Origin of the sequence: Lachnoanaerobaculum sp. ICM7 (genome assembly GCF_000287675.1) — a bacterium.
GTDB lineage: Bacteria > Bacillota > Clostridia > Lachnospirales > Lachnospiraceae > Lachnoanaerobaculum.
The window spans coordinates 1-57,671 of record NZ_ALJL01000017.1 but is presented as its reverse complement, the minus strand read 5'-3'; the positions used below and the strand labels follow the sequence as shown (position 1 = coordinate 57,671).

47 protein-coding genes, 5 tRNA genes and 1 rRNA gene (1 of these 53 running past the window's edge) are annotated in these 57,671 nt (G+C 36.8%); 7 read left to right on the top strand and 46 right to left on the bottom strand.

Annotated elements, in window-relative coordinates; translation table 11 throughout:
• From purB to HMPREF1140_RS04625, 22 genes are all read right to left on the bottom strand, one after another.
• Window positions 1-484: the beginning of an adenylosuccinate lyase gene (gene purB / locus HMPREF1140_RS04730; protein WP_009662729.1), read on the bottom strand. Its footprint begins 947 nt before the window's first position; the window shows 484 of its 1,431 coding nt (coding positions 1-484); the start codon lies at window positions 482-484; the stop codon falls past the left edge of the window.
• Between the two features lie 9 nt (window positions 485-493).
• The gene (gene purC / locus HMPREF1140_RS04725) at window positions 494-1,201 is read right to left on the bottom strand and encodes a phosphoribosylaminoimidazolesuccinocarboxamide synthase (protein WP_009662743.1); all 708 of its coding nucleotides are present in this window, start codon (window positions 1,199-1,201) and stop codon (window positions 494-496) included.
• A gap of 178 nt (window positions 1,202-1,379) precedes the next feature.
• Complete coding sequence (locus HMPREF1140_RS04720) at window positions 1,380-1,976, bottom strand: ECF transporter S component (RefSeq protein WP_009662738.1); 597 nt, start codon at window positions 1,974-1,976, stop codon at window positions 1,380-1,382.
• 133 nt (window positions 1,977-2,109) lie between these two features.
• Window positions 2,110-2,949 carry a hypothetical protein gene (locus HMPREF1140_RS04715; protein ID WP_009662742.1) on the bottom strand — a complete coding sequence of 280 codons (840 nt, stop codon included), beginning with the start codon at window positions 2,947-2,949 and terminating at the stop codon, window positions 2,110-2,112.
• Complete coding sequence (locus HMPREF1140_RS04710) at window positions 2,939-3,640, bottom strand: ATP-binding cassette domain-containing protein (RefSeq protein WP_009662744.1); 702 nt, start codon at window positions 3,638-3,640, stop codon at window positions 2,939-2,941. The genes HMPREF1140_RS04715 and HMPREF1140_RS04710 overlap by 11 nt, the downstream gene beginning before the upstream one ends.
• Complete coding sequence (locus HMPREF1140_RS04705; protein WP_009662747.1) at window positions 3,633-4,004, bottom strand: GntR family transcriptional regulator; 372 nt, start codon at window positions 4,002-4,004, stop codon at window positions 3,633-3,635. The genes HMPREF1140_RS04710 and HMPREF1140_RS04705 overlap by 8 nt, the downstream gene beginning before the upstream one ends.
• A gap of 167 nt (window positions 4,005-4,171) precedes the next feature.
• On the bottom strand, window positions 4,172-4,822 hold the full coding sequence (locus HMPREF1140_RS04700) for a thiamine diphosphokinase (RefSeq protein ID WP_009662723.1): 651 nt from the start codon (window positions 4,820-4,822) through the stop codon (window positions 4,172-4,174).
• A gap of 9 nt (window positions 4,823-4,831) precedes the next feature.
• Window positions 4,832-5,491, bottom strand: a complete 660-nt coding sequence (gene rpe, locus HMPREF1140_RS04695; protein ID WP_009662737.1) for a ribulose-phosphate 3-epimerase — start codon at window positions 5,489-5,491, stop codon at window positions 4,832-4,834.
• Window positions 5,488-6,390 (bottom strand): ribosome small subunit-dependent GTPase A, encoded by a 903-nt coding sequence (gene rsgA / locus HMPREF1140_RS04690; protein WP_051000438.1) that lies wholly within the window; start codon window positions 6,388-6,390, stop codon window positions 5,488-5,490. The genes rpe and rsgA overlap by 4 nt, the downstream gene beginning before the upstream one ends.
• A 7-nt stretch (window positions 6,391-6,397) precedes the next feature.
• Complete coding sequence (gene pknB, locus HMPREF1140_RS04685) at window positions 6,398-8,503, bottom strand: Stk1 family PASTA domain-containing Ser/Thr kinase (protein ID WP_009662735.1); 2,106 nt, start codon at window positions 8,501-8,503, stop codon at window positions 6,398-6,400.
• A 4-nt stretch (window positions 8,504-8,507) separates the two neighbouring features.
• Window positions 8,508-9,236 carry a Stp1/IreP family PP2C-type Ser/Thr phosphatase gene (locus HMPREF1140_RS04680; protein ID WP_009662731.1) on the bottom strand — a complete coding sequence of 243 codons (729 nt, stop codon included), beginning with the start codon at window positions 9,234-9,236 and terminating at the stop codon, window positions 8,508-8,510.
• A 16-nt stretch (window positions 9,237-9,252) separates the two neighbouring features.
• Window positions 9,253-10,293 (bottom strand): 23S rRNA (adenine(2503)-C(2))-methyltransferase RlmN, encoded by a 1,041-nt coding sequence (rlmN, locus tag HMPREF1140_RS04675; protein ID WP_009662753.1) that lies wholly within the window; start codon window positions 10,291-10,293, stop codon window positions 9,253-9,255.
• The gene (gene rsmB / locus HMPREF1140_RS04670; protein ID WP_035619908.1) at window positions 10,286-11,620 is read right to left on the bottom strand and encodes a 16S rRNA (cytosine(967)-C(5))-methyltransferase RsmB; all 1,335 of its coding nucleotides are present in this window, start codon (window positions 11,618-11,620) and stop codon (window positions 10,286-10,288) included. The genes rlmN and rsmB overlap by 8 nt, the downstream gene beginning before the upstream one ends.
• A gap of 2 nt (window positions 11,621-11,622) precedes the next feature.
• Entirely contained in the window at window positions 11,623-12,330 is a 708-nt protein-coding gene (locus tag HMPREF1140_RS04665) for a zinc metallopeptidase (protein ID WP_009662754.1), read from the bottom strand.
• A 36-nt stretch (window positions 12,331-12,366) separates the two neighbouring features.
• Window positions 12,367-13,308: a methionyl-tRNA formyltransferase gene (fmt, locus tag HMPREF1140_RS04660; protein ID WP_009662745.1), complete on the bottom strand. Its 942-nt coding sequence runs from the start codon at window positions 13,306-13,308 to the stop codon at window positions 12,367-12,369.
• Window positions 13,305-13,805, bottom strand: a complete 501-nt coding sequence (gene def / locus HMPREF1140_RS04655; RefSeq protein WP_009662739.1) for a peptide deformylase — start codon at window positions 13,803-13,805, stop codon at window positions 13,305-13,307. The genes fmt and def overlap by 4 nt, the downstream gene beginning before the upstream one ends.
• An 11-nt stretch (window positions 13,806-13,816) precedes the next feature.
• Window positions 13,817-16,048 (bottom strand): replication restart helicase PriA, encoded by a 2,232-nt coding sequence (gene priA / locus HMPREF1140_RS04650; protein ID WP_009662721.1) that lies wholly within the window; start codon window positions 16,046-16,048, stop codon window positions 13,817-13,819.
• A complete protein-coding gene (locus HMPREF1140_RS04645) occupies window positions 16,029-17,408 on the bottom strand; it encodes a UDP-N-acetylmuramoyl-tripeptide--D-alanyl-D-alanine ligase (RefSeq protein ID WP_009662730.1) in 1,380 nt (459 codons plus the stop codon). The genes priA and HMPREF1140_RS04645 overlap by 20 nt, the downstream gene beginning before the upstream one ends.
• The gene (locus HMPREF1140_RS04640) at window positions 17,405-18,892 is read right to left on the bottom strand and encodes a UDP-N-acetylmuramoyl-L-alanyl-D-glutamate--2,6-diaminopimelate ligase (RefSeq protein ID WP_009662769.1); all 1,488 of its coding nucleotides are present in this window, start codon (window positions 18,890-18,892) and stop codon (window positions 17,405-17,407) included. The genes HMPREF1140_RS04645 and HMPREF1140_RS04640 overlap by 4 nt, the downstream gene beginning before the upstream one ends.
• A 37-nt stretch (window positions 18,893-18,929) precedes the next feature.
• Window positions 18,930-20,600 (bottom strand): formate--tetrahydrofolate ligase, encoded by a 1,671-nt coding sequence (locus tag HMPREF1140_RS04635; protein ID WP_009662755.1) that lies wholly within the window; start codon window positions 20,598-20,600, stop codon window positions 18,930-18,932.
• 30 nt (window positions 20,601-20,630) lie between these two features.
• Window positions 20,631-23,672 carry a DNA translocase FtsK gene (locus HMPREF1140_RS04630; RefSeq protein ID WP_009662757.1) on the bottom strand — a complete coding sequence of 1,014 codons (3,042 nt, stop codon included), beginning with the start codon at window positions 23,670-23,672 and terminating at the stop codon, window positions 20,631-20,633.
• A 71-nt stretch (window positions 23,673-23,743) separates the two neighbouring features.
• A complete protein-coding gene (locus HMPREF1140_RS04625; protein WP_009662764.1) occupies window positions 23,744-24,895 on the bottom strand; it encodes an NAD(P)H-hydrate epimerase in 1,152 nt (383 codons plus the stop codon).
• Window positions 24,896-25,138: 243 nt separating this feature from the next.
• Here HMPREF1140_RS04625 and HMPREF1140_RS04620 point away from each other — a divergent pair, with 243 nt between their 5' ends.
• Entirely contained in the window at window positions 25,139-25,525 is a 387-nt protein-coding gene (locus tag HMPREF1140_RS04620; protein ID WP_009662724.1) for a hypothetical protein, read from the top strand.
• A gap of 53 nt (window positions 25,526-25,578) precedes the next feature.
• On the opposite strand, the gene proC is transcribed toward HMPREF1140_RS04620, so the two are convergent.
• The 7 genes from proC to HMPREF1140_RS04585 all read right to left on the bottom strand — a co-directional run bounded on the left by proC (window position 25,579) and on the right by HMPREF1140_RS04585 (window position 37,192).
• Window positions 25,579-26,364 (bottom strand): pyrroline-5-carboxylate reductase, encoded by a 786-nt coding sequence (gene proC, locus HMPREF1140_RS04615; protein ID WP_009662748.1) that lies wholly within the window; start codon window positions 26,362-26,364, stop codon window positions 25,579-25,581.
• Between the two features lie 8 nt (window positions 26,365-26,372).
• Window positions 26,373-27,284, bottom strand: coding sequence for a LysR family transcriptional regulator (locus HMPREF1140_RS04610; protein WP_009662756.1), 912 nt, complete (start codon window positions 27,282-27,284; stop codon window positions 26,373-26,375).
• A gap of 1 nt (window position 27,285) precedes the next feature.
• Window positions 27,286-27,936, bottom strand: coding sequence for an SGNH/GDSL hydrolase family protein (locus HMPREF1140_RS04605; RefSeq protein ID WP_009662760.1), 651 nt, complete (start codon window positions 27,934-27,936; stop codon window positions 27,286-27,288).
• 124 nt (window positions 27,937-28,060) lie between these two features.
• Complete coding sequence (locus HMPREF1140_RS04600) at window positions 28,061-31,048, bottom strand: hypothetical protein (RefSeq protein ID WP_009662736.1); 2,988 nt, start codon at window positions 31,046-31,048, stop codon at window positions 28,061-28,063.
• The gene (locus HMPREF1140_RS04595) at window positions 31,014-33,350 is read right to left on the bottom strand and encodes an efflux RND transporter permease subunit (RefSeq protein WP_009662726.1); all 2,337 of its coding nucleotides are present in this window, start codon (window positions 33,348-33,350) and stop codon (window positions 31,014-31,016) included. Before HMPREF1140_RS04595 ends, HMPREF1140_RS04600 begins: the two co-directional genes overlap by 35 nt.
• 159 nt (window positions 33,351-33,509) lie before the next feature.
• Window positions 33,510-36,089, bottom strand: a complete 2,580-nt coding sequence (gene xdh, locus HMPREF1140_RS04590) for a selenium-dependent xanthine dehydrogenase (protein WP_009662732.1) — start codon at window positions 36,087-36,089, stop codon at window positions 33,510-33,512.
• A gap of 305 nt (window positions 36,090-36,394) precedes the next feature.
• Entirely contained in the window at window positions 36,395-37,192 is a 798-nt protein-coding gene (locus tag HMPREF1140_RS04585) for an AraC family transcriptional regulator (protein WP_009662761.1), read from the bottom strand.
• Window positions 37,193-37,334: 142 nt separating this feature from the next.
• On the opposite strand from HMPREF1140_RS04585, the gene HMPREF1140_RS04580 reads away from it, so the two are divergent.
• Genes HMPREF1140_RS04580 through HMPREF1140_RS04565 form a run of 4 tightly spaced genes read left to right on the top strand, consistent with a single transcriptional unit; the run spans window position 37,335 to window position 40,851 of the window.
• Complete coding sequence (locus HMPREF1140_RS04580) at window positions 37,335-38,369, top strand: FecCD family ABC transporter permease (RefSeq protein WP_035619911.1); 1,035 nt, start codon at window positions 37,335-37,337, stop codon at window positions 38,367-38,369.
• On the top strand, window positions 38,369-39,124 hold the full coding sequence (locus tag HMPREF1140_RS04575; protein ID WP_009662734.1) for an ABC transporter ATP-binding protein: 756 nt from the start codon (window positions 38,369-38,371) through the stop codon (window positions 39,122-39,124). The genes HMPREF1140_RS04580 and HMPREF1140_RS04575 overlap by 1 nt, the downstream gene beginning before the upstream one ends.
• A 16-nt stretch (window positions 39,125-39,140) precedes the next feature.
• Window positions 39,141-40,196 carry a heme/hemin ABC transporter substrate-binding protein gene (locus HMPREF1140_RS04570; protein WP_009662722.1) on the top strand — a complete coding sequence of 352 codons (1,056 nt, stop codon included), beginning with the start codon at window positions 39,141-39,143 and terminating at the stop codon, window positions 40,194-40,196.
• Window position 40,197: 1 nt separating this feature from the next.
• Window positions 40,198-40,851 carry an alpha/beta hydrolase gene (locus HMPREF1140_RS04565; RefSeq protein WP_009662767.1) on the top strand — a complete coding sequence of 218 codons (654 nt, stop codon included), beginning with the start codon at window positions 40,198-40,200 and terminating at the stop codon, window positions 40,849-40,851.
• A 45-nt stretch (window positions 40,852-40,896) separates the two neighbouring features.
• On the opposite strand, the gene HMPREF1140_RS04560 is transcribed toward HMPREF1140_RS04565, so the two are convergent.
• Genes HMPREF1140_RS04560 through HMPREF1140_RS04545 form a run of 4 tightly spaced genes read right to left on the bottom strand, consistent with a single transcriptional unit; the run spans window position 40,897 to window position 46,175 of the window.
• Entirely contained in the window at window positions 40,897-43,077 is a 2,181-nt protein-coding gene (locus tag HMPREF1140_RS04560) for an alpha-galactosidase (RefSeq protein ID WP_009662727.1), read from the bottom strand.
• 16 nt (window positions 43,078-43,093) lie between these two features.
• Entirely contained in the window at window positions 43,094-43,906 is an 813-nt protein-coding gene (locus HMPREF1140_RS04555) for a carbohydrate ABC transporter permease (protein WP_007590968.1), read from the bottom strand.
• 8 nt (window positions 43,907-43,914) lie between these two features.
• Complete coding sequence (locus tag HMPREF1140_RS04550) at window positions 43,915-44,805, bottom strand: carbohydrate ABC transporter permease (protein ID WP_007590965.1); 891 nt, start codon at window positions 44,803-44,805, stop codon at window positions 43,915-43,917.
• A gap of 59 nt (window positions 44,806-44,864) precedes the next feature.
• On the bottom strand, window positions 44,865-46,175 hold the full coding sequence (locus HMPREF1140_RS04545; protein ID WP_009662759.1) for an ABC transporter substrate-binding protein: 1,311 nt from the start codon (window positions 46,173-46,175) through the stop codon (window positions 44,865-44,867).
• Between the two features lie 305 nt (window positions 46,176-46,480).
• On the opposite strand from HMPREF1140_RS04545, the gene HMPREF1140_RS04540 reads away from it, so the two are divergent.
• Window positions 46,481-47,377 (top strand): AraC family transcriptional regulator, encoded by an 897-nt coding sequence (locus HMPREF1140_RS04540; protein ID WP_009662750.1) that lies wholly within the window; start codon window positions 46,481-46,483, stop codon window positions 47,375-47,377.
• A gap of 47 nt (window positions 47,378-47,424) precedes the next feature.
• Here the strand turns inward: HMPREF1140_RS04540 and hcp are convergent, their stop codons facing one another.
• The 5 genes from hcp to HMPREF1140_RS04515 form a co-directional block, all read right to left on the bottom strand.
• Entirely contained in the window at window positions 47,425-49,275 is a 1,851-nt protein-coding gene (hcp, locus tag HMPREF1140_RS04535; protein ID WP_009662725.1) for a hydroxylamine reductase, read from the bottom strand.
• Window positions 49,276-49,428: 153 nt separating this feature from the next.
• Window positions 49,429-50,100 (bottom strand): Crp/Fnr family transcriptional regulator, encoded by a 672-nt coding sequence (locus HMPREF1140_RS04530; RefSeq protein ID WP_009662728.1) that lies wholly within the window; start codon window positions 50,098-50,100, stop codon window positions 49,429-49,431.
• Window positions 50,058-51,092 carry an ATP-binding cassette domain-containing protein gene (locus HMPREF1140_RS04525; RefSeq protein ID WP_009662751.1) on the bottom strand — a complete coding sequence of 345 codons (1,035 nt, stop codon included), beginning with the start codon at window positions 51,090-51,092 and terminating at the stop codon, window positions 50,058-50,060. The genes HMPREF1140_RS04530 and HMPREF1140_RS04525 overlap by 43 nt, the downstream gene beginning before the upstream one ends.
• Window positions 51,089-51,787 carry a GTP-binding protein gene (locus HMPREF1140_RS04520; protein WP_007590952.1) on the bottom strand — a complete coding sequence of 233 codons (699 nt, stop codon included), beginning with the start codon at window positions 51,785-51,787 and terminating at the stop codon, window positions 51,089-51,091. Before HMPREF1140_RS04520 ends, HMPREF1140_RS04525 begins: the two co-directional genes overlap by 4 nt.
• A gap of 14 nt (window positions 51,788-51,801) precedes the next feature.
• On the bottom strand, window positions 51,802-53,022 hold the full coding sequence (locus HMPREF1140_RS04515) for an ABC transporter substrate-binding protein (RefSeq protein WP_009662746.1): 1,221 nt from the start codon (window positions 53,020-53,022) through the stop codon (window positions 51,802-51,804).
• 254 nt (window positions 53,023-53,276) lie between these two features.
• Here HMPREF1140_RS04515 and HMPREF1140_RS04510 point away from each other — a divergent pair, with 254 nt between their 5' ends.
• Window positions 53,277-54,143 (top strand): DMT family transporter, encoded by an 867-nt coding sequence (locus HMPREF1140_RS04510; protein WP_009662762.1) that lies wholly within the window; start codon window positions 53,277-53,279, stop codon window positions 54,141-54,143.
• A gap of 46 nt (window positions 54,144-54,189) precedes the next feature.
• Here HMPREF1140_RS04510 and HMPREF1140_RS04505 read toward each other — a convergent pair whose 3' ends face one another.
• The 8 genes from HMPREF1140_RS04505 to HMPREF1140_RS04470 all read right to left on the bottom strand — a co-directional run.
• Window positions 54,190-55,128: a GTP-binding protein gene (locus tag HMPREF1140_RS04505; protein WP_009662765.1), complete on the bottom strand. Its 939-nt coding sequence runs from the start codon at window positions 55,126-55,128 to the stop codon at window positions 54,190-54,192.
• Window positions 55,129-55,132: 4 nt separating this feature from the next.
• Entirely contained in the window at window positions 55,133-56,194 is a 1,062-nt protein-coding gene (locus HMPREF1140_RS04500; protein WP_009662770.1) for an NAD(P)-dependent alcohol dehydrogenase, read from the bottom strand.
• Between the two features lie 341 nt (window positions 56,195-56,535).
• A tRNA-Leu gene (locus tag HMPREF1140_RS04495) sits at window positions 56,536-56,621 on the bottom strand.
• A 7-nt stretch (window positions 56,622-56,628) separates the two neighbouring features.
• Window positions 56,629-56,702 (bottom strand) — tRNA-Asp (locus HMPREF1140_RS04490).
• Window positions 56,703-56,728: 26 nt separating this feature from the next.
• Window positions 56,729-56,801, bottom strand: a tRNA-Asn gene (locus HMPREF1140_RS04485).
• 27 nt (window positions 56,802-56,828) lie between these two features.
• Window positions 56,829-56,902 (bottom strand) — tRNA-Ile (locus HMPREF1140_RS04480).
• 19 nt (window positions 56,903-56,921) lie between these two features.
• Window positions 56,922-56,993 (bottom strand) — tRNA-Glu (locus HMPREF1140_RS04475).
• 118 nt (window positions 56,994-57,111) lie between these two features.
• Window positions 57,112-57,671, bottom strand: a 23S ribosomal RNA gene (locus HMPREF1140_RS04470); the annotation flags it as partial.

Below are 57,671 nucleotides of genomic sequence, written 5' to 3'. Positions count from 1 at the left end.
TTCCTACTGTGGTAGGCTGTGCCGGTTGGAAATGAGTAAATGCCAAAGTAGGCAGATCCTTATATTCACGCGCAAACTTTGAAAGCTCATTTATCACATTTACAAGCTTTTCTTTTACCAGCTCAAGTGCTTCCTTCATTATGATAATATCCGTGTTATCACCTACATAACAGCTGGTTGCTCCAAGATGAATAATACCTTTTGCTTTTGGACATTGTACTCCGTAAGCATAGACATGGCTCATTACATCATGCCTTACCTCTTTTTCTCTTTCCTTTGCCACATCAAAATTTATATCATCTTGAAATTTCTTTAATTCTTCTATTTGCTCATCAGTAATATTCAGGCCGAGCTCTTTTTCCGTCTCTGCAAGAGCAATCCACAGTTTTCTCCAGGTCTTAAACTTCTTGTCCTGTGAAAAAATATACTGCATCTTTGCACTTGCATATCTTTCTGAAAGCGGACTAATATATCTATCTTTCAAGCCTTCCTCCTATTGTATACCAAGTCTTTTAAATACTTCGGCGTAGGCATCTTCCACTCCGCCCAAATCTCTTCTGAATCTGTCCTTATCCAGTTTTTCATGGGTTTGTTTATCCCATAATCTGCAGGTATCCGGTGATATCTCATCAGCAAGAATTATATCTCCCTTATATCTGCCGAATTCTATTTTAAAATCTATCAGGTCTATTCCAAGTCCGTCAAAATAATCAATCAGTGTTTCATTTACTTTGAAAGCGTATGAGGCAATCTTGTCAATCTCATCCTGAGTTGCAAGATCAAGTGCCAATGCATAATAACCGTTTATAAAAGGATCTCCAAGATTATCATCTTTATAGGAAAATTCCAAAGTAGGAGTTTTTAACTTGATTCCCTCTTCCATACCGAGCTTTTTGGCAAAGCTTCCTGCAGAGTAGTTTCTCACTATTACCTCAAGCGGTACTATCTTTACAGCTTTTACAGCCGTCTCTCTGTCGTTAAGCTCTTCGATATAATGAGTAGGAACTCCCTTTTTTTCTAAAAGTTTAAACAAATGATTTGTCATACGATTATTAATCGCACCTTTTCCTACTATTGTTCCTTTTTTCTCTCCGTTAAATGCTGTGGCATCATCCTTATAAGAAACTATGAGCACATCAGGGTCAGCGGTCTTAAATACTTTCTTGGCTTTTCCTTCATACAGTTGCTCCAACTTCTCCATTGTACACCTCCATTTGCTTTCAAAATCTACAATATCCCTCTGTCCACCGATAAAACAAAGCGGGCAGATACCACGGTTGTATTATATACCACTATAAAGGATGTGGCAATATATTAGAAAAAAAAGGATATCTCTATTCACTTGAGAGCGAATAGAAATATCCTCTAAACGGAGTATGCTATTTTATTTTAAGGAACAATCCCGACTTAATAAGCACAGGTCTGAGTGCAGCATAAAGTATTACTATCAATACGGTACTTACTATTGCATTTATAAGAGTTGTACCTGCCGCCCATGTAGCCATAATCTTTGCAGCATCCGCCTGAACTCCCAAAATATATACCTTATACAAATATCCCACTATAGGATCGAATATAACATTAAATCCCAATCCACAGATTGAAGATATTGCAGTCCACTTCATAATATATTTTGTATCATGATTTTCTGTAATATGAGCAATTTTATGTGCCACAAAGCCTGCAATAAGTCCGATACAAAGCTTTAATATAAATGTCTTAGGTGCAGAAGTTATATATACCGGATCTAAAATATCGGCTATGGTCATTCCAAGGCTTCCCGCTATACCGCCATATACTCCTCCAAGCAATATCGCCGCAATAACAACAAAGGCGTTTCCGATATGCAAGGCCGTCATATCACCTGATATTGTAGGAATCGGTATCTTTAAATATGTGAAACTCACATAACTTAATGCAGCCATAAGTGCTGTTGCTACAAGTTTAAAAACCGTACTGTTTTTTGTTCTTTCCATGATCTTTCCTCCATCATTTTTGGCTGATATCAGTATATAAAAATAGTGGTATGATTAAAATATCCACTTTGAATAGTTTTAATCATACCACTTATATTATTTGAATATATTTTACTCTTTTTTATTTTAATTATTATTCCAAATTCAGTTTATCTCTGAGTATGCGATAGCTTATTGCATAGGCAATTACAGCTATTATTATATTCTTTGTACCAATTAAAATCATTGTAATGATACTATATACACCCGGACTATGCATAAAAATACCGTGTACTAACGCTCCTGTCACCATATTTATTATTCCGTCAACAGCATTTAATCCTACGTTCATTACTATAAATATTATTACACTCATTAAGATTTTATATGAATTAAACAGCTGTCCGATTGAAACTGCTAAAAATAAAAGCAATGTATTGGAAACTATTTGTATAATTGCAAACAAACAGCCAAAGACTATTCCAAGTACAATTCCCATACCGTTTAACATTGTAAAATTACCCAGTATTCCGCCTTTAAACCTTGCTATATAAAGCATCAAATCTCCAAATCTGTCTGTTGCAAACATAAAACCGCAGAATATAATAACTCCCGATACGATAATCATCAGATTTACAATTGTTTGTGCTATTGCTGCAGGTATTATCTTGCTCAAAATAATCTCATGTTTCTTTAAAGGCAATGTATTTGTAAAATATCCTATACCTGAATACATGGTTTTATAAAACCTGACTCCTATATATATATTCATACCTATTGCTGTAACAATCAGTATAACTTCGTATAAAAGAACAGATATACTTGCCAGAAAAATCGATAATATACCTCCCTCCGACTCATTAATTCCGAAAACCAACATCGGAAGTATTCCTGTACAGAAAACTATTCCAGTAATAATCGCAAACACTATTGCTGTGAGTAAAAGTGCAGATTTCATTTGCTTAAATTCATATTTTATCAATTTACGAGACATTAAATACCTCCCTGAAATATTCGTCTATAGAACAGCCTTTTTCATTTCTTATCTTTTCCGCCGTATCATATAATATGATTTCTCCGTCTTTTATAAATACGACTTCATCAATTATCCTTTCCACCTCCGGAGTAAGAATTGTAGATATCAAAACAGTAGCATTCCTATTATAGTTGCTTAAAATTATTTTCAATATATAATCCCTTGCATCAGCGTCTACATTAATGAAAGGTTCGTCCAAAACGTAGAGCTTTGCATTCCTACTCATAACAAGTATAGCTTGCAACTTTCTTCTGTTTTCTTTTGACAAATCTTTTATCTTGTATTTATCCGGAATCTTTAAATCATTAAACATTTCATAGGCTCTGTCTTTGGAGAAATCCTCATAAAAATCGGCATGCATAGATATTGTATCTTTTATAGTCATACTTTCATCAAGAAAAATTTTATCCGGAAGATATGCAACATATGATTTTGTTATTTCATTCGGTTCAACTCCGTCAATACTCACTACACCCTCAGTCTGATTTAATACGCCTGTAATTATCTTCATTAAGGTAGTTCTGCCTCCACCCTTCGGACTGAACAGCCCTACAATTTTTCCGGTCGGTATATTAAGGTTTATATTATTCAGTGCCTGTTTAATTCCATATTTTTTACTGACAGCCTTTAAACTAAGTAAATCAAGCATTTTTATCTTCCTCCATCTTCTGTATATTCTTAAGTATTTCCTCTTTTGAAAAGCCCATATTGACCATATTTAAAAAATATTCCGCTGTATATTCTCTTGCCAGTTCCTCTTTACTTTGCTTAATTATTTCTAAATTAGTTGTAACTTCACGACCTGTATTTCTTATAGTATCTACAAGTCCCGATCTCTCAAGCTCCGCATACGCCCTTTGGACAGTATTGGGGTTTACATTCAATACATTTGAGAGTTCTCTTACGCTTAAAAGCTTATCTCCGGACCCTATCTCACCTGAAAATATTTGCATTCTGATATAATCAATAATCTGCAAATACACGGCTCTGTCAGATTTCACCTTCCATTCCATATACTCCCCTTCCGTTTATTGTACTGTCTCTTTAATACACTATAAGAATAAACAAATTTTTAATATTTGTAAATGAATTTTTTATTAATAATGATTTACATTAATTATTTAAATAAATCAGCAATACAAAAAACAGATTCTCAAAATGAAAATCTGTTTTTTATTATCTAATCTCTGCTCTCAACCACCAACAAATCTCCGCTAAAAGCGGCTTCCAGCTTATCATCTTTTATTTCATTGCTTATATAAAGACTTGGTGTGGCTATATTATCAATTATTTTATTTTCAATAGGATACTTAACTCCCTCCAGTTTCTCCATAAAGTTTTTTCCTTCAAGTGAAAAAAAGCTTATGTATTTTCCCAAAAGTTTCTCTCTTTCCAGAATGAAATGATTTGATTTGACATATATTTTATTATATTTATCATATATGGTTATATCCACTCCAATTTTTTTATACTTTTGGAGTATCAAAATATTGGCAAAAGCGTGATCAAATCTCTTTCCTAGAGCCCCAAAAACTGCAATGTTTTTTATATCGTCTTTTACAGCCCTGTCAACAGCAAGTTCACTGTCTGAAAAATCCTTTATAGGATCATGTTTTACTATCTCAACATTCAGATTTTCATATTTTTTCAGCTTCTCCCCATCAGAGAGTGTATCAAAATCTCCGACCATTATATGGGGGATTACATTTATTTTTTCAAGCTTTGTAATTGCCGCATCCACACTGATAATAATATCTTCTTTATTTTCGGCTATATAGTTTTCCAATAATGATATATCTATCTCTCCACCGGTAACAATTATTGCATTCATTTACAATATCTATACCTCTCCCAGTGCATCATTTAAAGCTTTTATATTCTTTAAAATATCACCTTTAAATACTGAAGAACCTGCCACAAACTCATCAACTCCGGCATCTGAAAGAGCTTTTATATTATCTACACCTACTCCGCCGTCCACCTGTATCAACAGTTTCTGATTTTTCTTTTCCCTCATCTTGGATAACTCTTTTATCTTATCCAAACTGTATGGAATAAACTTTTGACCTCCAAAGCCCGGATTAACACTCATTATAAGAACCATATCAACTTCGGAAACGATATTTTCCAAGAGTGAAACGGGAGTTGCAGGATTTATGGATATACCGCTTCTAAGTCCCAATGACTTTATTTGTGAAATACATCTGTCTATATGCTTGCAAGCCTCAAAATGTATAGTTATACCGTCGGCTCCGCTATTGTAAAAATCTTCAATATATCTCTCCGGATTTTCTACCATCATATGTACATCAAAGAAAAAATCCACAGATTTTCTTAACGAACTTATAACAGGCATTCCAAATGAAATACTCGGTACAAACATTCCGTCCATTACATCCAGATGTAATACTTCTATATTTCCTTCTTTTAAAAGCTTCATCTGTGATGATAAATCAAAGAAATCGGCTGCAAGTAGTGATGGTGCAATATTCTTTTTCAATACTTTCTCCTTTCAGAAAGCTCTTCATACATTTTTTTATAACTTTGATACCTTGATTCACCGATAAGTTTTTCTGCCAAGGCCTGCTTTACGGCACAATCCGGCTCATTTATATGCATACAACCTGCGAATCTGCATTTCCCTTCATACTCTTCAAACTCATGGAAATGAAACCTCAGCTCCTCCTTATCAAATGTAGGTGATTCCACACTTGTAAACCCCGGAGTATCAAATACAAAGGTATCACTGTCAATCATAAACAGCTCGGAATGTCTGGTAGTATGCCTTCCTCTTTCTATTTTTCTGCTGACAGTATTTGTATCCATATTTGCTTTCGGTGCAAGTATATTTGTTATAGAGGACTTTCCGACTCCTGAAGCACCGGCAAGTACACTTACCTCACCTTTAAGAGCCTCTTTTAAATCTTCAAGTCCGCTTTCTTCAAAGGTTGAAGCTATAATATTTTTAAACCCCGCATCAGTATATATTTTTGCATATTCTAAGGCCTTATCCATATTAAGATCCGTCTTGTTCCAGCATATCTCCACCTTTATTCCGGCATTTGACATATTTATCAAATACTTATCCAAATAATAAAATGCCGGCGACGGTGATTCCACCGCCAAAACAAGTACTACTTTATCTATGTTGGCTACTGCAGGTCTTATCAGGGCATTTTTTCTTTTATGTATATTTACAATATTCCCTTCAAAATCTTTTGTATCCGTGATTTCAAAGTCTACATTGTCACCCACAAGCGGCTTTACACCTAATTTTCTGAAAATGCCCTTTGCCTTGCACTCAAAAATCTGACCTTTTCTTTCTCCCTCATCAAGGATTATACAATAATAAAAACCTGCTATACCCTTTATTATCTTTGCAAAATAAATTTTGCTCATATCTTCTTTACTCAACTCTAAAGAACTCCACTGTATATGATTTCATTACTTCGCCACTGTCTACATTTACAATCTCCACCTGTCCCTGGTCTACACCGTTGGCTCCGACAATGGTTCGAAATCTTACCGGAAGTATGGTGTCACCTGTAACGGTTCTTGCTTCCATCAATGTAGAATATACATCACTTCCGTTTACAGTCTGCTTAAGCCTTATCATAACCTTTACACTTGTAAATCCCGAACTTGGTCCTATAACATCCTGTAAGGAGTAGTTCGTATCTATTGATGCCACATATCTGTAGCTTGCAGCCGTGGTTGCAGGCGCAACCGTGGCCTTGGTAGTCTGTGCCTGTTCGGAGCTCTCACTCTGTGATTCGCTTGACTCCGCCACACCTGTACTTACAGCATAGTCGATACTTGTACCGCTGTCCACACTTGAACCTGCCGCTATCGACTGTCCGGCTATAATTCCTGCCGCTATACTCTGACTGTTTTGTTCAGCTTTTTTTCCAAGTACAAGTCCGTTGCTCTCAAGTAGAGCTTTTGCATCCGCTTCACTCATATTTATAATATTAGGCACAATAACCTTTGTCACCTTCTTACCGCTACTGACTATAAGAGTAATTCTGTCACCGTTTTTAGGCTTTGTCGGACTGTAGGATATTACCTTTCCCTTTTCAATAGTATCGGAATTTTCCTCTTTTGATTCTACTGAAAAACCGTTTTCCTTTAGCAGAGCCTCTGCCGCCTCCTTAGTCTTTCCTGCAATACCAAGTTTTGTTATATCAACCGTATCGGAACCGAGACTTATTACAACACTTACCTTTGAATACTTTGAAACCACCTCATCGGCCTTAGGATCCTGTGAAATAACATTTCCCTTTTCTACAGTATCCGAATATTCACTTGACTTTACCTGCATCTGAAGATTGTTGTCTGAAAGCTTCTTATCCGCCATCTTCTCTGAAAGTCCGACTACATCCGGCATTACAGTCTGCGTGGAGTCAAGCGTACTTTGAGAAGTATCACTCTTTTTGCCTCCGAATACTCCGGTAAATCTTCCGACAAAGAATACTAAAAGTATAACTATGATTACAGCTACAATGACTCCGACAATGGACATGATTCTGTCCATCTTTTCATCTTCCTCATCATAATCATCGTCATCATTATCAACTTCGTCATTGTCATATTCTTCATCTTCCATATCATCTATAGGCTCTACCTGATTTAAAACCGCAGTATCCTCAGACTTTATTACCTTTGTAGCTCCTGTAAGTGCATACGGCTCATCCGGATTTAACAGTACATTTTCCAAATCATCCAAAACTTCAGTGATATTTTGATATCTGTTTGCCGGATCCTTCTTTGTACACTTTAATATAACTCTTTCCAGATTTGCGGATATTTGATTATTATATATATGCGGAGGTGTTATAGCCTGCTCAAGATGTGCAAGTGCTATTGAAACAGTGGAATCTCCTGTAAAAGGGACTCTTCCTGTAAACATCTCATACATTGTGATACCAAGAGAGTAAATATCACTCCTTGCATCACATCTTCCGCCTCTGGCCTGTTCCGGCGAAATATAGTGCACTGAACCTATAGCATTCGCATTTAATGTCTGCTCCGATACCGCTCTTGCTATACCGAAATCCGCAACCTTTATTTTGCTTTCATCCGTTATAAGTATATTTTGAGGCTTTATATCTCTATGCACTATATGCTGTGCATGGGCCGGCTTAAGGGCTTTTGCCACCTGTATTGCAATGCTTACACCCTCTGTAATATCAAGCTTGCCCTTTATTTTTATATATTCTTTTAGAGTGATACCGTCTACAAGCTCCATAACTATAAAATGATACTTGCCCTCATCTACCACATCGTAGATATTAACAATATTCTCTCCCAAAAGTCCTGCCGCCGCCTGAGCTTCTCTTTTAAATCTTTCTACGAACTCCGCATCAGAGCAAAATTCTTCTTTTAAGACCTTTATTGCTACAGCTCTGCCAAGCTTTAAATCCTTGGCTCTGAATACATTTGACATGCCTCCCGAGCCTATTTTTTCTATAATTTCATATCTTCCTTGCAAAACAACTGATTCAAGATTCATAATACTACCCCTCATTTATATCTATAAGCAAAATTGATATATTGTCACTTCCGCCTGATAGATTTGCCTCCTCTACTAGTCTTTTTGCACTTGACTTTACACCGGCACTTGAAGATATTATATTGAAAATCTTCCTGTCATCCACCATATTTGTAAGTCCGTCCGAACACAATAATACATATTCATTACCGACAAGATCCACCTCAAAGCTGTCTATCAGTACCCTTTCTTCAGCACCGACAGCTCTTGTTATCTTACTCTTATTCTCTTTATATTCAGCACTTTCTCTTGTTATTTCACCTTTTGAAACAAGCATTTCCACAAGGGAATGATCCTTTGTTATCTGTGAAATACTGTTCTCATCAAGTACATAACATCTGGAATCGCCTACATTGAACACATGCAAAGTATTATCTATAATGCTTGCCGCCACAACGGTTGTTCCCATTCCGGAAAGATTCGGATTTTTGCTTCCCTCCGCAAACAGATTCGCATTTGCGTATTCTATGGCTCCTTGTATTGCCGTTACAGGCATTTTTATTGTATGTTCAATATATGTAAGCATATAGCCTATCAAAGACTTTGACGCATAGTCTCCTGCCTTTTCTCCTCCCATTCCGTCAGCCACAATATATAAATTCGGCAATACTCCCACCGGCGTATCACTTATATATACCGTATCCTGATTTACAAGTCTTTTTCTGCCTACATCGGTCAAAGCAACCGAATACATATTACACCTCCAATTTTTAAGAATTCGTTTCTGATTGAATAAATCTCCTTCTTAATTGTCCACAGGCACCGTCTATATCTCTACCCATCTCTCTTCTAACTGTTGCATTTACCTTATGTTTCTCCAGGAAATCCTTAAAAGCCTTTATCTTAAGCTTGTCCGACTGTTTAAAGTCTCTCTCCTTTATAGGATTTACCGGAATCAAGTTTATATGAATATTTCTTCCGTTCACAAGTTTTACAAGATTCATAGCCTCTTTTATATTATCATTTACACCTGCCACAAGTGAATACTCATATGATACTCTTCTTCCGGTCTTTTTAAAATAATAATCACAGGCTGAAATAACATCCTTTAGAGCATATTTGTTTGCCACAGGCATTATTGTCTTCCTTATTTCATCATTAGGTGCATGTAAGGAAAGCGCCAAAGTGATACTCAGTCCCTCATCTGCCAAAGCCCTTATTTTAGGTACTATACCACAAGTTGATACGGTAATGTTTCTTTGGCTGATATTCAGGCCCATATCACTGCTTATAATTTTTACAAATTTTACTATATTGTCATAATTATCCATAGGCTCTCCGGAACCCATCACAACAATATTTGATATTCTCTCTCCGAGAAGTTTTTGTATGCTGTATATCTGATCAAGCATTTCCGAAGCTGAAAGATTTCTTACAAGTCCGTCCAGAGTGGAGGCACAGAACTTACAGCCCATTCTGCATCCCACTTGCGATGATATACAAACCGAGTTTCCATGCTCGTATTTCATTCTTACACTCTCTATGATATTTCCATCCTCAAGTGCAAAAAGATATTTCTGTGTACCGTCAAGCTTTGACTTAAATATCTCTACAGCCTTAAGACTTGTCAGGCTTGTACTTTCCTTAAGCTTTTCTCTGAATGCTTTTGAAAGATTTGTACATTCATCAAAGGATGATATAAGTGATTTATGCATCCACTCGAATAATTGCTTTGCCCTAAACTCAGGCTCATTCATCTCCTTTACAAATGTCTTTAATTCATCTAAATCCATTGACTTAATATCAGTCATTATCTCTCCTAAATACTGCGATAAAAAATCCGTCACAGTTGTCTCTTCCCGGTATCAGTTTCATATACCCGTTTTTCAGTTCGTCCTCTTCAAGCATTTTTATTGTTTCTTTGTCCATTCTCTCAGTCAAATCAACGGCTTTAAAATCTTTGTGGTTTTTTAGAAACAAAAGCATATTGTCTTCATTTTCCGCTTTGTTTAATGTACATGTGGAAAATATTAACTCGCCGTTTTTCTTTACATACTTGGACACATTATCAAGTATCTCTTTTTGTAAGTTTGCAAGTGACTTTAATCCTTCTTCTTCAAGTCTATACTTTATATCCGGCTTTTTCCCTATAATGCCAATTCCGCTACATGGTAAATCAGCCAAAATCAAATCGGCATCACTAAATCTCTCATCAAAGATTCTTGCATCCGCAACTGTAGGAATTATATTTGAAAATCCCTGTACTTTTGCATTTTCTCTTATCAATTCAACCTTATTTTCACTTACATCACAGGAATATATCTTTAAGCTTTTATCAAGCTTATCTGCCAGAAGAAATGACTTTCCTCCCGGTGCGGCACATACATCCACACATTTTTTAATATCTCTTACTCCAAGTACCTTTGATATCATAGATGATGATGTATCTGTGATATAACATTTCCCGGATTTTATAACCTCAATATCATCCACTCTGTCAAATCCTGTAATATACAGTATATCCGAATTAAGCCCCGATCTTTTGACTTTGATGTTCTTAGCTTCCAACTCTTTTATTACATCTTCAACACTTGATTTTGAAGTATTTACTCTTACCGACAAAGGCCCGTTCTTAAGAAAGTATTCCAAAGTTTCGTTGAAATACTTACCGGTATTATCTCTTATTATATTTAAAATGAGTTCAGGCATTGAGTACCTGATACTTAAATCATCAAATTTCAGTTCTTCTTTTTCACTGCTTATTTTTCTGAGAATTCCGTTTACAAAGCCTGTAAGTCCCTGCAGTCTTTTAATCTTGACAAGATTCACAGCCTCATTTATTACGGCTCTGTCAGGAACTCTGTCCATATAAAGCATTTGATATACAGACATTCTGAGTATCTCTCTGATTACAGGTTTTACACGCTTTCCGCTATTATATTTTTTTATAATATCATCCAGCTGCAGTCTGTACTCAACCACTCCATGGACCACTTTTGAAAAAAAGCCTCTGTCAGCCTTTGATAAATATGAATATTTTTCAAGAGCCATATCAATTACCTTATGGCTGTACTCTTTTTCAACATCTATCAATAACAGAGCTTCCAAAACCAAAGCCCTTATATTTGTTTTTTCCATTATCAATTCCTTCTTCTGCTTCTACCGCTGAATAAAAGCATAAGTCTAAGCATTTGCAAGACTCCTGCAGCCGCTGCAGCCACATATGTCATAGCCGCCGCAAAAAGTACCTTTCTTGCACTCTTATCTTCCTTATCAAGCAAAATTTCGTTGTTTTCAAGCTCTATCAAAGCTCTCCTTGAAGCATCAAACTCTACAGGAAGCGTAATAATTTGGAAGATTACCGCAAGTAAGAACATCGCTATACCTATTTGAATAAGTATATTTGATATATTTCCATAGCCAAGTAAAAATCCTACAAATATAAGAGGCCATGAAAGTCTGCTTCCAAAGTTTGCCACCGGAACAAATGCACTTCTTAAGTTTAAAGGTACATATCCGACATTATCCTGTATTGCATGTCCGCACTCATGTGCCGCAACTGCAATTGCCGCTACGGATGTCGATCCGTAAATCGCTTCGCTTAAACTTACAGTCTTATCTCTCGGATCATAGTGATCTGTGAGCCTGCCTGAAACAGGTCTTACGGAAACATCATATATTCCGTTTGCTCTTAAGATCCTCTCGGCAACCTCTCTTCCGGTAAGTCTTGACTGTGATGCCACTCTTTCATATTTTGCAAATGTCGCCTTCATTCTCCATGAGGCAATCAATGTTATAAGCATTCCTATAATAACAAAAATATAGGTTATATCAAATCCATAATACATAAGCTCCTCCTCTTATATCAGGTCTTTTATCCCGGCTTATATTCCCACTTTATATCCCTGTTCTATTTCTCTTCCCATCAGGAAGTCCTTTGCGGACATTCTTTTCTTACCTTCAAGCTGCAAAGATAAAACTTCCAGGATACTTTGATTACATATTATAAAAATCCTGCTGTTAAAGCTATATATTTTGCCGTAATTTTCACTTAAGTTTATATTTGGTAATTCCGATATATTCTCTGCCACATCAGCTTCCCATATCTTAAGAACCTTGCCCTGATACCTTGTATATGCACTTGGCCATGGATTCATTCCTCTTATCAATCGCTCTATTTCAACGGCAGGTTTATTAAAGTCTATCTCACCCATGCTCTTTGAAATCATTTTTGCATATTCGGTAGTCGCCTCTCCCTGAGGTGTAGGCACAATGCTCTCAAAATTTGCTATAGTATCCACTATCGCCTCACCGCCCAGTACCGCCAGTTTGTCAAACAGCGAACCTCCGGTCTCTTTTTTGTCTATCTCTATCTCATACTGTTTTAAAATATCACCTGTATCAAGTCCTTCATCCATCAACATGGTTGTAATACCTGTTTTTTCTTTTCCGTCTACAATTGACCACTGTATAGGAGCGGCACCTCTATATTCAGGCAAGAGTGAGGCGTGAATATTTATACATCCGAATTTCGGTATATCAAGAATAACCTTCGGTAAAATCTTTCCATACGCCACCACCACAAAAAAGTCGGCATTTTCAGACTTAAGTCTCTCAATCAGTGCTTCGTCCTTCATCTTTGAAGGTGTAAGCACCGGTATATTAAGGCTTAATGCCAATTCCTTTACAGGTGTAGGGCTTAGCTCTCCTCTGTTTCTTTTCTTATCTTCTCTTGTGAGCACAAGACTGACATCATGGCCTGCTTTTACAAGTTCTTTAAGCGGCTCAACAGAAAAGTCCGGTGTTCCCATAAAAACTATTTTCATTCTTCGTCTTCCTCATCCTCATACATGCTCTCAAGCTCTTCATTGTCTATAAGTTCTCCTTCTACAAGATCCACATATAGCTCACCCTCAAGATGTCCGCATTCATGGCATATAGCTCTTGCAAGTAGTCCCTCTCCTTCAAGAGTATATTCATTCATATCTATATCGAATGCTTTTACCACAACATGGTTCGGCCTCTTAACCACTCCGCTCTTTCCCGGTACGCTAAGACAACCCTCATATCCTATCTGCTCACCGTCCTGTTCAATTATAACAGGATTTATAAGTACATGTACATTTTCCGGCTCAGTCTCTATTACAACTATACGCTTTAACACTCCTATCTGAGGTGCTGCAAGTCCTACACCGTTGGCCTCTCTCATAGTATCTATCATATCTTCTATCAAAACTTTTGTTCTGTCACTTACTTCCTTTACTTCTTTACATTTTTTGTTTAAAACGCTGTCGCCCATTACTCGTATTGCTCTTATAGCCATTATTTATCTCCTCAATTAAAGTCATATATCGCACCTACATTTCTGTATGTGCCAATATTTTCTTCTATCTTTTTTTGTATATTTAAAAGTATATCATAATTAGCATTTTTTATGTACACCAGTTTTCTGTAATAGTCCTTGACCTTGCTTACACTTGGTTTGGTAGGTCCTATTATCATTGATTTTTTAAATGCGGCTTCCGACTTTATAACTTTTACAGTCTCACTTGCACATCTATTTAACTCGTCTTCCTTGATACTGCTAAACATTACCGTAAGCATATGACAGGCAGGCGGGTATCCTCCAAGACTTCTGTAAGCTATCTCATTGTCAAAATATCTTTTATAATCCTGTGCCGCTGCCGCCACAATTGCATAGTTTTCAGGCTTGTACGTCTGTATAACGGCCTCTCCGTCCTTTGCTCTTCCCGCTCTGCCTGCAGCCTGTGTCAAAAGTTCAAATGTCCTTTGTGCACTTGTATAATTGCTTACATAAAGCGAGGTATCCGCGGCCATTATTCCGACCAAGGTTACATTTGAAAAGTCATGACCTTTTACTATCATCTGAGTGCCTATCAAAATATCCGCATCACCGTTTGCAAAATCTCTTATCATATCATTGGCGCTGTTCTTTTTTGAAACGCTGTCGGTATCCATTCTGAGTACCTTTGCATTCGGGAATTCCGCCCTTGTCATCGCTTCAAGCTTCTGTGTTCCGGTACCGAAATTTGCAATATACTTTGAACCGCAGCTTGGACAGGTTTTTGGCAGGTCTATTGAATATCCGCAGTAATGACATACAAGTTTGTTGTTATTATGTAATGTCATGGTAACATCACAGTGCTTACATTTTATAGCTTCACCGCAAGATCTGCATGATACAAAGCTTGAATAACCTCTTCTGTTCATAAACAGCATAATCTGCTCATGCTTTTTTAATCTGTCCTCTATAAGCGTTCTTAACTTATCGCTGAAAATACTCCTGTTTCCTCGCTTTAGCTCATCCCTCATATCAACTATACTTACCTTCGGCAAAGAGGTATTTTTAGCTCTCGTTTTTAATTCCAAAAGTTTAATCTCTTTTTCCATTGCCCTGTTATATGTCTCGGGTGTCGGAGTTGCAGACGCCAAAACCAAGGATGCGTCGGTAATTTCCGAAAGTTTTTCTGCCACATCTCTTACATTAAATGTAGGTACATTTTCATTTTTATAGGCTGAATCATGCTCCTCATCTATTACTATAAGCCCAAGATTTTTTACCGGCGCAAATATTGCCGACCTGGGTCCTATTATTACATCCGCATCATCATTTTTTATTCTTTCAAATTGATAAAATTTTTCATTCTTGGAGAGCTTTGAATTTATGATTGCAACTCTGTCACCAAAATGCTCCGCCATCCTAAGCACTGTCTGATATGTCAATGAAATCTCCGGTATAAGCACTATTGCCTTATATCCCTTTGATATCACATACTTTATCATATTTATAAAAACCAAGGTTTTTCCGCTTCCGGTAATACCATGTAAAAGATAGGTATTCCTGCTGCAAATTTCAAAGTCGCACTTAAAAGTATTTACAGCATTTTCCTGCTCGGCATTTAAAGTATACTCTTTAGGTTTTATTACATCATTAAAGTCCTCTATTCCCAGAGAACGAAGTATGGGCAAGAGTGGATTTACATTTCTTTTCTTTGAACCTATTACAATATAGCCTTCCTCCGCCATTTTCTTTAATGTAGTGGAATTTACTTTGAGCTCTTTATTTATAAAGCTTTGTGGAAGGCTTGTTTTTGTTTTCAGTTCTTTTAAAACTCTTGCCTGTGCTGTTTTTCTTGACTTTATAAGTTCTTCTGTTTTTTTATCAAGAGCATCTGCATCAATATTTAGGAAAATCTCATTGCTTACTCTTTCCTCCGCCTCCGACTTTACAGGCATCACCGTTGCTATTGCCTTATCAAAGCTTACGCCATATCTGTGCTTTATCCATATGGCAAGACTTAAGAGGTTTTCATCGGCACTAAGTTCTCTTTCAGGTATTGAAAGTATGGACTTTAATTTTGAAAGTTCTACATTTGTACTTTCCCTTATATCTATTACATAGCCTTTTTTTATTGTTTTTCCGAATTCAATCAAAACAGGACAGCCCGGAATTATACTATCCCTCAGTTTTTCAGGGATAATATATGTAAATGGTCTGTCCACATTTGTATTTGCTATTATTATATCAGCGAATAAATTTTTCATAATTTTTTATTTTATCTACAACATCAAAAAGTCTCATACTGTTTGATCCCTTAAGCAAACATACATCTCCCGCCTTGAGATATCCGGACATAAATTTCTCCAAACTCTCATTATCTTCAAAGCTCTTTGTATATATATCTTTATTGATATCTTTTATAATTTCCTTTGCCAATTCTCCCACAGTAAATACAGCATCGAGTTTCACATTCTCATTGATAAAATCCCCGATTTCTTTGTGAAGTATTTTCTCATCAGTCCCCAGTTCCTTCATATCAGCCAATATTGCAATTTTTCTTTCGGCATCAAAATCTTTAAGTATTGAAATAGAAGCCTTCATAGAATCCGGTGAGGCATTGTATGTATCATCTATAATTGTAAAATCTTTTAATTTTATTAATTCCTGTCTGTGAGAAAATCCCCTAAATTCCTCTAAATGTTTTGCCGCAGATTCTACCGAAAGATTGTAATGATCAGCTACTGCAATTGCCACCAAAGCATTTGAAATCTGATGTTCACCGAAAACATTCAAATGAACTCTTACCTTCTTTCCTCCTATATGAGCTGTGAACTCAGGCATTGCATTATTAAATACTATATCGGTTGCATAGTAATCACATGAAGTATTTCCCTTTGCGCTGAAATATTTATATACTATACCCTTTTCTTTAGGCGGATCAAAAAGCAAATCATTATCGGCATTTAAAAACACTACGCTGCCCTCTTTCATACCGTCCATTATATGGAACTTCTCGGCTCTTATATTTTCTCTTGTATGCAAATTTTCAATATGTGCCGTACCTATATTGGTGACCAGAGCGCAGTCACAGTTTACTATTTTTGCAATTCTTTCCATCTCTCCGAACTGGCTCATACCAAGTTCTATTACGCCAATTTCTTCGTCATTTATTCTGCTTAAAGTAATCGGTACACCCACTTGCGAGTTGAAATTATTAGGTGTCTTAAAAACTTTCAAATCCGAAAGAGCAAGTGCCACCATTTCTCTTGTTGTAGTCTTACCTACGCTTCCTGTAACTCCGACCAAAGGCAATGTCAACTTACTTCTGATATACTTTCCAAGCTTTTGAAGTGCTTCGGTAGTATCATTTACAAGTACTATATTGAAATCATCTTTAAGAAAAATATCTTTTCTTGAACTTATCGCCACTCTGCAGCCCATATCATATACAGACCCCAAAAATTTATGAGCATCATTTTTTTCTCCGACCAGCGGAACGAAAAGACTGTCTTTATCAGCCTGCCTTGAGTCAATAACTATATTTGAAAATACGGCATTCTCATTTCCCGAGATGATTTCTCCGCCTGTGGCAAATGCAAGCTCCTTTATTGTTGTATCATTCATCTTTTTATCTTCTCCAAGCACTCATCCACCACTTCTCTGTCTAAGAAGTGAGTTCTGACTCCGTTTATTTCCTGATAGTCCTCATGTCCTTTTCCGATTATAGCTATGAGATCACCCTGCTTTGCATTTTCTATAGAATAATAAATAGCCTCTCTTCTGTCAGGAATTGTAATATAATCACCACCTGTAGGCTTTAGTTTTGATATTATATCTGCGATTATGTCCTCTGTTTTTTCATATCTGGAATTATCAGCAGTCACTATTGAAAAATCAGCCAGTTTTCCACAGATTTCTCCCATTGAATATCTTCTGTCCTTTGATCTGTTACCACCTGAACCGAATACTATTACAAGTCTCTTCGGATTATAATGTCTCAGAGTATGTATAAGACTTTCGGTACTGATTGCATTATGTGCATAATCAATTACCACATTGAATTCATGTGAAGTATATGCTACTTCCATTCTACCGTTCACCCTTGTATTCTTTAGTGCCGTCTTTAAATCATCAGCTTTTACTCCTGAAATAACAGCCGCAGCAAGCGCCGCCAATGCATTATATACATTAAATTCTCCCGGAATTCCTATATAAATATCTGAGACGGTTTCAGCCACATTATATTTTTCTCTGACGGTATTTGAACAACATATATCTATCTTTGTACCTAAGAAATCCTTATTTGATATATATTCAATATTTTTTGCTTCAAAATCTCCGCCTTTTCCAAATGTATACTTTTCTACTGATGTAGACTGCTTTAAGACAAAATCGGAATGTTCGTCTTCTATATTTACAATTGTTTTATCACATTGTGTAAAGAAAAGTGATTTATACATCAAATACTCATCAAAATCTTTATGTTCGTCAGGCCCTATATGATCATGTGAAATATTTGTAAATATTCCGGTGTCAAAGCGGATACCTTCTGTTCTTTTCATCTTTACCGCCTGTGAAGAAACTTCCATCACAACATATTCACAGCCTGCGTCAAGACACTCTTTAAAAGTTTTATGCAGCTCATATGACTCAGGTGTAGTATTTAATGTAGGTCTGTGTATATTTCCTATGGTAATTCCGTTTGTACCGATAAGTCCTACCTTGGCATTTTGCTCAAGAAGGTTCTTTAACATATGAGATGAAGTTGTCTTTCCCTTTGTACCGGTAATACCTATTATTTTCATTTTTTGTGCAGGATGTGAGAAAAATGCGGCTGAAAGTCTTGCAAGTGCCACTCTGGTATCTGCTACCTTTATAACACAAACATCATCTCTTTTTATATCTCTTTCTACCACTATCGCCTTTGCACCTTGCTTTACTATCTCATCAATCACATCATGAGTATCAAATCTTGCACCTTTTATACATACAAAGATACAGTCCTTCACTATTTTCTTTGTATTAAATACCAAATCAGAAAAATCATCCTGTAATTCTCCCGATATTATCTCTATATCAAGTCCCTTGGCGTTTTCAATCAGTTTCATCTTTTCTCCCTTTTACAGATGTTTACTTTAAGGTCTTTTAGAACAATCCTACTATATCTCCGTTATCATCTACATCTACCGCTTCTGCAGCAGGGACCTTTGGAAGTCCCGGCATGGTCATAATACTTCCTGTTATTGCAACTACAAAACCTGCTCCCGCATTTACATATACTTCCCTTACATTTATCTCAAAGTCCTCAGGTCTTCCAAGTTTTTTCGGATCGTCTGAAAGTGAATACTGATTCTTTGCCACACATATAGGAAATTTATCAAATCCAAGTGCTTTTGCCCTGTCAATAGCCTTCTTTGCCGCAGGTGAATACACTACATTCTTTGCTCCGTATATTTTCGTTGCAATAGTATGAAGCTTATCTTCAAGACTCATATCATCAGGATAAAGCAAAGTGAAATGGCTCTTTTTGTTTTCAAGTGTGTAAAGAATCTTTTCGGCCAACTCTATGCCGCCCTTTCCTCCTTCTTCCCATACCTTTGAAACTGCAAACTCACAATTTCTGCTTTCACAAAACTCTCTGATAAAGCCAACTTCCGCCTCTGTATCACTGACAAAATTATTTAGAGTAACCACTACAGGTACTCCGAAAAGTTTGATATTTTCAATATGCTTTTCAAGATTTACTATACCTTTTTTTAGGGCATCAAGATTTTCATTTGATAAATCTTCCTTGGCCACTCCGCCATTATATTTAAGAGCTCTTACTGTCGCTACTATTACCACACAATCAGGGGCAAGATCTGCCTTTCTACATTTTATATCAAAGAACTTCTCCGCTCCGAGGTCCGCTCCGAATCCTGCCTCTGTAAGCGCTATATCAGCCATTCCCATTGCAATCTTTGTAGCTCTTATTGAATTGCATCCATGTGCTATATTTGCAAAAGGACCACCGTGAACAAGTGCAAGTGAATGATTCAAAGTCTGTACAATATTCGGCTTTATTGCATCTTTTAAAAGTGCTGCCATAGCTCCGACAGCTTTTAAATCTTTGGCAAATACCGGCTCCCCTTTAAAATTATATGCCACTATAATATTTGAAAGTCTTTCCTTCAAATCATTCATATCCTTTGACAAACATAGTATTGCCATTATCTCTGAAGCCACCGAGATTACAAAATGATCTTCTCTGACAACTCCGTCAGTCTTATTCCCAAGGCCTACAACTATATTTCTCAGCACTCTGTCATTCATATCTATACATCTTTTATGAATGATTGCCCCTGTATCTATTCCAAGTGTATTTCCCTGCTGAATATGATTGTCTAACATAGCAGCCAAAAGATTATTTGCAGAGGTTATAGCATGAAAATCTCCCGTGAAGTGAAGATTTAACTCATCCATAGGCACTACCTGTGCATATCCGCCTCCGGCAGCTCCACCCTTTACACCGAAACATGGTCCCAGAGAAGGCTCTCTAAGCGCTATTACCGCACTCTTTCCCATCTCTTTAAATGCCTGTCCAAGACCCACAAGAGTTGTAGTCTTACCCTCTCCCGCAGGAGTAGGATTTATTGCCGTTACAAGTACAAGCTTACCTCTTTTTTTATCTTCATGAGCTTTTAAAAAATCCTCACTAAGCTTTGCCTTATACTTACCGTACATTTCCAAGTCATCAGCATCTATCCCGTATTCTTTTGCCACTTCGGCAATATTTTTCATTTCTATACTTCTTGCAATCTCGATATCGCTACGCATATATCCTCCTAAAGATAAGTTCCCGGATATTTATAAAATATCCAAGAACTCGTCCATATTCATCAATATTTCTCTTTTCTTTGTTCCGGCTTCACCACCTACAACCCCCGCACTTGCAAGCTGATCCATAATTCTTGCGGCTCTGTTAAAGCCTATTTTAAAGTTTCTTTGAAGATTACCTATAGAAGATTTATCCTTTTCTATTATATATCTTCCTGCGGCCTCAAACAGCTCATCTCTTTCAGAAATATCATTTCCGGCACTTGCCGCATTCTGTGTTTCTTCTATCTGTTTGATTGTATTCTCATCATATTTTACCTGCATTCCCTGATTTTTTAAGAAATCAACTACTGCAGACACCTCTTCATCAGATACAAACGCACCTTGTACTCTCATAGGTGTTGCCGATCCATATGGTGCAAACAGCATATCACCCTTTCCAAGAAGCTTCTCAGCACCGTTGCTGTCAAGTATCGTTCTGGAATCCGTACCTGAAGATACCGCAAATGCAATTCTTGAAGGTATATTTGCCTTTATTATACCTGTGATGACATTTACACTAGGTCTTTGTGTAGCTATAACAAGGTGAATTCCACATGCTCTGGCAAGCTGTGCAAGTCTTACTATTGCATCTTCAACCTCATTGTTTGCAACCATCATAAGATCTGCCAATTCGTCTATAATTATAACTATCTTCGGCAATTTCTCAGGTAAGCCTTCAATATTGCCTCTTCTTCTCGCATCTTCTATTCTCTTATTATATGCTGTAAGATCTCTTACACCTGTAGCCGCAAACTTCTTATATCTTTCACCCATTTCAGCCACAGCCCAGTTAAGTGCCGAAGCCGCCTTCTTAGGCTCTGTTACTACAGGTATCAAAAGATGAGGTATTCCGTTGTATACTGAAAGCTCTACAACCTTCGGATCCACCATGATAAGTTTTACATCTTCAGGTGAATACTTGTATATAATACTCATTATCAAAGTATTGATACATACCGATTTACCTGAACCTGTAGCACCTGCAATAAGTACATGAGGCATCTTTGCAATATCTGAAACTATTACTTTACCGGAAATATCCTTACCTACCGCAAAACCGATACTTTCATTTCCGTTTTTAAAAGCTCTGCTCTCAAAAAGATCTCTTAAGAATACCGTCTGTTTTTTCTTATTCGGTACTTCTATACCTATGGCGGATTTACCCGGTATAGGTGCCTCAATTCTTATATCACTTGCCGCCAAAGCGAGTTTAATATCATTTGCAAGTGAGAGTACTTTAGATACCTTTACACCCTGCTCAGGCTTTAACTCATAAAGTGTTACAGAAGGCCCTACACTTATATCTTCCACCGTTACATTTACATCAAAGCTTGCCAATGTCTCCTGCAATGTAATTGCAGTATTTCTATATTCACTGTCTGATATTGCCTCTCCCGCTTCAGTATTCTTATTTAACAAAAATGTACCCGGATATGTATAAGGTCTTTGAACTTTCTTGGCAATTTCATTTCTTATCTTACCCTGTGGCGAGTTTGCTCTTTGCTCCTCCATCTTCTTTTGCAATGCCGAGGTGTCTGAAACTATAACTTTTCCACCTGCAGTTACCAAAGTTCTCTCACCGTCATTACTTACCAGAGTATTTTCATTCCTATTCTCTGTGTGAATCTCTTCTTTTTTTACATATTCATTATTTACAGGCTCATTTTGCTCCACCCTGTTATATGTGTAAGCATTATTATAAGAATTATCACTGTGTAATCCGCTTATAGGCTCATCATATATATCGTCATAAGCTTTTATAAACTCAATACTGCTTTCAGAGTTTTTTGTTTTTCCGTCTCTACCGGTTAAACTGTTTGCATCATCAATATATCTGAAGTCTTCATGTGTATCGTCATCTGTGATTCTGATAGTGGACATCGGCTGCTCATAGATATCTATCTCATCTTTTCTTGCCAGTATCTCATTGGCTCTTCTCAATGTCTCTTCATCAATATCATTTTCAAACTTTGACTCTTCTTTTCCTCTGTTTATATTTCCATAGAAGGTATCCGGTCTTTTATTTACAATGATTGACGACTGTGTATTGGATTTTTTCGGCTCATAACTTGCCTCGTATTTACTGTTAATTGCAATGTCGTTTGAAGCACCTACATCCGAAGCTTTTTTTTCAAAGTTTTCATCATTTTTAGCATCAAAAATCCCGCCTATAGGCTCATGCATTTCTGCATTTGCAGTTGGAAGATCCACTACATGCTTCTTTTTCTTCTTTGAAAAATCTATGGCACCGAGATTAATATTTCCCCTATTCGGACGGTAATTATATCCTAAAAGTTCTTCAATATACCCTTCACTTTTATTTTCAAGGTCAAGTTCTTCAAACTCCTCCTCATACTCAGGATCTTCTTCATATTCGAATTCTTCAACAGCCTGCTGTTCTCTTCTTTGTTTTCTTTGCTCAATTACCCTTGCCATATCTGTCTTAGCTCTTGATATGGTCATCTGTCCCCCGGTTTTTATTATGGAAACAAATGATTTTCCGGTTAATATTACAATTGATATTATAAATACGGCAATAAAGAAGATAATAGCACCGATTTTTCCAAGTACGGATGATATAAGAAGCCCTAATCCTCCGCCGATAAATCCTCCATACCATCCTTCAGTGTAAAATCTCACAAGCCCGAATTCCTTAAGATTTGGAATTCCAAAAAGTGATATAAGTGCATCAACAGCAAGCACAGCCATCAAAACACCCGCAAATTTAATTTTTGCAAGACTTGATCCGATATTTGACAGTAAAAATGCTCCACCGACAAATACAAACATAGGCACTGCAAATCCCAGTATTCCGAATACTCCAAGCTGGAATACTCTAAGATATTTTCCAACTACTCCCATAAGTCCGAAATGACTTAAAAAAAGTACCAATGATACACAAACCAAGGCAATCATAAGAATTTCCGAATTAAGGAAATCCAGCTGCTCATTATTATCTATCTTTTTCTTAGCCCTGCTGCGACTACTTGTTTTACCTGTTTTTTTTGTTGTTTGTTTTCGACTTGCCACTTCAATTCTCCACTTCCATAAAGTCTACTCTTAAGTATACATAATATGGAAATCATTTGCAATATTTTGCATTATTTATCTTCTATTACTATACCTATATCCATATTTACAAGTTCACCTATATGTTTTGAAGCCTCTTTTGTAATAAGACCTTTTTTCAAGAAGCCTATACTTACCGTAATATCTGAATTCACACATATATCCGCCTCACCGGTATCGCCGTTCATTCCCGAATTTATGTCCGCACTTACCACACTTACATTTGAATCATTTACAGCCTTTATAAGAGAGTATACCGGTTCTTTTACATCTCCGCTAAAACCTGTGCCATATATACAATCCAGAATATAATCATATGAATTAAATTTATCAAGCAAAGCGGCATAATCCATGCTTTCATCTAAAATATTGTACTTTATTCCGTTTTGTTTACAGATATTAAAATAATACTGTCCGTCCTCTGAAAACTTATCCTTTATCAAAAGTATCTCCACATCTATTTCTTCCGTATTTAACAAATCGGCAACCACATATCCGTCACCTGCATTATTTCCACTTCCGGCAACTACAAGTACTTTATCACCTATATTCCAGTCTCCGACATAGAATATTGCCTCTCCTGCCCTGTACATCAGTTCCTTACTGTCTACAAAATTTGCAATAGTATAGCTGTCTGCATCTCTCATTTCTTTTACCGACAGCACCTTTTTTTGCTCAAATGAATCAAAGAATTTTTTTACAAGTTTTCTGTAATCACTCTCCTTTATTTCCATACCCTTTGCACCCATAAGTTCAAATTCAACTCCCATTTCCACAACTCTTGTATCAAGAGCCTCAAAACCGTTTTTTCTGTAAAAATCAAGTCTTTTCTTTCTCTGTTTAAAATTATCGCTTTCTTCTTCAACCGGTTCTATCGCCAGCGAAAGTCTCGGATGTATCTTCTTATACTCACGCAGTATTTTACTTCCGTATCCGCTCTGCCTCAATGAATTCTCAATAGCAAAATAGAAAATATATGAAAGTTCATCTCCCACCAATGTATGTATAAATCCGAGCCATTTGTCATCATCATAAATTGACAAAAACTCCACACCTCTGTCATTACCGACCAATACCATGATATAAAAAGGTATTCTCTCCTCAAAAGGAAAGGCATCAAAGTAAAGTTGTTTTATTTCTTCCAGATTTTTTGTATTCTCATCTATTGTCTCAAATTTGATCATTATTCTCCTATCCGAAAACACGGATTTTATTCCATGCCATATCTTTTCTTTATTACTACACGTACCGGCATAATAAGCCGTAAAAGTTTTATTCAAGAATTTTAATTCAATCTTTCGAAACTATTTTTCTTTTTTTGGGATATAAAATGCTATTTAATTTGACATTTTTGATAAATAGGTATAAAATCGTTTCTTGTTAAACTTAAGACTGACTGCTCAGTCTATTTATGGGAGGTATTTAAAATGTTAAAATTAAAATTATTTTCAATCGCTGCAATAGCTATGCTTGCTTTCACTGCTTGTGGTTCAAACTCACAAAAGGCTGATGCTTCTTCTGCTGTAGAGTCAGCTGCTTCAGAAGCTTCTTCAGCTATGGAATCAGCAGCTTCAGAGGCTTCTTCAGGTGTTGAGGCAGGTAAGGCTGATGCTTCTTCAGCTATCGAGTCTGCAAACAACGAGGCTTCTTCAGCTTTAGAGTCAGGTTTGTCAGAGGCTGCTTCAGCTTTAGAGTCTGCAGGTGTTGATGTTTCAAGCATTAATGACGCTGCAAACGAGATGGCTTCAAGCCTTGCAAATGATGCTGCAAATATTGCTTCATCTGCTGCAGAAGCTGCTACAAAGGGTAACTAATATAAGAATAACTTAAGTCAAAAAGTCAGGCTGCATTTCGCAGCCGGCTTTTTTTATTTCTTCGATTTTAATGTGGCTGCAGTAATTGCTTCTATCACTCCTGCTCTAAAACTGTAATCCTCAAGTGCTTTCACACCTTCTATAGTAGTACCTGCAGGTGAGCAAACCATATCCTTTAGTACCGCCGGATGTATACCGGTCTCAAGTAATTGTGCCGCACTTCCAAGTACTGTTTTTGCGGCCATCTTTATTGCCACATCTCTTTTTAATCCATGAAGTACACCTGCATCAGCCAATGCCTCTATAAATATTGCGACATATGCGGGACCTCCCCCTGAAAGTCCTGTAACGACCGGGAAAAGTCTCTCTTCCACCCATTCCACAAGACCTATCGCCGAAAACATGCCGTCAAGAGTTTTCTTTTCTTCATCATATGCATTGCTGTCGCCGTCAAGAGCAAATACACCCTCACCGACTATAGCAGGAGTATTCGGCATTATTCTTAATACTCTTTTATCACTTCCTATCCATGACTTTATGGTCTCACTCTCAAGACCTGCCACTATTGATATAATAAGTTTATCATTAAGCTCTGCAGCTGTCTTTTCAAAAAGGGCTTTTGCATGCACCGGCTTTACCGCTACAAGTATGGTATCGGAATTTTTCACCAGATCCGTCTCATCATTGTATACATTAAATCCGTCAGCCTTTGCCATTTCTCTTGTTTTATCATATGTATCAAAAACACCTATATCTTTTATATCAATTGCCTTTTTCGAAACAAATCCTTTTGCAATGGCCGATCCCATATTTCCAAAACCTATTACACCTAATTTCATTCTATCTCCTATTCCAATATCTTATCATTAAACTTTGATACCTCTTCCAAGTACTTTTTTCCAAGCTCACTGATTGCTATATCTTTTCTCATAATATAGCCTATAGTCATTTTTTCATCAGAATCCAGCTTTATAGCCATGTACTCGTCACCATTTAATTCTTCACATATTATACCTGAGCAAAGTGTATATCCGTTTAATCCTACCATAAGATTAAGTAAAGTCGCCCTGTCATTAGCCTTTATCAGCTTATGGTATTCATAAGTTGAAAGTACCTCTTCCGCAAAATAAAACGAATTATAATCTCCCTGTTCAAAAGAAAGACATGGATAATCCATAAGTTCTTCCATTTTTATCTTACTTTTATTTGCCAAAGGATGATTTCTGTACAAATAAACATAAATACTGCACTCCATCAGAGGAGTAAAGACAAGATTTGATTCAGTAAAAAGTTTGGTAAGAATATTTTTATTAAAATCATTCAAATAAAGTATTCCAATCTCACTTTTAAATGTCTTTACATCATTAATAACATCAAATGTCTTTGTCTCATGTACTGCAAATTCATATTCATCCATACCGAATTGCTTTACCAGATTTACAAAGGCACTGACTGCAAATGTATAATGCTGCATTGATACACTGAATTTCTTTTTAAGCTTGGGACTTGAAATATATTTAGCCTCTATCAAATCAAACTGCTCAACAACCTGTCTTGCATATCCTACAAATTCACTGCCCTCAGGTGTGAGAAAAATACCCCTGTTATTTCTTGAAAACAGTTTTATTCCTATTTCCGATTCAAGCTCTGCAATAGCTGATGAGAGACTTGGCTGTGTAATAAAAAGATTTCCGGCGGCCTTATTTATAGATCCGGCATTTGCCACTTCTATAGCATATTTTAATTGAGTTAAAGTCATACTATGCCTTCATTTCTTTACTTTCCAAAGTATTTTTTATAATCTCGCTTACCTTCTTTGCAAGCACATTATGTGAGTCTGCTGTTAAATGCATAAAGTCAATATCATTCATAGTAACACATGAAGCCGAATCAAAAAATCCCACTCCAAGTTCCTTTGCTATAAGTTCATATTCTTTTGCGATTTCATAAGACTTATCAGAGCATATACCCATATTTTTACCTACATCTGAAAGCTCACACTCCTTTAATATAGGTCCCGGCGCTATTACAAGTATATTCGGCTTATCCCTCCAAACTTCCGCCTCAAGAGCCTTCTTTACAAGTCTTCTCATTCCAAGTGCAATATTTGCGGCAGTCAAAGAAAATCTTTGCTTGCAGTCATTTGTTCCAAGCATTATAACCAGCATATCAATAGGTGAATGAGTCTGTAAACATGGCAAAAGATATGTAAGTCCTGAAAGCCCCTCATTAAACGGATCGTCAAGACAGGTGGTTCTTCCACAAAGCCCCTCTTCCAGTATTCTATATTCACTCCCAAGGAGATTAGCAGCTACCATAGGCCATCTGATTTCTTCATTAAATCTACCTCCGGTTGCAGCATCATACCCCCATGTATTTGAATCTCCAAAAATAACAACTCTTTTTTTCATTTTTCCCCATCCGTTATCATAGTTTTCTTCTATTATACTAAAACTTCACAGTCTTTTTCAATACAGGTGATTTATCAAAATGAGCTGTACAAAACTTTGTACAGCTCATTTGTATTTAAAGCATTTATTTCCTTTTCTTCTTATAATAAAGATATCCTGAAATTATTACGGCAGTCGCCGCTATGAAAGAAAGTATAATAATATATTTATTTATGCTCTCAGTCCTAATCAGAACAATTTCTCCTTGTGGACTGTCTACTTTAAAGCTCAGATAAGATCCGACTTTGACTGTATCTGATATTATAATACCGTTTTCAGTCTTTATTCCTACAGCATTTGCCTTACCGTCCTCATTTAAAACTCTAAGCTCAATACCCTCATTAATATATTTTCCTTCAGGTATTATGCTGTATTTATATGCCTTAATCACATCTTTATCCGTCTCAGGTACGCGGGTCTCTTCCACTTGAATACTTGTCCCTTCATAGAATAATGCACTTGCAAGTAAAACCGGTTTACCGTTAATATTTGTATTTGCAGAGATATTTTTATTCCATCTTTCTTCAACCAAATATATGTTTATATTCCTCTTTATATTATTTAATTCCTTATTCTCCCAGTATGTATTATACCCCTCAACCTCCGGAGCCTTCGGAATATCGGCACCGCTGACATACGAATTATAAGCTACATTTATTGTCTTTATAATGTCATCTCCCACAAAGTAATTTACTCTTAAAGTTTTAAATCCTTCAGGAGTATTATTATCCTGCAAAAGTTCCTCATATGAGACAATACCTGCTTCGGAATTTAAAGTCATATCATTTATCGCTCCTACGCCTTCATCAACATATCTGTTTGAATTTACATAGGCGTCTTTTAAAACATCTCCGGCAATACTTCCAAATCTTCCGGAGTTGGTACTTACTACAGTACTCATTGCGGTATTTCCTGTCAAATCTTTTGCAATTCCGGCAATTCCTCCTATATAATCGCTTCCTTTTACATCCCCAAGCATATAAGAATCTTTAATAAGGTTCTTACTGTAACCGGCAATTCCTCCTATATAAGATCCGTTTTGTGAACTGACATCAGCAAAGTTTTTGTTTGAAATTACTGCCCCATAGTCGGCTTTTGCCACTATACCTCCTGCATAGTCATTTTTTACATTTATTTCGCCTTCATTTGTATTTGACTGTATCAGAGCATATACATTATTTGAAAAATTAAGAGATGTCTCTCCTCTTTTATCGACATTATCTTTAATATCTGTTTCCGTAATAATGCCATCCTCCGGATCTATGCCGACTCTACCTACAATTCCTGCAGTATTTATGTCACCGTTTATAATTGCTCTGTTTACGGAGTTTTCCAGTCTACCGTATGCATATTCCTTAGGTGGATTCACAGATACGTCAAAATAAATTTTTCCGTCATCAATTTTTTCTTTTAGCCTGTCTCCTCCATTTTGAATAGTGCCTCTTATATTGTCAATTTCATTCTTTACTCCGTCAACACTCCCCTTTATATCCTGTCTGCTGCTTCTTAAGTCCTGCCTGGCTTTATTTATCTCAGCTTCAAGCTCATCCTTTTTCCCGCTTACAGTGTCATAGGAATTATCAAGATTCTGTCTTAAATCACTTTTCTCATCATCCAGATAGTCAAGCAGCTCATTTGATTTTGAATACAAATCGTCAATTTCATGAGTAATTGCCTGAAAATCATCTGCAATATTGTCGGCACTTTCTTTTTTATCTTCAATATCACTTTTCATTCTTTTTGATATCTCATTGATATTTTTTATGCCTGCAATAAGATTTTGCAGTTTGGTATTTCTGTCATTTATGATATCCTTATAGCTTTCTCCATGCCTTAAATCTCCAACATTATCTCCTATATCTGAAATATCGGAATTTATATTACCGGTTATACCCTTTATATCGTCATTTTTTTCTTTCAATCCGGCATCAAATTTATCAGCTTCTTCACTGTGGAATTTTTTTCTTTCATTTATACTCTCTTCAAGCTCATTTTTTTTGGAATCAATGCCGTCTACATTATTCTCCAATATAGTTGCATTTTTATCCACCTCGGCCTCAAAAGCATCCAATAACTTTGAGAGAGTTTCAGTCTGTCTTTCAAGACTGTCTATAGTATCCCCTTCATATGAAATCTCTATATAAGGCTTTAATAATCCGGCTATACCTCCTATATCCTTCCTGCCGTAAACTGAGGCTTCATTTATACAATTATTTAAAGCTCCTGTCTGTAAACCGACTATACCTCCGACTTTATATCCTATATGAGAATATCCTACCTTTTCACTGTTGGTACAATCTCTTATAATTCCGCTTGATACTCCTGCAATTCCGCCTATCATCTCCTGCTTTACATCATCCGTAACGGTATTCAAAGCGTTAATACTTGGTACACTTTTCATTTTATCATCATCAGGAAGTACACTCTCATTATCACCTGCAATTCTTCCAAGATTTTGTGAACCTACAATACTTCCCTTATTATATCCGCAGATACCTCCGACTATTTTTGTTCCGTCTACCACGGCATGATTTTTTGAGTTGATTATAAATCCGCTTTCATCATTTACACCTGCTATACCGCCTACTCTTTTATAAGCTGTTACATATCCGGCAAAGCTTACATTCTCTATAACACCTTTATTTGTTCCTACGACTCCTCCTACAAGTGTCTTTCCACCCTCAGGACTTATATTTCCTTCCACATGAAGGTTCTTAACGCTTCCCTTTGTCCCGAGTACACTTATAAGACCTGCACCTGTACTTTTTTCACTTACATTAAGTCCCTTTATTGTATATCCGCTGCCGTCAAGAGTTCCGGAGAATATTGAAACAGGCTTAAAATCCTTATCGGACAAATCAATGTCATTTGTTAAAACATAGGTCTTATTTAATGTAAAATTCTCAACAGTAGAACCTTTTGAAAGACTTATGAGTTCATCGGCACTGCTTATATTTATAACATCCTGTGTATTTTGCACAGAGTTAATATCGACATTTACAGTCGCATATACCGGTAAAACATTTCCGAATATTAAACTAAGACTCAGTAATAATGATATTTTCTTCTTCATCTTCTCTCTTATTCTCCTCCTCATTTATTTTTCTTGAAAACGATGTCTTGTCAATAATGAAATCAAAAGTATAAAGCAATACAGGCAACACCACCATTACCATTATCATCGAAATAACAACTCCCTTTCCAAGAGTTTTTCCAAGAGATGCAATGGTCGGATTTGATGTGATATTTCCTATTACAAATCCTGAAGCCGCCATAATACTTCCCGATGTAACTATTGTAGGGAAGGCCTCATTTAAAGTTCTTGAAATCACTTTCTTTCTGTCTGAAATCTCTTCTCTTAGAGCAAGATATCTGCTTGTGATAACAATTGCATAATCAATTGTCGCTCCCATCTGTATTGAACTTACTATCAAATAACTTAAGAAGAACATATTCTCACCCGTCAGATACGGCAAACTGAAGTTTATCCAGATACTTCCCTGTATGGTAAGTACCAATATAAAAGGCAATGCTGCATTTTGGAATGTAAAAAGTAATATAACACCAACCAAAAGTGCTGTTACAATACTGATTCTTAAATTGTCACCTCCAAATGATTTGCTGATATCATAGTCACTTGAGCTGTCACCGACCACATATGCTTCATCATAATATTTCTTTGCTATTTCTTGCACATTATCAATATTGGTAAAGGTATCTTCACCTTCAAGAGGCTTATCCCATATAAGTAAAATTCTTGAATACTTCTCACTTTCCAGCTGTTTTCTTGCATCTGTTATACTCTTATGTATATCTACTATATCGCTGATAGTATCCTCATCTATATCAAGACCTCCTTCTTCAATTTGGTCATATAAAAAGTCCACCATATTTATTATAGGTATTTTATAGCTGTCAATACTATTCATAAATGCACCATACTGCTCATTCTTTAATGCATAGAATCTGTATGCCGCCTTTACAAGATCCACATCCACATCTGCAACCTCAGCCAGTTCCCTTGGATTCAAACTGTCTGTAAGTACATATTCGCCGTTATTACCTACTTCAATATTTGCAAGTCCTGTAACACTCTTTACTCCCTGAATATTTGAAACTTCTTTAAGCAGTGCGGCCTCTCGCAAATAGTCCTCTTTCGGAATAACTATCGCCATTATATTGCTTCTTCCAAACTGCTCCTCTATCTTTTCCTTCGCCTCAAGATATTCCGTCTTCTTATCAGACTCTATGGAATTTACATCAAATATATATCCGGTTTTACTTGAAAGTATAACTCCACCGACTGTAATAACTATAAACAAAGGAAGTATAATTCTTTTTAACTTTAAAATTCCGCTTCCAAATACTTCTATATTCGGTACGAAATTTTTATGCATTGATTTTTCAATCTGTTTTTCAAACATCATTATAAGTGCAGGCATAAATGCAAATACTGCCAGCATACTGAATATAATTGACTTAAGTAAAACTCTTCCAAGGTCCATACCTATCTGAAACTGCATTGTCATAAGTGCCACCATACCGGCCATAGTGGTAAGAGAGCTTGATGATATCTCAGGTATAGCCTTTGCAAGTGCTTTTATAAGAGCATGCTTCGGCTTATAATATCTTCTTTCCTCCATAAATCTGTGGAAAAGTATTATTGCATAGTCAATCGCGAGCGCCAACTGCAATACCACACCTACAGCCTTTGTTACAAACGAGATTCTTCCGAATATAAAATTTGTACCTATATTCAGTACTATCGCTATTCCGAATGTAAGCATGAAAATCAATATTTCCATATATGTTTGTGAAGTGAACAATAATACTGCAATTATTATGATTATTACAAGGACAAATATAACCTTCATATCCTTGTTCAAATCTTTGGCATCATCCTTATCAATGGTTGTATATACAACATTGTCATAGGGTGAAACCAAATCCCTTACCTTGACTATTGCATCCTGAACTAATTTTGAGCTTTCAACATCGTCAAAGCTTATTGTATACAGAGCGGAAAAATTTTTATAATAATCTTCTATATCCTTATTTTCATAATCCTTATCAGATTTATCATAAAAGTCCACTCTTGAAACTCCCTTGATATCCTCAATTTCTTTTGATACTTCAAGGGCTCTGTCATAATCAACATTATAAATCATTACTTTTGCCGTTCCGAAAGTCGTAAAGCTCTCATCCATAATATCAAGCCCCTGCTTTGTCTCGGAGGACTCCGGTAAATAATCTGATAATTTATCACTGACCTTCACCCATGATGAACTGAACACTCCGAATACTGCGGCAAGAATAAAAAATACAAGAAAAGCTTTTCTCTTATTCACTATAAATGAAGCAATCTTTTCAAACATCTTTCTCTCTCCTATTCTTTATACTTATGTATATTTTTAGACATGTGACTATTATTCTGGTATTATAGTATATTCGAAAGCATTTTTCAACACCTGTTTATTATTTTTTAAACAAAAAAGTTGGGATCCATATCGAATCCCAACAAAAATTATTCTTTATTATTTTTTCTTTTTATTTGTATAATATGTGTCATCCATCGGTAATTTCGGTCTTAATTTGCCGTCTCTCTTATAGTACGCATTCTGTACTGCAGGTGCGGTAGGAATTGTTGCAATCTCACCGATACCCTTTGAACCGTATGCCACTCCAAGAAGTTCTTCCTTCTCAACATATATCGCCTCAATCTCAGGTATATCTGTAGCTCTCATAAGACCAAGTGTACCAAATTTTGACTTAGGTACACAATCCTGTAACTTAAAGTCCTCAGTAAGTGCATATCCGAGTGACATAAGCACTCCACCCTCTATCTGACCCTGGATGGAAATAGGGTTTACAACCTTTCCTGAGTCATGAGCCGCATAAACCTTCTTAACCTTACCGTCATCATCAAGTACAACAAGATGTGTTGCAAATCCGTATGCAACGTGAGATTTAGGGAACGGTACGTCTGCTCCAAGCTTATCTGTAGGCTCAAAGTATTCTGCATAGTAGTCCTTGCCGTTAAGCTTATTTAAATCTCCGCCTGCAGCATCCAGATCCTTTTTAAGTTCAAGTGAAACCCTTCTTATAGCCTCACCGCTTATAAGAGTCTGTCTTGATCCTGAAGTAGTACCTGAGTCAGGGTCAAGTTCAGAGTTACATCCCATATTTTTAAACTTAGACTTAGGCAAGTTCAAAGTTTCCGCCGCCATCTGTATAAATATTGTTGCACAACCCTGACCGATATCTGAAGCACCACAGTATATCTCTATAACACCGTCATTAACAACAAGTTTTGCACGTCCTGTATCAGGAAGTCCTACACCTACGCCGGCATTCTTCATAGCACATGCCAAACCTACATTAGGATAGTTTGCTTCATAAGCATCTTTTACAGCTTCCAAAGTCTCTTTAAGAGCTGTTGAACAGTCTGCTATCTGTCCGTTAGGCAATACCTTACCCGGTTCGATAGCATTTCTGTATCTGATTTCCCAAGGTGATATTCCAACCTTTTCTGCAAGCAAATCTATAATGGACTCAAGTGCAAACTCACTCTGGCACACTCCGAATCCTCTGAACGCACCTGCAGGAGGATTGTTTGTATAGTATCCATATCCTCTAATGTCATGATTCTGATAGCAATAAGGTCCTACAGCATGAGTACATGCACGCTCAAGTACAGGTCCGCAAAGAGATGCATATGCTCCTGTATCAAAATAGATATCACAGTCAAGTCCTGTAAATATACCGTTTTCATCACATCCCAGAGTAAATGTACCATGCATAGCATGACGCTTCGGATGGAATGCAAGTGACTCGTCTCTGCTAAACTTAGCCTTTACGGTTCTTCCAAGCTTATATGCACAAAGTGCCGCTATATGCTGAACCGAAACGTCTTCTTTACCACCGAATCCGCCACCTACAAGCTTGTTCTCAACAACTATCCTTTCAGGATCCCAGCCGAACATTATAGCAATCTCTTTTCTTGTATCGAATACACTTTGGTCTGTAGAGTAGATCTTTACACCGTCCTTATATGGAAGAGCGATTGCACACTCAGGCTCAAGGAATGCATGCTCTGTGAAAGGTGTATCAAATGTCTCTGTAATTGTATACTTTGAATTTGCAATCGCTTCCTTTGCATCACCTCTTTTAACATGTCTTGACTGACAAAGATTACCGTTTGGATGAATCTTAGGTGCATTCTCCGCCTTAGCCTCATCTATATTTCTTACAGGCTCAAGTACCTCATATTCCACTTTAACCAGAGTCTTAGCCTTCTTTAATATTTCTTCACTCTCCGCCACAACAAGACACAATGCGTCGCCAACAAATCTGGTAACTTCACCCTTTGGAATCATAACGTCCCAATCCTGCTGGATGTGTCCAACCTTATTATTCGGTACATCCTCGGAAGTATATATTGCAACCACACCTTCAAGCGCTAAAGCCTCTGAAACATCTATATCAAGTATTCTTGCTCTTGGATACTTTGTTCTTACTGCCGATACGTGGAGCATATTTTCAAGTTCCACATCATCAACATACTCACCGATACCGAGAACCTTATCTCTTACATCAATTCTGAAGGCATTTGATCCTACACCGAAGTCATCACCCTTTTCAAGCTCTTCATCAATCTTCTTATCGCCTCTAAGTATCTGAGCGGCAAGGTCGATACCCTCAATAATCTTCTTATATCCTGTACATCTGCAGATATTTCCCTTTATCGCCTCTTTAATTTCGTCTTCTGTAGGATTAGGATTTCTGTCAATAAGAGCTTTACCTGACATTACCATACCCGGAATACAGAATCCGCACTGTACAGCACCTTTTGATCCGAATGCATATACAAATGCCTCTTTTTCAAAGTCACTTAATCCCTCAACTGAAACAATGTTCATTCCCTGTGCTCTTTTTGTAGTCATAACACAGGCTCTGGTAGCTTTTCCGTCAATTATAATAGTACAAGTACCGCAAGCTCCCTGACTACATCCGTCTTTTATAGATTTGAGCTTTAAATCGTCACGTAAAAATCTTAAAAGTGACACTTCTTTTTCAGTTTCAACCAATTTACCGTTAACTGTAAAACTGTACATCAAAATTCCCTCCACGATGTATTTATATGCCATTAAATACGTTGCTGATTTTTCTTTTTAAAATCGCGGCATATATGATTGTTTGTAAATTTCCTTCGGCTTTATAACATTTAATTTCAGATTTTTGAACTTAAGATATAAATGTTATTTTTACCAAAAAAATTTTTAGATATATCTTCCTTAAAGAAAATATCCCGTAATCTTATTCACATTTTTCAACAATGTATTGTCGACATTATAGCATATTTTTTGGAATAAATAAACTTCTTTTTATTTATGTATTCGATAATAAGCAACATTTTGCATTATTTTCTTAATGTTTGGCTTGGTGATATACCAAAATATTTTTTATAAAGTCTACTGAAATAAAGCGGGTCACGATACCCCACATTTATAGCCGTTTCAGTAACGGATACCCCCGACAACAGTAGATTTACAGCCTTTCTGAGGCGTAATCTTATAAGATAATCTATAGGTCTTATATGATAAATCTTATTAAATGTATACGAAAAATGAGCCTTGTTCATACCTGCAATATCGGCCAGATCTTCAAGCATCAAATTTTTATTATAGGATTTTTCCATAAATTCCACGGCATTTTCTATCTGTAATATTTCCCGATTTATCATAGAATAGCCGAATGAACTTAGAATAAGTTGTTGTGCAATAATACTGTTGTGCACCTGATCGTCAAAACTTGCTCTCTCTACACTTGCTTTTAATTTAGACAACAATTCTTTTGAAATATCCTGACCAAAACCGGATATTTTATATACCGAGTTCATAATATCACTATAACCATGCCATGGAACTTCCGGATCGTAATATATATTTAAATGTATAAAAGGCTCATCTGTAATTACATCAAAAGTTATTTTTCTGTTTTTTGCACCGTGAATAACTACGTCAGGCGTAGCTGTAAAACTTTTATCATTAAAATTAATATCCGCTCCGCCTTCCAATGTATATATGAAAGCACTGTGAGTAGTATCATAAGAAATATGCTCTCCCTTGTTTTTTTCCTGTAGAGAAACTCCTGTAATCAGATACTTTCTGCTGCTGTATTCTCTTTGACAATCCAATAAAAACTCTTTTTCCTTCACAAGCCCTCCTTTTATGGACTATATTTTTAATAATAGTCCATATCTTTATATTATTCTATATTCAAATTTTAAAAATATCAATTATAATATCATTGTTAGGTATCACTAACTATATAATATGAAAGGTTTTATAAATATATTTATGTCAAAGAGTAAAAAAGACTTTAAGTTTATACTGCTGCTTATGGTGCTGTGTATATTTCTCCTGTTCTCTATGCTCGCAGGAATTTCACTTGGTGCGGTAAGAATAGGCTTAAAAGATACTTTTAATATAATTTCGAACAGTATATCAAGTAGTGAGAGTATAAGTGCTTTCTCAAAATCTACAGTTGCCATTGTGTTGAATATGAGGGTTCCCAGAGTAATAATGGGGCTTTTTGTAGGAGCAGGATTGGCACTTTGCGGAACAATAATGCAAACCACCGTCAATAATCCCATTTCAGAGCCGTATATACTTGGAATTTCCGCCGGTGCTACGTTTGGAGCCACTTTGTTTATTATACTCGGTTTAAAATCTTTGACCGGAACCGGTGCATTTTTCGGCTCCGTCATTTCAACCGGAATAGTACTTTTTATAGCATCTCTCGGTAAAAAGATTACTACAACAAGTCTTATACTTTCAGGTGCCGTTGTAAATGCTCTATTTAGCGCATTTTCCAACTTTATAATTTCAATAGGTGCCAATTCAGACAGCATGATGACAATAAAATTCTGGACTATGGGTTCGCTTGCAAGTGCTTCATGGAAAGATATAGACCTGCCTTTATTTATTATTCCCGCATCCTTTATATTCTTTATAACACAGTACAGAGTTTTAAATACGATGCTTATGGGTGATGAGGTTGCTGTCACTTTGGGAATAAATTTACATAGATACAGGTTTATATATATGATTTTTATATCTATGATAACAGGAATTTTAGTCTCAAAATGCGGAATAATAGGTTTTGTAGGTTTGATAACACCTCATATATCAAGGATTCTTGTAGGTACCGACCATAAAAAAATCATACCGCTTTCAGCAATTCTCGGTAGTCTTTTTATACTTTGGTCGGATATACTTGCAAGATGTCTTATCGATAAAGCCGAGTTGCCTATAGGAATATTTACATCTTTAGTAGGCGGTCCTTTCTTTATTTATATTGTTATACAAAATCAGAGAAAGGGGCAAAGATAATGAATTTAATTTGTAATAATATATCATACTCCATAAAGGATAAAACAATATTGCATAATGTCTCTATAGATGTTAAAGGAAATAAATTCTATTCAATACTCGGACCGAACGGATGCGGTAAAACAACTCTTCTAAAAACCATATACAGAATTTTAAAACCTTCCTTTGGTGAAATTTTATTAAACAATAAAAATATGGAAGATATACGTTTGAAAGATTCAGCAAAAGAAATGGCTGTCGTTGCACAGTTCAATGAAATAAATTTTGATTGCAATGTAGAAGATATGGTAATGCTTGGCAGAACACCTCATATAGGATTTATGCAGACTGAAAAACAGATTGATTATGATATTGTAAAGGATGCATTGAGAAAGGTGGGCATGCTTGATAAATCCGAGCGCTCCTACCTCTCCTTATCAGGTGGTGAAAAGCAACGTGTAGCACTTGCACGTGCCATTGCACAAAAACCGAGTCTCTTACTTCTTGACGAACCTACAAACCATCTTGACATAAAATATAAAATCGAAATTTTGCAAATTATAAAAGATTTGAATATAAATGTGCTTGCCGTACTCCATGATATACAGCTTGCATGTAAATATTCAGATTACATATATCTTATGAAGGGAGGTGAGATAAAGTACGAAGGAAATCCGAAATCAACTATAACCAAAGAATCTATGAAAGATGTATATGATATCGATTGTAAAATATCATGGGCTGATGACAATCAAGCCTTGATAGAATATATTTAATATGAAAGGAATTAAAATGAAAAAAATATTTAATATAGCTCTAAGCACATGTATTTCTCTTGCACTTGTAGGATGTGCAACAGCCTCAAACAATAATTCTGCAAGCAGTACCGTAGCCGAAACAAGCTCAGCTGTAGCGGAGAGCACTTCCGTATCTGAAAGTTCAACCGCGGATGAAAAGAAGTCTTCTGAAACTGTTTATCCTGTCAGCATTACAACTTATGATGCTGACGGTAAAGAAATCACTCAGGTATTTGAAAAATCTCCTGAGCGAATAATAACCAATAATCTCTCATCTACAGAAATACTTATTGACCTAGGATTACAGGATAAAATTGTAGGTATGTTAAATCCGGATAATGAAGTTACAGGTGATTATGCTGATGCAATTGCCGCAATCCCTCATATCGGTGATAAAAAGAGTGTATCAAAAGAGGTTGTTTTATCCAATAACCCTGATATTATAATAGGAAGAAATATGATGTTTTCAGATAAGTCTTTGGGAACAATTGACTCCTGGAATGAAAACTCTATACCTGTATACACTCAAAAAGCTTCTGTTTCCAATATGAAGCAGAGCCTTGAAAATGTTATTGAAGATATAAGAAATATAGGAATAATCTTCAATGTGCAGGAAAAAGCAAATGCATATGCTGACGAACTTGAAAAAAAGATCAACGCTGTGGCATCTTCAGACAAAAACTCAGGTGAATTAAAAAATGCCCTCATCATGTGTGCATACAATGACTCAACCTTCGGTGCTTACAAGTCTGCACTACAGGAAAGTATACTTAATACATTGGGATACACAAATGTTGCAACAGGAACTTCCGACTTGACACTTGAAAATCTTGTCACAATGGCACCTGAAGTAATCATCTATGTCACAAGCGACAGAAATAAAGAGATGGATACAAATGCTGTGGAACTTATGAAAAATAATACTGTTTTAAGTGATGTACCTGCTATAGCAAATGACAAAATCATGACTATTTCATATGATGAGTTTATGGACTACGGTGCATCTTCTGTTAAAGCACTGGAAGATATAAATACCTTCCTGAATAAATAAAATGTTTAAGGCTGAAATAAACTTGCCAAAAAATTATGATAAAACGAAGAGTTATCCGCTTATACTTTTAAATGACGGTGAAATATTTCGCTTAAATGCTTTAAAAGATAAGGCAATAATTATCGGACTGAAAGCCGTAAACAGATTGGACGCTTTTACACCTAAGCCTGCCAAAAATATAAGACCCGGTATACCCGATTTCGGCGGAAGTGCAGATAAATATCACAAACTGATTTTTGAAACTTTTTTGCCTGAAGTTTTGTCTGAATACAATATAGATTATGAAAGAATTGTCTATGGCGGATATTCTCTTGGCGGGCTGGCAGCAGTATATTCTCTTTCAACTATTGATATTCCGGCTATAGTGTTTTCACTTTGCGGTTCATTCTGGTATCCGGATTTTATAAAATACTGTAAAGATACAGATTTTAAAAATAAAAAAGCTTCCGTTTATTTGCTGAACGGAAAAAATGAGGGAGATAAACATAATAATATTTTAGAAAATGCTCCAAAGATTGCTGCAGATTTACACAGTATAATTAAAGAAAAGATTATGGATGTTACCTCTGTATTTGACAATTACGGACATCACGAAAATCTTGAAAGCAGATATAGTAATCTGTGCATATGGCTAAGTGAAAAACTTAAAGTTTAATACTAAAAAACAGTAAGCCGATTTTGCTTACTGTTTTTTTCATTACTATACTCTTTTTATTTCAAATCTGAATGACTCGTACTCTTCTTTAATTCTTGGAATTAAAACTCCACCCTTCATCCAAACTTTTCCTCGCCTCTTTTCACCTGCTATCTCATAATAAGCATTGTCTTCAAGGCCTCTCGGATAAATATAAATATTTGATTCATTCGCCTCTACAGCCTGTACCACCGCACTTAAAAGACCGAATGATTTATCCTTTGAAAGAACCTGCCAAGCAGTCACTCTTGATTTATCGTATGGACTTGTAATTCTGTAGTAATCGCCTTCATGTATAAGCTCATCATATTTCAGATAATCCTTAACCTGAGACTTCACCTGCTCCTGCTCTTTTTCAGATACCTTGTTTAAATCAAGCTCATATCCGAAAGTGCCTCCCATGGCTACGGTAGCTCTTGTTTCAAAAGGTGTTTTCCTTGTAGTTTGATGATTAGGTGATGCGGATACATGTGCACCTGCACTTCCGATAGGGTATGCAAATGAACTTCCATACTGTATTTTCAATCTTTCAACAGCGTCGGTATCATCACTTAACCAGATTTGAGGATAGTAGTAAAGCATACCGAGATCATATCTTCCGCCGCCGCCTGAACAGCCCTCAAACATAATATTCGGATACTTCTTTGTAAGTTCACCAAGTAAGTCATAAAGGCCGAGAACATATCTGTAATGGAACTCTCCCATACTCTTTGCGGAAAGATTAGCAGAATATACCGCAGACAAGCTTCTGTTCATATCCCATTTGATATACTCGATATTTGCATTGTCAAGTATTTTCACCATCATATCTTTAATATATTCTCTGACATCTTTCCTGGTAAAATCAAGTACATACTGGCTTCTTGCCTTTACACCCTTTCTGTTTGGCACTCTAATCATAAAATCAGGATGCTCTCTGTAAAGTCTTGAATCCTCATTTATCATCTCAGGCTCAAACCAGATACCGAATTTCATATCTATTGCATTGATACGATCAACCAATTCCTTTAATGATGAACCGAGTTTCTCCTCGTTTACATACCAGTCACCGAGCCCTCTAAGATCATCATATCTTTCTCCGAACCATCCGTCATCCATAACCAAAAGCTCTATTCCAAGGCTCTTTGCCTTTGATGCGATATCGAAGATCTTGTCTGCATTAAAGTCAAAATATGTAGCTTCCCAGTTATTTATAAGTATCGGTCTGTGCTTATGTACAAATTCTCCCTGCTGAAGATTTTGTCTTACGGCATCATGGAATGAATGTGTCATTTTCTCAAAGCCTGCATTTGAATATGTAAATGCAACCTCAGGAAGTACAAGTTCTTCACCTGCATTCAATATATATTCAAACTGCTCAGGATGAAGACCTACGACAAGCCTTGTCTGATTTACCTGATCTATTTCAGCTTCGATTATAAATGAACCGCTATATACAAATGCAACACCCACACATTCACCAAAAGTTTCTGTAGCATCCTTTTTTGCAAGGATTGCAAAAGGATTTTGCTGATGGCTTGAGGTACCTCTCTTGCTTTCAAGTACCATCTTTCCGTGTAACAGAGGACTTCTCTCAAACTCTCTTTCCATAGCATGCTTTCCATGGAAATGTATAAGATCAAAATCACCGTCCACCATATCTATACATGCTGAAAGTGCCTTTTCTATTTTAAGTTCATTTGCGGATGTATTTACTATTCTGACAGCTCTTGTAATAATATCATATTTTTCCAGTACACCGTATAAAAGCTCTACTCTTACTCCGCTTACCTTATCTATAAGGTTTACTTTAAGACTCTCACCCTCTTCCTCATTCCAAAAAAATGCAGGAAGTCCCGGCAAATCATATTTTCCCTTTTTGATTTCACATGAGTCATATTTTAATTCCACTACATTTGTACCGTCAGGATTTATTACCTGAATGCAGTCAACTCTGTAATCCCCGTTTCCAAAAGTAGGATATTCCTGTGGATATACATCCAAAGAATAGCTTCTATCCATTGTCTCATACGGATTTCCGCTAAAACCTCTGTCTATACTGCTGATTCTATAGGACATATCGTCACTGTCTTCTATTCTTTCACCATACCATGTATGGAAGAGATAACCTAAATCATCAAATTTCATTTGATATGATGTATTCTTTGTAGAAAGAGTAATTAAATTACCGTTTAATTTAATAGACATAAAAACCTCATTTGTTTTATAATTTTCCGCCTGATGTCGCTATACCTTCTACAAACTGCTTTTGGAATATCAGATATAGAATAATCATAGGTATACAGGCAAGTAGTGATGCTGCCATCAGCTGTGGATAGTTGTTTGTATACTGTCCCTGCATTTTGGCAAGTGCAGCGGAAAGCGGCATTACATTCTTATTTACAATCATTGGCCACATAAGATCCTTGTAAGCAAAAACAGCAGTGAAGATACCCAGTGCAATCATTCCCGAACGCACAAGCGGCATCATAATAAGCAAAAATGTCTGTCCGATATTGCATCCGTCTATTCTTGCAGCCTCTTCCAGATCTCTTGGAAGTGACATAAATGTCTGTCTCAGAAGGAATGTTCCAAAAGCCGATACAAGTCCCGGGAATATAAGGGCAAATATTGTATCAAGCATTCCAAGCTTACTTACCATAAGGTACTGAGGAATAATAAATATCTGACTTGGAACCATCATTTGGAAAAGTACCAGTCCGAAGCACACAGTTTTTCCCGGAAAATCAAGTCTTGCCAATGCATAACCTGCTATGGTGGATGTCATCACCGCAAAAAATACTCTTCCGACTATAAGCAATAATGTGTTCAGATATAATTTCATAAAGTCCATATTGTTGATGACTTCAGTGAAATTTGAAGTTATCCATTTTGCAGGAAATATAGTAAACGGATTCACAGATGTAGACTCTGTTACCGTTTTAAAAGCTGTAAGTGCCATCCATGCAAAGGGTACAATCATAGTTATGGATACCATGATAAGTATCACATGAATTAAAAGTTTATTTAATTTCATATCTCCTCCTAATTATAATGAACCCATTTTTTCTGTGCCAACATCTGTAATGCGGTGATAATAATGATAATTAACAATAAAATTACCACAACTGCAGCTCCCATTCCCTTATCCTGATTTCTGAAAGCATACTGATAGAATAAGAATACTAAAGACCGAGTCTTTGGCAGTGCAGGGTTATCTCTGTCCATTACCATGTATATAAGATCAAACACCATAAATCCGCCTATTACTCTGGTAATACTTACAAAGAATATAGTAGGTGAAAGTAAAGGTATTGTAATATTAAAAAACTGATGTATCCCGCTTGCACCGTCAAGGCTTGATGCCTCGTAGTAGTCACTTGGTATTTCCTGCAATCCGGAAATAAAAAGTATCATATTATAACCGATTATCGACCATATACCTATTATAGCAATAGAATATACAGCCAGATTAGGGTCTGATATCCAGTTTACTTTCAAATGGAAAATATTATTTATAAGACCGAACTCGGAATTGTAAAGCCATCTCCATACCATTGCCACTGCAGCAGGTGCAGCAACCATCGGAAGGAAGAAAACGGTACGATAAATACCTCTTCCCTTTATTTTTCCGTTTAAGAATACTGCCAGTACCAAAGCTATCGCTATTGAAAAAGGCACTTCAACTATAGCATATTTGAAGGTATTTATAATTGCCTGCCATATCTCAGTTCCTTGAAAAAGTTTTATATAATTTCCGAATCCTACAAATTTATTTCCTTTTCCAAAATCTCCTGTTTTGAAAAAGCTTTGATATATCGTTCTAAATGTAGGGTAAATATTGAGTACCAATAGTCCTAAGACTGTCGGAAACATAAAAGCCCATCCCCATCTTAGCTCACTCTTTTGTCTTGGTGTCATCCTACTTTTATTCATATATTCTCCTTATTACAAAGAGCCGCTACAAATGTAGCGGCTCCGGGTAAATGCATCAATTATTCCTGTGACAACAGTTCATTCATATCAGATGCGGCCTTCTTACATGCCTCATCTATACTTACCTTATTGCTCCAAGCCTCTACAAGATTTGCTGTGTTCTTGTTTTCCCAAACTACTGTCGCTCTTGAGTGTGGTCTGATTACAAGGTCACTGTCATTTAACATTGTCAAATATGGCTCAAGGTTAAACTTATCTGTATTGTTTTTCCACAAATCAGATACACCCTCATATGCCGCCATTGTTACACCAAGCTTTGCCTGCTTCTCCTGATTATCCTTTGTTGAGAACCACTCGATAAGCTTCCATGCAGCCTCAGGATTCTTTGTACCGGCATTTGCAGCCCATCCGAGACCGTTATAAAGACTTACTCTCTTACCTGTAGTTGCATCCTTTGGAAGTACAGCTACATCACAGTTTGCAACAAGATACTCATTCTCTTTAAACGGAGCAACCATCCATGAGCCCTGTGGGAGCATAGCGATTTTACCTGACTGTAAGAGTACATCTGTACCTGTCTCAGACATTACGGTAGCATCAGGCATAGCATCTTTTCTGAGCTTATCAACAAACTCCATTGCCTTTATAGTATTAGGGTCATCCATTCCCGATTTTTTCTTATCATCTGAAATAACCTTACCACCCATTGAATATACTATATTGTACCATCCGTCCTGGTTGTTTGAAGGATTCATAGCTGTACCGAACTGGCTTCCGTCAGGCTTTGTGAGCTTTACAGCCGCATCATAGTAATCATCCCATGTCCAGTTTTCATCAGGATATGCAAGACCTGCCTCATCAAACATAGTCTTATTGTACCAAAGTGCTATTGTATCCACATCCTTTGGTATAGCATATGTCTTACCGTCATTTACGTATAACTCCTTAACATCTTCAGGGAATTTATCCATCTCAATCTTATCGCTTGCCTTGATTTTGTCTGTAAGATCCATAAGGATATCATTTTCCATATATTTTTGTGACTCATTTGAGTGCATCCAGAATACATCCGGCATATCTCCGCCTGAAGCACCCGCCTCAAGTAATGTCCAATATGCGTCCCATGAGATTACCTGAAGATCTACCTGATATCCTGTTTCTGCAGTAAAATCATTTATGATTTCCTGTAATCCCGGCTTCTGTCCGTTATCCCATATAGCAACTGTAATCTTTCCGCCGTCAGCGCTATTTTGTGAGCTGTCTGCCGCTGCAGATGATTTATCAGCTCCACCTGATGATCCGCCACAAGCTGCCAAAGATAATACCATCATTGATGATAATGCTAAACCAAGTAATTTTTTCTTAATCATTTTAAGTCCTCCCTTAAATTTCATGGTCTTATAATAATATAATTATTTTTGTCATGCATTTCAAAATGTTATATAAATTTGTCGATTTGTAATTGATTTCAAGTTCTTTGTTTATTATTATCCGTTTAAACTACATTTATACGTGGTTTTAACTTTTATACCATATTCAATGATTGTTATTTTGTAAACTAACTATAAAGTTGAATGCACTTACACAGATTTATTATTGCAATTAAAACTTGAACAAAATAAAATATATCTCATTAATGTATTTTAAATATGTATTTATATTAAAATGGAGAATTATGGAAGGTATAAATTTTAAACTGTTTAACGATCAGACATTCTCTGATTGCTTTATAAATTTTGCGGGCCATGAGGAATGTAGTCCCGGGCATAGATTCGGACCGGCTATAAGACCCTGCTATATAATTCATTTTATATTAAGCGGTAAAGGAAAGTTTTTTTGCTCAAATGTAGAATATGATTTGTGTGAGAATCAAGCTTTTTTAATAGAGCCCAGCGCAATGACTTTTTATCAGGCTGATTTTGAAGATCCTTGGCATTATCTTTGGATTGCATTTAAAGGCGATAAAGCCGTAGAAATAATGAACCGTATCGGTATAAGTTCTGATAACCCGGTTTTAACCGGTGATAGAGAAAAAATAATAGCTATTACCGAGGCGATACTTGATACAGATTCAAGCGGATTTAAAGAGGAATTAAAAAGACAGTCACTTTTATATGATTTTTTAAGCACTATATGTCCCGATACAATGTATTCTGAATCTTTAAGTCAATCGACAGAGCTTAGGAATAATAATTATCTTGTAAGAGCCATAGAATTTATTCAGAATAATTTCTACAATCAAATAGGTGTTAGTGATGTTTCCTCTCATTTAGGTATAAGCAGAAATTATCTTTTTACACTTTTTAAAAATACAATGGGACATTCACCATCTGAATACCTGACATATTGCAGACTTAACAGAGCCTGCCATATGCTTGATGACTCCGCTCTGTCTGTAGAAAATGTCGCATATTCTTGCGGCTATGACTCCCTATCTGTTTTTTCAAAGGCCTTCAAACATAAATACGGTCTGACACCTTCAGCATACAGAAAATTAAAGTATGAAAATGATAAAATGTCGGATATTGAGTTTAACAGATTTATAAAAAATATGGATAAAAAAACAATATGAAAATAGCCCGGACTTTTAAATCCGGGCTATCTTTTTATCTATATAAATTATCCTAACTGATTTAATCTGCTGATAAGTTCATTTACATCGATACCGTGTACCATAGCAGCCTCTGCAAGTGACTCCATCTGTGATGAAGGACATCCGAGGCAGTGCATACCGATATCCATAAGAACGCTTGCTGCAGCTGGGTTCTCTGAGAGTACCTCACCGATAAGCATATCAGGGCTGTACTTTCCGTCAGCAACTTCCTTCTCAACCTTTCCGAAGAAAAGCTCGATATCATCCTCAACTGTTCCGATACCTGCAATACCGAAGTTCTCAACCAATACCTTAGCTACATTTGGTGAAAGGAATCCCGGAAGTGTAGGTCCGAGGTGAATATTCTTTACACCTAAGTATAAAAGTGCAAGTAAAACGATAACAGCCTTCTGCTCATACCATGCAATATTGAACTCAAGCGGAAGATCATTGATATCATCAAGTCCGAATACTTCCTTAAGCTTAAGTGCGATAACTGCCAATGAGTAAGAGTCATTACACTGACCTGCATCAAGAACTCTTGGAATACCACCGATATCTCCAAGGTCAAGCTTATTGTACTTGTACTTAGCACATCCTGCTGTAAGAATAACGGCATCCTTTGGAAGAGCCTTTGCAAAATCTGTGTAGTAGTTTCTTGCCTTTGAACGACCGTCACAACCTGCCATTACAACGAACTTTGAAATAGCACCTGATTTAACAGCATCTACTACCTTATCTGCAAGTGCAAGAACCTGTGCATGCGCAAAACCGCCTACGATATTTCCGCTCTCGATCTCTGTTGGAGGTGCACACTTCTTAGCCTGCTCTATGATCTCTGAGAAATCCTTCTCCTCACCGATATCACCTGCGATGTGCTTACATCCCGGATAACCTGCTGAACCAGTTGTATAAAGTCTGTCAATATAACTTGCCTTAGGTGGTACGATACAGTTTGTAGTCATAAGGATCGGTCCGTTAAAGCTCTCGAACTCTTCTTTCTGCTTCCACCATGCATTACCGTAGTTACCCTTAAGATTTGAATACTTCTTAAGCTCAGGATAATACTGACCTGCAAGCATCTCTGAGTGAGTATAAACATCTACTCCTGTTCCCTGTGTCTGCTTTAAGAGCATCTCAAGATCTCTTAAATCATGTCCTGAAACAAGGATACCCGGGTTTGTTCCTACACCGATATCAACTGTTGTAATCTCAGGGTTGCCGTAAGCTGTTGTGTTTGCCTTATCAAGTAAAGCCATTCCGTTTACACCGTACTTACCTGTCTCAAGTGTAAGTGCTACTAAATCATCCGCACTCAAGCTGTCATCAAGTGTTGCAGCCAATGCTCTCTGTAAGAATGCATCTACCTCACCGTCATCCTGTAAAAGTGCATTTGCATGCTTTGAATATGCTGAAAGTCCCTTAAGACCGTATATAATAAGCTCTCTAAGGCTTCTGATGTCCTCGTTTTCTGTTGCAAGCACACCTACTGTAGCAGCCTTTGTAAGATACTCACTCTCATCATATGACTCCCAAAGAGCCGCCTCAGGAAGATTATCCTTATTTGAGAGTTCATTTAAAAGTTCCTTCTTAGCATCAAGAGTCTTCTTGATTCTTGCAATAATAGCATCATTGTCAAAGTTGGCATTTGTAATTGTGATGAAAAGGTTTAAGGTAACAAGGTGATTTATTTCCTTGCTTATTTCTTTTCCTTCTGCACGAAGTCTTGTTGTAACTGCTGATATACCCTTACTTACATATATAAGTAAATCCTGCATATTTGCAACTTCCGGCTTCTTACCACATACACCTACCTGTGTACAACCTGTGTTACCTGCTGTCTCCTGACACTGATAACAAAACATTTTGTTTTCCATTTCTACCTCCTCTTACTATGACTGTTCTACAGTCTATGAGCAATCTGTCCTACAGATTTAAGTTTATTTTTCTTTTGCATCTTGTGCATGAGTGTATAATAACAGAAAGAAAATCTAAAAACTGTAACTTTGGTTACTGAGCAATGTTTTTTTTTAAAGACTTTTCAGTCCCTCCAGATTTTTTACTATAAGGTCTTTTCTCACAACCTTTATATAACCGTCTTCCTGCATTTTCATAAGTTCTCTTGAGAGTGAAGGTCTTGCGGCATTTAAAAAGTCCGCAAACTCTTCTCTACTCATCTTTAAAGTAACTCTGTCTCTGTCATTCATATTCTGCAATATAAATCTGGCAATCTTCTGCTTTAATGTTGAGCATGAGAGTACCTGTAATCTGTTATTTAAATAGTATGTCCTCTCCGCAAATATTGTAAGCAGATTTGAGAGCATTTTATTTTGAAGTGCTGAAGGCTTATCTCCAAGTCTTGTAAGATACTCTTTCGGTATCTCCAAAATCTTACTTGGTGAACTTGCACATGCATAATTTGCATACTCATCATGATTTAAAAACAAAAAAACCTCTCCGAAAAGCTCTCCGGGGTTTGAAAACATACCTAATATACTTCTTTTTCCGTTCACGGAGTCATTTCCTACAGATACACTACCCTCAACCAACATGGTAATGTATCTTGGTTTGTCTCCCTGATTGAAAATCATCTCACCTTTTCTAAAACCGAGGATATCGGCCCTTGCCTCTTTTAAGCAAAGCTCTATCTCCTCTTCAGTCATTCCCCTAAAGAGTGGGGACTCTGTGTAATTTCCTGACATATATCTCCTTCAAGCGTCATACCCGCACGCAGTCTTTTTCTAGATTCTTGCATAATTCCGTCAATATAGTTCAGTTGCACCAAAACTTCCTTTTCTTCTGCCGTTGTTTCAATTATCTTATCAATTCCACCGTTTTTGATAACAATTCTCTTATCCGCCATCAATGCCAAAAGAGGATCATGTGTAGCCATAAGGACTATTTTATCCTGGGATATTAAAAGGTCTAAAGCCTTTTTTCTGTCTATTCCGGCATTTTCAATCTCGTCTATCAAAACTATCGGTGAAGAACTTAGCACCGCTGTATCGGCAATCATCAAAGCTCTGGACTGGCCTCCACTCAGAGCTGTTACTGCCGTTTCAGGTGCAAAATTTTCTCCGGCAAGTTTATTTGCTTCATAAAGGATCTTCTCAACTACGGTCTCAATATCTTCGACCATTCTGCTCTCCGCATGCATGGTTATAAATTCACGGGCAGTAAGATCCATAACAAAGTTCATATTTTGTGATAGCTGTGCAACCAATTTATTATTTGTAGAATAACGCCATTTCGGATCCGGTTTTTTACCATTTATATATATGGTTCTACCGGTAGGGGTATCATTTTGTGCTGCCCATTCTATGTCAGCCAACAATCTACTCTTTCCGGATCCTGTAGGTCCAACTATAGACACAATTTGTGAAGAAAAAATGTCAAATTTTTCACAATTTTCTCTTTCTCCACTTTTGTTATGTCCCGGAAAAATAGTTAAACTTTCTATTTTTTCTTTGTTATCACCAAGGAATTGTAGCATTTGCTTGATGAATGTGTCAAGCTGGATTTTTAATTCTACCTTATTTATTGCTGTTTCTTCAAGTTCTTCTTCGGTAAATCCATCCAAAAATTCAGAAAAAGTTGCATCCAAACTTTCAGTGATATCAAAACCTGCGCTCTCAAAGAAATCTGCAGCAAAAGGATATTTTTCCAGTAAATCTTTTAATTTCATTTCACTCATTTATTTGCCTCCCATTGCATCTTCTTGGTATTACCTAATTGGTAATCTTCTCCTATTCTGGTTTCTCCCAGACAATACGAGCACATTGCCGAAGGCATTGCAAACCTGAGCTTCATTCCCTGTACCGACTCAATATTTACTTCATTGTCATATATTAATGTAGACAACTCGAATGCGCCCTGACCGCTGAGTCCGTTTACATTCATTACCATGGCTCTCGGATTTACCGCACTTACTCTACCGCTGAATACTTCTCTCTCCGCCTGACTTACTATATCGCCCTTTGTTATGACTACGATATCCGCCGCCTTTAGCATAGGTCCTATTTTTTTAGGTGTATTTATACCTGAGAGATTGTCTATTACACATACACCTTTTATATCTGTAATATAAGGTGAACAACGATTACAAAGTCCTGCCGACTCCGTAATAAGCAGATCCAGACCTTGTTCTCTTCCCCATTTCACAACGTCTTCGATATTTGATGCAAAGAAATGATCGGGACAAAGTCCTCCCGAAAGTCCTTTCTTTACAGGAATGTTTGCCTTTTCATATATGATATCGTCATCGGTATATAAACAGTCAAACTTTACAACTCCCGCCTTTATACCTCTATCCTTCATTGCTTCAATAGTTTTTAAAATAACAGAGGTCTTTCCCGACGAAGGAGGGCCTGAAAATATAACTAAATTCATATATTAATCTCTCCTTATTCTGTCTGACCGTAAAACCATTTTTCAGTATTTGAAAGGATCTCTCCGATATCATTTGAATGAATAAAATCCCATCCTGCCCAAAGGAAGTTTTGATCATCTGCAAGTTTATTATCATATTCAGGGTTTGTCTGTGGGAATTTACCGTCTGCACCCAATATATCCGCCACTTCTTTTGATAACAGAAAATCTATTAAAGGCTTACTGTTTTCATAATTTTTCTTTCTTGTCAAAAGGAATACAGGACTTATTATAGCTCCGTCCTTTGGCCAAACCACTGTAAGGTTTGAATTTTCCTTTATGGTCTTTGAGAAGAAATAAGGCATAATACTTACTGCAGGTGCATTGAAATCTTTTCTTCCTCCGGTCTTTACCATCTGTGCCGGATGCATAGACTTTAAAAGACCTCTTCCAAGTGCTTCTATGGCTTCCTTACCATAATTTGAATATATTCCAAGCATAATTGCATTAAACATATCCAAATCCGAAGTAGGAAGTGCTATTGAGTTTTCAAACTCAGGCTTAAATAAATCTTCCCATGAAACAGGTAAACTTCTGTCTCCCAGTACATCCTTATTTACAATAAAAATTGCAGGAACAACGCCTATTATAGAATATTCTCCTTTCGGATCCTTTAAGGAAATCATTCCGTTATCTAGAGATTTATTTAATTTTCCCTGTCTATAGTCTACAAAAACACCCTTATCTCTAAACTTGCCCATCAATTTCTTATCAAAAAACAAATTAAATCCTGCCGACATATATACATCCGACAAATCGTCTTCCGTCTTTGCATTCATTATTTCTTCTTCAATAACTTCCATTCCCATACTTGCGGCATTCAGATTGTAGTTGATTTCATAGTCCTGACTTTCCACAAACTTTTCAAACTTTTCTATAAACTGCATTCTTACAGGACATGGCAATATTCCCTTTATAGAGGTCTTTGCATTTTCATCCTGATTTCTTACAATACCGTTATTATCAGACATTACAGTCTTTCTCTCAATGGCCTCTACAAGTTGCTTTTCAAATACCTCAACATTTATATTCTTACTCTTTAAAGCGGTTTCAAGACTGAGAAGTTTTCCCATTGATTTTCTCATCATATCATTCTTTAAATTCTCAAATCCTGCACCTGCCAATACTTCTATAAGCTCCGGGTACTTTTCTGTAACATCGTATACTTTATCTTTTATATCAAAGTATTTATTCATATAAACTCCTTTAACTGATTAAACAAAGCCGGATAAGTATGTCCCGGCTAATACTATAGGTAAATCATATTCTAGTTTGAGTACAACAAAAAATCTGTAACCGATGTTAAAACAAACAAGTATTTATTTTGTTTATTGTATACAAGATTCAACTTGACAGTCTAAAAAGTTGTTTTAGGAAATATATATTTTACAACAAATATGCGTTATAATAAAGCTTATATCAATATTTTTTTATTATTTGGGGGAATAAAATGAATAGAGAAAAGATTCCGGCTTTTTTTGCATTATTTACTGCTACATTTTTCTGGGCTTCAGCCTATATTTTTGTAAAACAGCTTTTAGAAGATGTGTCACCTTATATGATATTGTCTTTAAGATTTTCTTTTGCAGCAATAATACTTGTATTTATTTATAATAAAAAGCTATTGAAGATAAATTTTGAAATATTAAAAGCCGGTATAATAATGGGCATATTTCTTTTCGGAGAATTTTTTACATTTACAGTCGGCTTACAGTATACAACAACCTCACGCTCATCTTTACTTATTGCATCATATATTATACTCCTGCCCCTTGCATACCTTGTTATAATGAGAAAAAGACCCTCATTATCCGATATAATTGTTTCAGTTACCTGCATGATAGGCGTATTCTTTATTTTAGGTAATAATCTTGGAAGCTTTCATATCGGTGATATATATTGCATACTTTGTGCTGTTGACTATGCTTTGTATATTGTTATTTCATCTAAGTACTCAAAACTTTATGATTCCGGAATATTGAATGTATTGCAGGTTTCCACTACAGCCGTTCTTTCTATCCTGTCATTAGTTTTAATCGGAAATAACAGTTTTGCCTTAAATCTTTCAGACAGCTTTCAGTTAATATATCTTACCGTATTTTGTACAACCTTACCTTTCTTTTTAATACTGTACGGTATGAAACATGTATCCGCCACAACAAGCGGAGTATTGCTCTCTCTTGAAAGTGTGATGGCTGCTGTTATGGGAATAACACTTTTACACGAGTCTTTTACTCCGAATCTAATTATAGGTGGAGCAATTGTAATATTTTCATTTATACTGTCCGAAGTTTTACCTAAGATTCTTAAGAATTGAATCGGATATAATTTATTAAAGCAAAAAGGGCCGATAATCAGCCCTTTTATCTTTTGTACGCCCCAAACGGCAGTATCTTTACATTCTTAGAATTTTCAAATAATACTTTTCTTATTTTTTGTTTTCTGATTCTGTTTCCTATAAATACAGCTTTTGAATCCTCAGAAGATTCTGTTAAAAGAAGTGCATATCTGCCGCCTGCCACATCAAAAGTGATGTTTCCTGAATCTGTTGATATATTGCCCTTAGCCCTGACAATATCACCATATTCTCCCCTTATAATATTTTCCATAAAACATACAAAGCTTCCTATACCTGATGCCTTTACTTCAGATAAAGAAAATGTATCAAGCATATCCGATGTATCATCAGTTTTTTGTACAATCTTTTTACTTCCGTCCGGATAAGTGCAGAGAATCTCATCCCACCACTCCGTCCGGTACTCCGAATAATGTCTGTCCGTTACAACAGATTCCGGATCTATACTTTTAACCTCGTTTATCAGTGAAGCTCTTTCTCTCTCTGAAAGGTTTTCAGTCTTTGAAAGTATTACCTGACCTGCACTGCATATCTGATCTTTGAATATATCCGGAAATTCATTGCCGTAGCTTCTTATCCCCTCTATATCCAATATACATATCGGGGATAAGAGTCTTATTTTTTCATATTCTATCCTTTGCAGATTCTTGATTATATTTCCAAGCTTAGCCACACCTGTCGGCTCTACAACCAAATAGTCAGGAGAAATAGTATTTGCAATGGTTAAAACCGACTGTGCAAAATCCTGTTTTGTAGAACAGCATATGCATCCCTCCGTCAGTTCCCAGATATTTATAGTCGAATCTTGAAGCCTTTCACCGTCTACACCAAGATCTGAGTATTCATTTTCCAGAATGGCAAATTCCTTACCGGTCTTTTTTGAAAGAGCCTTTATAAATGTAGTTTTCCCGGCCCCTAAAAAACCGGATACAATCAAGATATCCATGGGATTAATCTTCTATCTTAACTACAGGCTTAATAAGATCTTCCGGCTTATCTCTCATCAAGAACAAAGCTTCTTCGATATGATCGAATCCGTTAAATACATGGCTGCTAAGAGGTGCAAGGTCAAGCTTACCTGCAGCTACCAATGAACCGAGCTTCTCCATACGAAGTCTACCACCCGGCATAAGACCTCCATTGATAAGTTTATGTCCCATTCCTACTCCCCACTCTACACGTGGAATAGCAATGCTCTCACCTTCACCAAGGTAGTTTACATTTCCGATTCTTCCGCCCGGCTTAAGACATTTAACAGCCTCTGCGAATGTATCTACAGTACCGCCTGCAATGATAATCTTATCAACTCCCTTACCTCCGGTCATATCAAGAACCTGCTTATCGATAGGTCCTTCTCTGTATCCGATGAATTCTGTTGCTCCGTAGAATTTAGCGGCATCACGGCAAACTTTTCTTGTTCCTACACCGATAATTCTTGAAGCACCACGAAGAGCCGCGCCTGCAACCGACATAAGACCTACAGGTCCGATTCCGATTACTAAAACTGAATCACCGTACTGAACATCTGCAAGCTCTGCACCATGAAAACCTGTAGGAACCATATCTGAAAGCATACATGCATCTACAGTATTTATACTCGACGGAAGTAAAGCAAGGTTTCCGTCAGCATCGTTTACATGGAAATACTCTGAGAATACACCGTCTTTGAAGTTTGAAAACTTCCATCCTGCAAGCATTCCGCCTGAGTGCATAGAAAATCCTGCCTGAGCCTCAAGTGAATTCCAGTCAGGTGTAATTGCAGGTACCAAAACTCTGTCACCCGGTTTAAAATCTTTTACCAATTCACCTACTTCTACAACCTCTGCACAACCTTCATGTCCCAATATCATGTTGTGACGCTCACCGATAGCACCTTCCCAAAGTGTATGTACGTCTGAAGTACATATAGCGAGTGCCAACGGTCTACATATAGCATCCATAGGACCGCATTTCGGTCTCTCCTTCTCAATCCATCCTGACTCACCGATCTTCAGCATTGCATAACCCTTCATATCATTTCCTCCTGGTATAATTGTTTTGTCCTTAGGTATTTGGGATATGATACCGTTTAAACTATCTCCCACTCCATTTATGTGGACATATTCTTGTTAAAGAATTAACTATATTATATCAAAAGTATACAATAAAATCAACAGATTTATATTATTATTTTTGTATTTCTATACTATTTTAGTATACATTACTTTGACACATTATTGACAGCATTTTATATAAGATCATAAAAAAGAGTGGATTAAAAATCAACCCACCCCAACATTTGACAAAGAACCATTAAAATAAACATAAAAAAAGCACAAATCCTTTATTATAAGGACTGTGCTAAATTTCAAACTGCCGCAGACCGGAATCGAACCGGTACGGGTATTTCTACCCACGGGATTTTAAGTCCCGGGCGTCTGCCTGTTCCGCCACTGCGGCATAAAAGCGACCCGAATCGGACTCGAACCGACGACCTCCGCCGTGACAGGGCGGCGCTCTAACCAACTGAGCCATCGGGCCATAATATTAAGATATAAATATCTCAGCTCCCTGAGTAGGACTTGAACCTACGACACTGCGGTTAACAGCCGCATGCTCTACCGACTGAGCTATCAAGGAATATTGCCCTTAGAAAACTAAGGGCAGTGGAGCTTCAGGGACTCGAACCCGGGACCGATCGGTTATGAGCCGATTGCTCTAACCAACTGAGCTAAAGCTCCCAATAAAGGCTTTCGCCAATGACCCCAACGAGATTTGAACTCGTGTTACCGCCGTGAAAGGGCGATGTCTTAACCGCTTGACCATGGGGCCGAATACTGTGATATTCTACTCTGTGAAGAATAAATTGTCAAGTATTTTTTTATAAAAGGGAATGCACCCTCAAAACTGCCTACCAAATTCCGAGCTATTATAAATTTTTTCCTATCTTTTGGTTAAACCCTCGACCTATTAGTAACCATCAACTCAATACATTACTGTACTTACATCTTGGCCCTATCTACCTCGTAGTCTTCAAGGGGTCTTACTGTTTTCACATGAGATATCCCATCTTGAGGGGGGCTTCACGCTTAGATGCCTTCAGCGTTTATCCCGTCCCGACATAGCTACCCTGCCATGGAGTTACTCTCCAACAGGTACACCAGCGGTCAGTCCGTCCCGGTCCTCTCGTACTAAGGACGGCTCCTCTCAAATATCTTACGCCCACGCCGGATAGGGACCGAACTGTCTCACGACGTTCTGAACCCAGCTCGCGTACCGCTTTAATGGGCGAACAGCCCAACCCTTGGGACCTGCTACAGCCCCAGGATGCGATGAGCCGACATCGAGGTGCCAAACCACTCCGTCGATGTGAACTCTTGGGAGTGATAAGCCTGTTATCCCCAGGGTAGCTTTTATCCGTTGAGCGATGGCAATCCCACTTTATGCCACCGGATCACTAAGTCCTACTTTCGTACCTGCTCCACCCGTCGGTGTCGCAGTCAAGCTCCC

What these genes read in the sequence shown, in the direction of transcription:
- HMPREF1140_RS04520 (WP_007590952.1), bottom strand. Translation starts at nt 51,787, where the DNA reads ATGAATTTAGTTATATTTTCAGGCCCTCCTTCGTCGGGAAAGACCTCT.
- HMPREF1140_RS04635 (WP_009662755.1), bottom strand. Translation starts at nt 20,600, where the DNA reads ATGCGTAGCGATATCGAGATTGCAAGAAGTATAGAAATGAAAAATATT.
- HMPREF1140_RS04700 (WP_009662723.1), bottom strand. Translation starts at nt 4,822, where the DNA reads ATGAATGCAATAATTGTTACCGGTGGAGAGATAGATATATCATTATTG.
- HMPREF1140_RS04550 (WP_007590965.1), bottom strand. Translation starts at nt 44,805, where the DNA reads ATGAATAAAAGTAGGATGACACCAAGACAAAAGAGTGAGCTAAGATGG.
- HMPREF1140_RS04555 (WP_007590968.1), bottom strand. Translation starts at nt 43,906, where the DNA reads ATGAAATTAAATAAACTTTTAATTCATGTGATACTTATCATGGTATCC.
- HMPREF1140_RS04515 (WP_009662746.1), bottom strand. Translation starts at nt 53,022, where the DNA reads ATGAATAAATACTTTGATATAAAAGATAAAGTATACGATGTTACAGAA.
- hcp (WP_009662725.1), bottom strand. Translation starts at nt 49,275, where the DNA reads ATGGAAAACAAAATGTTTTGTTATCAGTGTCAGGAGACAGCAGGTAAC.
- fmt (WP_009662745.1), bottom strand. Translation starts at nt 13,308, where the DNA reads ATGAAAATAGTTTTTATGGGAACACCGGACTTTTCTGTTGAGCCGCTT.
- HMPREF1140_RS04530 (WP_009662728.1), bottom strand. Translation starts at nt 50,100, where the DNA reads ATGTCAGGAAATTACACAGAGTCCCCACTCTTTAGGGGAATGACTGAA.
- HMPREF1140_RS04505 (WP_009662765.1), bottom strand. Translation starts at nt 55,128, where the DNA reads ATGGATATCTTGATTGTATCCGGTTTTTTAGGGGCCGGGAAAACTACA.
- HMPREF1140_RS04625 (WP_009662764.1), bottom strand. Translation starts at nt 24,895, where the DNA reads ATGATCAAATTTGAGACAATAGATGAGAATACAAAAAATCTGGAAGAA.
- rsmB (WP_035619908.1), bottom strand. Translation starts at nt 11,620, where the DNA reads ATGGAAAAAACAAATATAAGGGCTTTGGTTTTGGAAGCTCTGTTATTG.
- HMPREF1140_RS04680 (WP_009662731.1), bottom strand. Translation starts at nt 9,236, where the DNA reads ATGTATTCGGTTGCTTTGACCGATGTAGGCAGAAAAAGACTTGTAAAT.
- HMPREF1140_RS04645 (WP_009662730.1), bottom strand. Translation starts at nt 17,408, where the DNA reads ATGAATGATACAACAATAAAGGAGCTTGCATTTGCCACAGGCGGAGAA.
- HMPREF1140_RS04575 (WP_009662734.1), top strand. Translation starts at nt 38,369, where the DNA reads ATGAATTTAATTTGTAATAATATATCATACTCCATAAAGGATAAAACA.
- HMPREF1140_RS04720 (WP_009662738.1), bottom strand. Translation starts at nt 1,976, where the DNA reads ATGGAAAGAACAAAAAACAGTACGGTTTTTAAACTTGTAGCAACAGCA.
- HMPREF1140_RS04605 (WP_009662760.1), bottom strand. Translation starts at nt 27,936, where the DNA reads ATGAAAAAAAGAGTTGTTATTTTTGGAGATTCAAATACATGGGGGTAT.
- HMPREF1140_RS04640 (WP_009662769.1), bottom strand. Translation starts at nt 18,892, where the DNA reads ATGAAACTGATTGAAAACGCCAAGGGACTTGATATAGAGATAATATCG.
- def (WP_009662739.1), bottom strand. Translation starts at nt 13,805, where the DNA reads ATGGCTATAAGAGCAATACGAGTAATGGGCGACAGCGTTTTAAACAAA.
- HMPREF1140_RS04665 (WP_009662754.1), bottom strand. Translation starts at nt 12,330, where the DNA reads ATGTATTATGGATTTGATATAACCTATATTTTTGTTATTATAGGAATG.
- rsgA (WP_051000438.1), bottom strand. Translation starts at nt 6,390, where the DNA reads ATGAGCAAAATTTATTTTGCAAAGATAATAAAGGGTATAGCAGGTTTT.
- xdh (WP_009662732.1), bottom strand. Translation starts at nt 36,089, where the DNA reads ATGTACAGTTTTACAGTTAACGGTAAATTGGTTGAAACTGAAAAAGAA.
- HMPREF1140_RS04595 (WP_009662726.1), bottom strand. Translation starts at nt 33,350, where the DNA reads ATGTTTGAAAAGATTGCTTCATTTATAGTGAATAAGAGAAAAGCTTTT.
- HMPREF1140_RS04525 (WP_009662751.1), bottom strand. Translation starts at nt 51,092, where the DNA reads ATGAGTGAAATGAAATTAAAAGATTTACTGGAAAAATATCCTTTTGCT.
- rlmN (WP_009662753.1), bottom strand. Translation starts at nt 10,293, where the DNA reads ATGACTGATATTAAGTCAATGGATTTAGATGAATTAAAGACATTTGTA.
- HMPREF1140_RS04570 (WP_009662722.1), top strand. Translation starts at nt 39,141, where the DNA reads ATGAAAAAAATATTTAATATAGCTCTAAGCACATGTATTTCTCTTGCA.
- HMPREF1140_RS04715 (WP_009662742.1), bottom strand. Translation starts at nt 2,949, where the DNA reads ATGTCTCGTAAATTGATAAAATATGAATTTAAGCAAATGAAATCTGCA.
- purC (WP_009662743.1), bottom strand. Translation starts at nt 1,201, where the DNA reads ATGGAGAAGTTGGAGCAACTGTATGAAGGAAAAGCCAAGAAAGTATTT.
- HMPREF1140_RS04620 (WP_009662724.1), top strand. Translation starts at nt 25,139, where the DNA reads ATGTTAAAATTAAAATTATTTTCAATCGCTGCAATAGCTATGCTTGCT.
- proC (WP_009662748.1), bottom strand. Translation starts at nt 26,364, where the DNA reads ATGAAATTAGGTGTAATAGGTTTTGGAAATATGGGATCGGCCATTGCA.
- HMPREF1140_RS04560 (WP_009662727.1), bottom strand. Translation starts at nt 43,077, where the DNA reads ATGTCTATTAAATTAAACGGTAATTTAATTACTCTTTCTACAAAGAAT.
- HMPREF1140_RS04600 (WP_009662736.1), bottom strand. Translation starts at nt 31,048, where the DNA reads ATGAAGAAGAAAATATCATTATTACTGAGTCTTAGTTTAATATTCGGA.
- priA (WP_009662721.1), bottom strand. Translation starts at nt 16,048, where the DNA reads ATGAAAAATTTATTCGCTGATATAATAATAGCAAATACAAATGTGGAC.
- HMPREF1140_RS04500 (WP_009662770.1), bottom strand. Translation starts at nt 56,194, where the DNA reads ATGAAGGGTTATGCAATGCTGAAGATCGGTGAGTCAGGATGGATTGAG.
- HMPREF1140_RS04540 (WP_009662750.1), top strand. Translation starts at nt 46,481, where the DNA reads ATGGAAGGTATAAATTTTAAACTGTTTAACGATCAGACATTCTCTGAT.
- HMPREF1140_RS04710 (WP_009662744.1), bottom strand. Translation starts at nt 3,640, where the DNA reads ATGCTTGATTTACTTAGTTTAAAGGCTGTCAGTAAAAAATATGGAATT.
- HMPREF1140_RS04565 (WP_009662767.1), top strand. Translation starts at nt 40,198, where the DNA reads ATGTTTAAGGCTGAAATAAACTTGCCAAAAAATTATGATAAAACGAAG.
- pknB (WP_009662735.1), bottom strand. Translation starts at nt 8,503, where the DNA reads ATGAATCTTGAATCAGTTGTTTTGCAAGGAAGATATGAAATTATAGAA.
- HMPREF1140_RS04705 (WP_009662747.1), bottom strand. Translation starts at nt 4,004, where the DNA reads ATGGAATGGAAGGTGAAATCTGACAGAGCCGTGTATTTGCAGATTATT.
- HMPREF1140_RS04545 (WP_009662759.1), bottom strand. Translation starts at nt 46,175, where the DNA reads ATGATTAAGAAAAAATTACTTGGTTTAGCATTATCATCAATGATGGTA.
- HMPREF1140_RS04510 (WP_009662762.1), top strand. Translation starts at nt 53,277, where the DNA reads ATGAATAGAGAAAAGATTCCGGCTTTTTTTGCATTATTTACTGCTACA.
- HMPREF1140_RS04610 (WP_009662756.1), bottom strand. Translation starts at nt 27,284, where the DNA reads ATGACTTTAACTCAATTAAAATATGCTATAGAAGTGGCAAATGCCGGA.
- HMPREF1140_RS04580 (WP_035619911.1), top strand. Translation starts at nt 37,335, where the DNA reads ATGTCAAAGAGTAAAAAAGACTTTAAGTTTATACTGCTGCTTATGGTG.